This window comes from Rhodopirellula baltica SH 1 (assembly GCF_000196115.1).
GTDB lineage: Bacteria > Planctomycetota > Planctomycetia > Pirellulales > Pirellulaceae > Rhodopirellula > Rhodopirellula baltica.
Genome location: NC_005027.1, coordinates 346,030 through 403,700, shown reverse-complemented (window position 1 = coordinate 403,700; position 57,671 = coordinate 346,030). Strand labels below are relative to the sequence as shown.

Here is a 57,671-nt window from a genome sequence, read left to right as displayed (position 1 = left end):
CGTTGACAGCGATGGAGTCGCAATCTTCGGGCAGCGGTTCTGGTCGGTTCGACTCGGAACCTTGTTCGCTTGTGAATTGTTTGCAGTCGGATTCTTGTTGGCGAATTTGATGAGCGATCTGTTGCTCGATGAGTGATTCTGCTTGCTCGAGGTCGCGGCCTGCGACGATGACGCGTCCGTAGGGGCCAAGATCCAATGTTCCGTCCGCCAAGACAACTTGGTCGGCCGGCAACCGCAGGTCACGCTCCAAGTTGATGGGTTCGATCAACAGAGCGTCACCGGGTTGCAACGCTCGCGGCGGCAGGACTTGCTTGGCATTCTCTCGAGCGATTCCGCCAGGGATTCGCGAGGCATCGAGCACCTCTTTGGCTTCGCTGGTAAGCGTCGCACCCGACGGGTACAGCGACAGCCCCAGCGTGCTGCAGCCGGTGCTGGTCAGCGCGAGCAAGCAACCGAGCGTGAACAGAATCTGATGACCAGAACAACTCATCCTATTACCTCTTGCCGTGGAATCCTTTCCCTACGAACAATCGGCTCAAAGAACAGAACTGGCGTGACTGATTCACGAAGACCGTGGTGATCATCACAACCCGCAAACCTCGCCGCGATTCATCGCTGCTGCGGCTCAATCAGCACTTTCGAACGTGATCAAGCTTAGAATCCGCCGTCCATGCCATCGACGGCACCGGCGGTGACTCCCGCCAGAATCAATCGTTGCCCTTCGCGAAGAAGGAATCGAGCGGTTTCCTCTCGAAATGTTTCGACGGGTCGTAGCCGCACAATGGGGCTTTGAGTGGATCCCATCACCGCCACGACCAGCGTCCGGTCGCGGAGCAGTTCTGAGACGCTGAGGATCGCGGAAGCGGGAAGAAGTGAGCGAAGAGCGTACTGTTGTGCCAACTGGGTAAAGTTTGCGGCAATGTCGCGATAGTCACCCGTGGCGATCAACGCATTCAAATCCATACGGCCACTACGCAAGTACACCTTGCCATCCGCTTGCACCAGTGCGTTGTCCGACCCCAGCCAGAACTCATCGAGCACAACGACTCCTTGGCCGATGATGCCCTTCGCTTCGCCCACATCAAAGGATTGGTTGGCCAGCGAGATCGGTCCGAGAAAGCGGGATGCGGCAAGCAACCCGGGCACCGCCGCACCGCGGGTATCACCCAGCTTGAAATCAAAGCGTCCAAACAAATCATCGATGGATTGAATTGACTTACCACGCAGCGAGATCTCGCCTGAAATTTCACCGCTTGCTAGCGAACTGGATCGGCCAAGCTGATCGGTCAATCGAACGAAGTCCATCCGTCGTGTCTTCCAGTGACTCGTCATGTCAACGCCACCCGAGCGTCCGGAGGAAAGCAGCAGGCCGCCTTCCAATTGGCCTCCCCCGACACGAGATCGCACGGAGGGGAAGTTGACGCTCCACTTGGACGATTGAAAATTCGCGGTCGCGACCAACGCACTGTGAGCGTTGCCTGCGGGAAGGCCGTAGATGTCCAGGTCTCGCCCATCAACGTTGCCTCGCACCCGAATCGACTCGGTGTGTCCGGTGACGGTTGCCTTGCCGGACGCACGTCCAACAAACTGATCCGCGGTGTCACCGAGGAACCAAAGACCGCGACTCAAATCCACGCGGGATGCCACCAATCGCGTGTCGAATCGAGGGTGGATCTGGCTGTCACCATCGACCAAATAGACCAGTCCATGCAGGCTGACGGAACCGTTCGCGTAGTCGCCTCTGAGCGACTGAATCCGGAACACGTCGCTCTCAATTCGGCCGGTTAAACGCAGCTTTCTCGAAAGCGGTCGAGCACGATAGTTCAATTGCGATAGTTCGAGATCGATTGTTGTGTCTGGGATGACTGTGGCTGGCATGCCTCGGCCGAGTCCGCTTGGTGCGGCGAAGTTGACGGAGACATTGCCGGTTGCCTTTCCGGTCAGACCGACGTTTCGGCGTGCCAACAAGTCAACCAACGCATCCAATGACACTCCATCAAACTTCAATTGGGAAGCTTGGAGACGCGCTGGCAAATCATTCCATTGATCCGAAGCAACCAGTTGTGCGGTGGAGTTGCCTTGCACCGTCCCGCCAAAGAGGTCGCCGCTGAGTTCGAACTGGAAATCACCTTGGTTGGTAGAAACGCTGGCATTTAAATCACCAATCGGAGCGTCGCCCAGCATGATCGACGAAGCGATCAACTCCGCTGACCCACGATGTGCAACCGGATTGGATAGCTGGTTGAGAGGAACGTTCCAATCAATCTCGCCGGACAGCGTCGATGCGATTTTCAGCTCGATGCTTTCGGATACAGGCAGCCGCAGTTCAGGTCGGATGCCGCGAAAATTGAGATCCACGACCATGTCCTCGTCGTCACGGCGAGGCACGGTCGCTCGGCCGGAGACTTGCCCGCCGAACAGTGCGGCGGTCAGCGAGGTCAGGTCAAAAGCGGTCTCGGTGAGTTGATATTCCGACTGCACACGATGAATCTTGAATTGTGCGGGGAGCTCGGAACTTTGCCGGCGCGGAGTGAGAGCAAAATCGGTGGGCGTGAAGCGAACGTCGTGTTCGAATGAACCGAGATCAACACCTGCGACTTGGACCGAAGGGGACGCGATCGATCCAGCAATGTTCCATTGCGTTTGTTCCGCTCGTTCGTCCAGTTCGCCTTGGCCTTGGATTCGGAAATCGAGTTTGCCCTGAACGATCCCTTCTTTTTCGGATGAGTCGGAAGCGGCGATCCAATCGGACACCTGTCCAATCGGAAGATCGTCTGCGGCGACTTCGAATGAGAACGATCCATTGCCGGTCAACGGAAGATCCGCCTTGCCGATCATTCGAACGGAAGGGGCATCGGACGTCGGAGTGGTTTGCAAATCGATTCTATCCGCTCGAAGACGGCCGTCTCGTAGGACCACCTTGCCGACTTTCAGATCCGTTGGTGGCAACCCACCAAGTTGCAGTGCGTCGGCTTGAAAGGTTCCCTCCAAATCGTAGCTGGCGATGTCGTCGATGCTTTTGATGGGTGCACGGAACTGGACGTCTCCGGACAACTCGCCATCCTTCGGGAGCATCCGCTCGTAGGATGGGAACAAGGAGGCAACAAGTTTGCTGATGGGAGCCAATGAGATGTCGTCCACTTTCAACTTTGCGGACGCGTCGCCTTGGGGGACCAGTTCAAGTGACCCGCTTCCTGTGAAGCGGCCTTTCGCCAGATCGTTGGAAGTCGCGTCTGATTCGACGGCCGAGCCGGTCAATGAACTCAGCGTGGCAACGCCATCGCGATAGCTGACCGTGGTTCGAAGATCGCGAACCTCAAACTGGTCGACGACCAAGCGTGAACTGGTCAGCGTTCCATCGAATCGGTAGGCGGCTCCGTCGGTGAGGGCCGTCAGCGGAATGCCGACTTCAAACTGCACCGTCACCTTGCCTTCGAGCGGGATGCCCAGATCGATCCCAATGGATTTCAGTCGCTCGGATAGTTTGGCAACATCGATCTCACGAAACGCCCATTGGCTCTCCCAATAGCGTTCTGCGGGGGCCGCATTCTCTTGGGGTGCAATTGGTTGAACGGCGAGTTGCTGGACTGCGGCGGGTTGCTGAGCCGAAAGTTGAGCGGCAGAAGCGATCGCCCAAAACACCGAGACGACGCCGATGACGATGCACGTGCGCAATCGTCCGGCCGAACTTAGGCGGCACATGGCGGGCGTTGGATCGAGGCGATTCCCGGACACTTTGGCTCCATCTTTCGTAGTTCATGCCATATTGAACCGCAGCCTACAAAAAGTTGTCCGCCGAATGCCAACGGAATCTGGCGGATTCGAGCGGATCACAGACGCCAGCATCTGCCGCGATTGGATGCCGTCCAATCCGCCTGCAACGTGGCAAATCACGGGCCCAACCGTGCATTCCGGACAGGCATTTCTCATGCATTGCTGGCAGAGAAGTGTAGAAACCTGGCCAATGTTGCGGGGTTCCACTCAATGTCCGAGCGGCACCGTTGGGCCCAAGTCGGGATCGCCGGTGGCTGATGGACGCCGTTTGGATGCAGTTTTGTATCGATCCCAGCATTGCTTCACCAACCCGCCGCGGACTTCCTTAAACTCTCAGCCGTGGCCCGATGGACATGCGGTGAAACGAAGCACCCGTGATTTCTTTTCAAACAGTCTTTTCCCACTTTCCCAGGATCTTACCGATGACCGGTTTTCAACGTTACTTGGTCGTACTCTTGACGCTCGCGATAGGCGATTCTCTTGTCGATGCCGAGGATTGGATTCGGTTTCGCGGGCCAAATGGATCAGGAGTCGTCAACAGCGACGAATCCGTTCCGGTTGAATGGAGCCCGACACAGAACGTCAAGTGGAAGCTGGCTCTTCCGGGAGCGGGTGTTTCCAGTCCCATCGTTGTTGGCGATCGAGTCTTTGTGACGTGCTACTCCGGCTATGGGCTCGATCGTGCCAATCCCGGCGACATCAATGATCTGAAAAGACATCTCGTTTGCGTGGACGCCAAGTCAGGCGAAATGATTTGGGAGAAGTCGATCGACGCGGTTCAACCGGAAGATCCTTATACGGGTGCCGGAGTGCCATCGCACGGTTACGCCTCGCACTCGCCCGTCTCGGATGGAGAAAACGTGTACGTGTTCTTTGGAAAGACCGGCGCGTTCGCGTTTGATTTCGATGGCAACCAGTTGTGGCACACTCCGTTGGGCACCGAATCTGATCCTCACCGTTGGGGTTCCGCCTCCAGTCCAATTTTGTTGGATGACAAGGTGATCGTGACGGCTTCTTCGGAAAGCCAAGCTTTGGTGGCTTTGGACAAATCGACTGGCAAAGAAATTTGGCGTCAAGAAGCAAAGGGACTCGACAACGTGTGGGGAACACCGGCGCTTGCGAAAACGGAGAACGGTGTGGACTTGGTCGTCGGAGTTGCCGGCGAGGTATGGGGGATCAATCCAGAAAACGGAAAGCTTCGCTGGTACGCGTTGGCGGGCGAATCAGATCAAGCCAGCACCAGCGCGGTCGTTGACAAAGATGTTGTCATCGTTGTTGGAGGTCGCGGTAGCGGATCGATTGCGGTTCGCGCCGGAGGAGCCGGTGACGTGACGGATTCTCATGTGGCTTGGAACGGTTCTGAATCAGGGCGTTTCGCGACACCGGTGGCTTACAACGGCACGGTCTACATGATCGCCAACGACGTGCTAACTCGCACCGATGAGGAATCAGGCGAGATGGTCGACCGCATTCGTTTGTCAGGGGGAAGCGGCAGTTCGGGCGGCGGACGTGGCGGCTCGGACTACGCGTCACCCATCGTCGTCAATGGCAAGCTGTACTACATGAAAGGCAACGGCGACATGTTCGTCTTTGATGTGCAAGAAGAACTAAAACAACTCGCCGTCAATCGCACGACGACAGAGACTGAATCGTTCAGCGGATCGCCGGCCTACAGCGATGGCAAGTTGTTCATTCGATCGAATAAACATCTTTACTGCGTCGTCGCAGGTCCCTTCGATGACTCATCCGAACCGGTGCCCGCGGATGTGACACCGGACTCAAATGAAATGGCGCAACGCGGTGACCGAGGAAGGGGAGGCCCCGGTGGTGGATTCGGACGCGGCGGTTTCGGCGGTGGTGGATTTGGCAACCGTGGTGGCGGTGATCGCGGCCGAGGCGGCGGGCGCGGGGGCTTTGGCGGTCAGCAGGAAGACGACCGTCCTGATCGTCCCCAACGACCGCCGTTGGATGACACCAGTAGCAACTGATCCGTTGAGATTTTCGATTGGTCGCGTGGCCCCCTCGCCACGCGACCAATTTCTAGATGTCCTCCCTGGACGTCGCTACCATGGTTGACGTCAAAACGGCTGATGCGATCAATGCTGCCACTTACCAGGGTGAATCCGAGACCTGTTTTGAACTTGCCCCGTAACAAGGAATCGACTCGATGAAACGCAAAACCGCAGACCAATTTGAACAACGTGTTCTCGATCTGTACGACGACTTTGCTCATGGGCGATTGGATCGACGAGGTTACTTGAAGGGACTCGCCGCATTTGCCGTTGGAGGAGTCACGGTCGAGGCGCTCGAAGAAAGTCTTTCACCTAACTACGCATGGGCCGAGCAAGTCTCCGCGACGGATCCGCGAATCAAGACGGAGACGGTCACGTATGATTCGCCTGAAGGCGGTGGTCAGATCAGTGGTTTGCTTGCTCGACCGGCGACCGGTGAAAAGTTTCCCAGTGTTGTGGTGATTCATGAGAACCGTGGTTTGAATCCATACATCGCCGACGTTGCAAGACGATTGGCCGTGGAGGGTTTTCTCGCGTTGGCACCGGATGCTTTGTCACCGTTGGGCGGTTACCCCGGCAATGACGATGATGGTCGCGCGATGCAGAGGCGTCGTGACCGTGGCGAGATGACGGAAGACTTCGTCGCCGCTGTCAAATGGATCGACACGCATGAGCTTTCGACGGGGAAGGTCGGTGCGGTCGGTTTTTGCTTTGGTGGGGGCATGGTCAACCAACTCGCGGTTCGACTGCCCAACGTTCTTGACGCTGGAGTGCCGTTCTATGGCAGCCAACCAGATGCGGAAGACGTCGTCAAAATCAAGACTCCTTTGTCGATACAAAATGCGGAGCTCGACCTTCGAATCATGGCTGGCGCGGAAGCTTTCAACGAAGCGTTGAAGGCGAACGAAGTGCTTTGTGAGTCACACGTTTATCCGGGAGTCAATCATGGTTTCCACAATGACACCACACCTCGCTACGACGAGGCCGCAGCCGAACTGGCGTGGAAACGAACGCTTGCCTGGTTCAATCAATATTTGAAGGCATAGCATCGAACGCAGAATTGAGGACGCAATGGGATCATCACCGTTCGATGCGTCGGTGAATCTCAACCCATCAAAACGCGAGCAAACACTCAGTCAAAATCGACGAGTCGCCCGGAGGCTCGGATGTGCCTGCGGATTTCCTGTTTCGACAGAGCTCGGTCGTTGAACGCGACTTCGTCGATTTGTCCGACGTAAGGACGATAGTTCTTGGTCGGGTAGAGTTGCCCGATCAGGATTTGCATGTTGGCCGGCAGCGGAGCGTCGTCCTCTTGCTGCGCCGCGAGGTTCCCGTCGATCCATAGCGACAACTCGTTGCCGGATTTGCGAGCGACAACGTGCTGCCACACGCGGACTTGGTATGGATCCTTTGAGACCAGATTCGTCCCGTCTAACACCACTCCCGAAGGCGGTGTTCGATGATTGAATCGAATTCGGTTCGGCCCGCGCGTCAATTGTCTAGTTGTCCAACCGTTTGGATTCATCACCGCATGTGGCTCCTCCGAACCCACCAATGATCTGGCTGATTTGGAACAGTCCCAGATTGATGAATACAATGCGATGATCGCGGCCGAAGCCAAAGAAGCGAGCGAAGCCGGTGACATCGGCAAAGGCGAATAGCCGACTTCCTCCCTGCTGCATCCCCACCCTCCTGAGTTCTCCACCGTGAAGTACAGTCGATTTGTTGTTGGAATCACCCTGTTCTTGGTCGCCGATACGCTTGCTCTGGCAAACGAGACATTGGCAACCATTGCGAGGCCGCAGCTTGATGCCAATGTCGAGGCGGAGCGTGACAGCTTTCTCAGTCGTGGCTACACACCTCTGTTCAACGGCAAGGATCTGTCCGGTTGGCGGAATCCGTATTCCCACGGCGAAGCTTCCGTGGTGGATGGCGAAATTCACCTGAAGGCGGACAACAAATTCTTTTTGGTGACCGAGCAGAAGTATTCCAACTTTCGGCTGAGCGTTGACATTCATTTGCCCGAAGGACCATCCAACTCGGGCGTGATGTTTCGCTGCCACGTCGATGAGGATGCGGAGAAAAAAGTGTACGGCTATCAGGCCGAATGCGATGGCTCTGAGCGACGTTGGTCCGGCGGATTATTTGACGAAGCAAGACGCCGCTGGATATGGCCGAGCACAAAGGGCCGTTCGACAACGCAGTTTCGCGCGCACGAAGAGGAGTCGCAGAAGTTCTTTGCCGAGCCGCGTGTCCGCGATGCACTCAATCGCAATGGATGGAATCGCTACACGATCACTTGCATCGATGATGTCATCACGATTGAACTCAACGGAGTGCAAACGGTTCGGTTCCGGGATGCGATGGACTCCAGCGGTTTCATTGGCATTCAGCATCACGGTGAAAAGGGGCAAACCTATCGCTTCCGCAATCTGTTCATCAAAGAGTTGCCTTTGATTCCGGCAAGCGAGCATGTGTCGCTGACCGAGCAAGAACCCGTCTCAATCAAACGGATCAACGACAAAGTCACCTTGATTGATTTCGGCAAGGTTGCGTTTGGAAACATCGTCATGCCTGTTCCCGCGGACGGACGTGGCACAGTCAACGTGCACTTTGGTGAAAAGATTAAAGAAGGATGCATCGACCGATCCCCACCGGGAACCGTTCGGTATGGAATGACGTCCGTGCGTCGTGGGCAGCAACGAGGCAATTGGATCGTGCCGACTCCCGTCGACGACCGCAACATTCAGCAATCGGGACGGATGAACGCGAATCCGCCCGCGGTGCTGACGCCATCCGCATGGCAACCCGTGATGCCGTTTCGCTGGATCGAGATCGAAGGGCTGGAAGCCGACTTTGCGTTTGATCAAATTTGTCGGCGGGCCGCGTTCTCGAAGACGTGGAACGATGACGCGAGCTCGTTTGAATGTTCCGATGAGACACTCAATCGGATTTGGGATCTGTGCAAGTACAGCATCAAAGCCACCACCTTTGCCGGCGTCTACGTCGATGGCGACCGGGAACGGATCCCGTACGAAGCCGATGCCTACTTGAATCAGCTCAGTCACTATTCAACGGACGATCACGTCACGATGGCCGCTCGGACCTTTGACTGGTTGATGGAAAACGGCACGTGGCCGACCGAATGGGCTCCTCACATGGTGTTCATGGCTCACGCGGAATGGATGAACTCCGGAGACACAAAGTGGTTGCAACAACGCTACGAATCGCTGAAGTCAAAAACACTTTTGCATCGCAGCGGCGACGATGGGTTGGTCCGCAGTGATGAATTGGATCGAAGTCGCCACGACATCGTTGATTGGCCTCAGAAAGAACGCGACGGGTTTGTGTTCACCGAGATCAACACGGTCGTCAACGCGTTTCACATCGAGGCTCTGAAACAAATGGCCGAGATGGCGATGGCAGTGGGAAAGACCGAAGATGCGGATGCTTTCGCGGCCCGTGCCGAATTGGCCGTGGCCGCCTTCCAAAAAACGCTGTTCGATGAGGAGACGGGCATTTACCGCGACGGCGTTGGGACCGAACACAGCAGCATCCACGCGAACTTCTTTCCGCTCGCGTTTGGATTGGTTCCAGAAGACAAACAGGCCGGAGTTGTCGATTGGCTGGCAACCAAAGGCATGGACTGCAGCGTGTATGCGGCGCAGTACTTCATGGACGCCTTGTTTCAAAACGGCGGCGAGCACAAAGCACTGGCATTGATGTTGGCCGATGGCGATCGCAGTTGGAAACACATGGTCAACAGCGGAACGACCATCACGTGGGAGGCTTGGGAGATGAAGTACAAACCCAACCAAGATTGGAATCACGCTTGGGGTGCGGCGCCAGCGAACCTCTTGCCGCGTCACGTGCTTGGCGTCCAACCTGTCCGCCCAGGTTGGAAACGAGTCCTCGTGCGTCCTTGCCCGGGTGATCTGAAATTTGCTCGCGGAAAAGTGCCGTCCAAGCATGGCCCCATCCACGTGGATTGGAATTGCGAATCGGGTTTCAAGCTTTCCGTCGATTTGCCCGAGGGAGTCACCGCGAATTTGGATTTACCTGAATTGGAAGGCGCGGAATCGGTTTCAGTCAACGGATCGGCTGTTTCCGTGACCAAGAAACAGAACCGTTGGGTTCTCGATGGCGAATTCAGTGGCTCGATTTTGGTCGAGGCCAATTGAACGAGGCCTCAGAGCATCTATGATCATCTTGGCGATGGTAGTCTATACGCTTGGCTGCCCTCCCGAATCCCACCCAAAAAACTCACCTTCGCAGGCTCCCTGCCTGCATCGTCAACTCATTTGACAAGCTCGTTTCCATCACGCCCGAGCGAAACGCTCGAACTGTGACGTGATCGAAAGCGGCGTTTGATCGACACCAAGCTCAGGCTTTCATCAAAGGCTGGCTTGGAACGACGCCAACTTGTTTCCTCCCACCTGTTTGCAAAGCCACTGTGACCCACCTCGGATATTTGACACGCGCGTGTCTCGTTCTTTCGTTTGTCTGTTCTTTGTCCGTCCAGGCAGAAGACTCCTTCGAAAACTTGTTCAACGGAAAAGACCTTTCCGGATGGGCTGGGAACGATTCCTTCTGGTCTGTTCGCGACGGAGTCATTCATGGCGAAACCACGAAAGAGAATCCAACCAAGGGCAACACATTCTTGGTCTGGCAAGGCGGTGAGGTCGGCGACTTTGTCTTCAAAACCAAAGTCCGTTTTCGTGGCAACAACAGCGGCGTGCAATATCGAAGCGAACTGATCGATCCGAAAGAATTTGTTGTCAAAGGCTACCAGGCGGATCTGCATAAATCGCCCGACTTCTTTGGGATGCTCTACGCAGAGAAATGGCGTGGTATCGTCGCGAAGCGATTCCAGAAGGTCGAAGTCGGTTCGGATGGCAAACCCAAGGTGGTCGGCGAAGTGGGCGACCGCTCGCAAAAGTTGGTCGATTGGGAATGGAACGAGCTGACCATCATCGCGGTGGGTGACCGGCAAATTCACCAGGTCAACGGCGTCACCACGATGGACTTGACCGACAACCATCCGGAAGCTCGCCGCAGTGGGATCCTGGCGTTGCAGTTGCACGCCGGACCTCCGATGACTTGTGAGTTCAAAGACGTTCAGCTTCGAGAGCTGACTGCAACGGACGCCAAGTCCGTGTTGAATTCCTACGTCCAAAGTGGTGCTGCGACCGAAGGCAAAAACGTCAAGAAACCTTCTGCTGCGAACGCGTTTGATTGGGTTGCCAAGTCACCGACTCCGCAATGGATTTGGCGCCGGGACCAACCATCGTCCGACGACCTGCTCTATCTGCGGCATCAGTTCGAATTCATGCCCGAGGGATCCAAAGAAGCCATTCGCTCGGCCCGCTTGTATGCCACCTGCGACAACGAGGCGACGGTTTGGATCAACGGAAAACCGGTTGGTGATTGTCCCGATTGGAAGTACCCGATCAAAAAACTCGATGCCCGTCAATTTGTCCAGCCAGGCAAGAATCAAATCGCAGTGAAAGCCGGCAATCGCGGTGGAGTGGCGGCTTTCGTTTTCAAACTGGAAGTCGAAACCGAGGATGGAACCGTGCATCAAGTCATCTCCAATCCGACTTGGAAGCTGGCCAACAAGGTGACCGGTGATTGGAAGACGACCGCTTATGATGATGCCAAATGGAACGTCGCCGCCAAGTCGCTGGGAAATTTTGGGAAGTCGCCTTGGGGAAAACCGGGTGTTGGGACCGACCAGGCATCTGGAGACACTTCCTTCAGCGCCGACGAAGTCACGGTGGCCGATGGATTCCAAGTCGAACTGATTTATCAAGTTCCCAAGGTCCGCCAAGGAAGCTGGGTCTCGCTGACGACCGACGATCAAGGTCGCTTGTACGCCAGCGATCAAGGCGAAGCAGGCTTGTATCGAATCACGCTGGATGAATCATCTTCCAACGCGACTGGCGAATCAGGCGTCCAAGTCGAGAAGATGCCGGTGAAGGTGTCCGGGGCTCAAGGCATGGCTTGGCACAACGGTGCGTTGTATTTCAACCGCGGAAGCAGCCCGATGTATCGCGTCACGGATTCGACCGGCGACGGGTTGCTGGATCATGCGGAAGAATTGTTCGGCACGCATGGCGGCGGAGAACACGGGAACCACGCCGTGATTCCAACCGAGGACGGTGACGCTCTTTATGTCGCCGCGGGCAACCACACGAATCTGCCGGACGAATCCATCATTGCTGGATCACGCGTCCCAACTTGGAACGAAGACCTGCTGCTGCCGCGCGAATGGGACGCTAACGGACACGCTCGCGGTCGACTCGCACCCGGCGGCTGGATCACTCGGTTCGATCCCAAGACGAACGAACATGAAGTCATCTCGATGGGTTATCGCAACCAATACGACATCGCACTGAACCGTGCCGGTGACTTGTTCACTTATGACGCGGACATGGAATGGGACCTCGGTTCGCCCTGGTACCGCCCGACGCGAATCAACCATGCCGTCAGCGGTTCGGACTACGGATGGCGAAGTGGATCCGGGAAATGGCCGGAATATTACGAGGACAGCCTGCCAGCCGTGTTGAACATCGGCCCCGGCAGCCCGACGGGTGTGGTCGGCGGCCAAGGAGCCAAGTTCCCCGCCAAGTATCAAGACGCGATCTACGCGTTGGATTGGACCTTCGGAACGATCTACGCGATTCACTTGGAACCCGATGGGGCTGGTTGGAAAGCTCACCAAGAAGCGTTTTGCTACGGAGCACCTTTGCCCGTGACGGATGCCATCGTTGGCAAGGACGGAGCGTTGTACTTCACCGTTGGTGGACGTGGCACCCAGTCCGCTCTGTTCCGAATCACGTACGAAGGCGACGACTCAACCGAACCTGTTTCGGCTCCCATCCCAGGCGAAGAAGTTCGCCAACAACGCCGAAGCTTGGAAGCCTTCCACGGGAAAGAGCACGCAGGCGCGGTTGCGAAGGCATGGCCGCACCTTTCGAGCAACGATCGTTGGCTTCGATACGCGGCACGAATCGCTGTCGAGTCGCAACCGACGCAGCAATGGGCCGACAAGGTCTTCGGAGAATCCGACACGCAAGCCCGGATCACCGGTGCTGTCGCTCTGGCACGCCGAGGGGATGAATCTCATCGGGCTGCTTTGATCAACGCATTGTTAGCCATGGAACCTGCGAGTTTGCCTGAGTCGCAATTGCTCGGACTGCTGCGAGCCTACGCGTTGACGTTCATTCGACTTGGCGAACCAACCGCCGAAGAACGCGAATTGGTCATCGAAGAACTCGATGCTATGCTTCCCAACAACAGCAAAGACGTGAACACCGAACTGGTTCGCTTGTTGGTTTATCTGGAATCACCCACGGTGATCGACAAGGCCATTGCCATGATGACGAACGCGAAACCGACGCCTCCGGCTTGGGTGGAAAACGTCGATTTCCAACGCAACCAACGCTACGGTTCGCGAGTCGTGAAGATGCTCGAGAACCAACCGCCATCTCACGAGATCAACTACGCGTTCATGCTGAGAAACCTGCGTGACGGTTGGACCATGGACAACCTTCGGGCTTACATCCAGTTCATCAACCAAGCCGCAAAGTACAGCGGCGGCAACAGCTACGGCAAGTTCCTCGCAAATTTGCGTGACGAAGTGCTGGGGCATCTCAGCAACGCCCAGCGGGAAGAACTCTCCGACATCAGCGGCGAGGACTTCAACCCCGTCCCCGACTTTGAAATCACCGCTCCCAAAGGCCCCGGCAAAAAGTGGACTTTGGCAGAAGCAAGCAAGCACACTGGTGGTGCATTGCGTCAGGCCGACTACGAAAGCGGTCGCAATCTTTTCCATGCCGCTCAGTGTGCTTCCTGTCACCGATTCGATGGGCTGGGTGGCGACATCGGTCCGGACCTGACAACGGTGAAGAACAAATTCAACGCGAATTATTTGCTCGAATCCATTATCGAACCCAGCAAGGTCATCAGCGATCAATACGGATCGAAGGTGGTGCTGCTGGAAGACGGTCGCGTTTTGACCGGCCTGATGATCGAAAACGAAGACCAAATCGAAATCCATCCGGTCAGCAAGGCTGGCGAAACGGTGAATCCAGTCGTCGTGGATCCGGTTGAAGTCATCTCCGCGAAAGACTCGCCAATCTCGCAGATGCCGACGGACATGTTGAATTCGTTGAACGCAGACGAAGTCCGTGACTTGATCGCGTACTTGTTGTCCGGCGGTGACCCCAAAGCCAAAGTTTACGGAAGATAGCGATGAGCAGAATCACGAATGGTTTGATCGGACTGGCGATCACTGTTTTCTTCGGTGCTGCGTTAGCAACCGCGAAGGAAACGGAACGCCAACCCGACATCGTGGTCTATCTAGCGGATGATTTGTCCGCCTCGGACTTGGCATTGTATGGCGGCACCAACATTGAAACGCCAGCAATTGATCAATTGGCCGCCGAAGGCATGACGTTCGATCGTGCCTTCGTCGCCAGCCCATCGTGCGCCCCCAGTCGGGCTGCGCTCTTGACGGGCTTGATGCCCGCACGAAATGGCGCGGAGGAAAATCACACGTACCCGCACGAGGATGTGTTGAAACTGCCGGTCGTCTTGAATGAACTCGGCTACCAGACGGTTGCGTTCGGAAAGGTGGCTCATTCCCGCAGTGCACCAGACTATCAGTTCGACACGCATGACCGAGCGCAGGACATTCCTGCGGTTCGCAAGAACGTGCGAGCCTTCCTGGAAAATCGCGATGACTCGCGTCCATTGGCATTGTTCGTCGGAGTTTCTAACCCGCACGTTCCGTGGCCGAGTGAATCCACCGTGGACCCGGAATCCATGTCGCTGCCTGAGAAGTTGCTCGACACACCGCAAACCCGGGTCCAACGATCTCGCTACCTGCAAGAGGTCAAAGACTTGGACGCTTACCTGAGTGAACTGCGGCAATTGGTCGACGAACACCTGTCCGGTGATCGTCTGTTTCTCTTTTCAAGCGACCACGGAGCGCAGTTCCCGTTCGGTAAATGGACGCTCTACGAAGAAGGCATCCGCGTCCCGCTCATCGTTTCTCGTACCGGAGTGATCGAGGCGGGATCACACACCGATGCGATGGTCAGTTGGATCGACATCTGGCCGACCTTGATAGAGGTCGGTGGTGGTGAAGTGCCCGAAGGCATTGACGGGAAGTCATTCGCGGGAGTGTTGCGTGATGCGTCCAAGGACCACCGCGAGCGAATCTTCGCGACGCACAGCGGCGACAAGATGATGAACGTTTATCTGAGTCGCAGCATTCGAACCGAACAATACAAATTGATATGGAACCCACACCCGGAGTTTGCGTTCACGACGCACATCGATTTGTTGCTGCGGGCCACATCGGGGGACTACTTCAAAGAATGGACCGAGGCGGCCAAGAGTGACGCTCACGCGGCAGAAATTGTTGCAAGACATCACGGACGCCCTGAATTGGAACTGTTCGATCTGACCAACGACCCAAACGAGACCAAGAACTTGGCGGACGAACCAGAACTGGCACGCGTTCGATCTCGCTTGCTGGCTGAACTGAAAGATTGGATGCAGACTCAAGGCGACGAACGGACGGTCTTTCACGAACCGCTCCTGCTGGACGCCCCCGAAACATGGGTTCCTCGCAAACCCAAGACAGGTCGGTAGGAATGATCGGGCAGAACCTCACGTAGGCGAGTCTCTGAGACTCGCAAATGACAGCGTCTCGGAGAGACACCGCAACGTGATCAAGCCCAACGACTCCCGCTCACGTGCTTGAAACAAGTGAACAACAAGTGACGTAGCGGAAGGGCGCGAGCCCTCCGGTTCCTCACCGGGCGGCTTGCGCCACACCGCTAACATCGTCACTTGTTGTTCACGCGTTGCTTAGAACAAGAGGCATAGCAGGCTGTTGATTTAGTCGCATACCGAATGACAATCATTAGCCGTTGGGCGTTAGCCCCGGTTGGCGTCTAATCAACCGCCGCTAACGCGGTGCGGCTCAATAAATCAACAGCCTGAATAGGCTTCTGTTCGACACTTGTCCTACGCTCATTGCTAAGAACCTTCCCGCCCCGCCTGAGTTACGATCGAAATTCACTGCACCTGAGATGACTGAGTTAAAAAGCATGAACTGTTTCCGATTGTCCGCCGTTGTCGCGTGTTTTGTTTTGATCGCTGGAGTTTGGCCGTCGCATCAAACGCAGGCCAAACAACCCAACGTCGTGTTCCTGTTGAGTGACGACCAATCGTGGACGGACTATGGGTTCATGGGGCATCCACATATCCAGACACCTAACATCGATCAATTGGCGAAGTCAGGCTTGGTGTATGAGCGGGGCTATGTCACCGCGCCTCTTTGCCGGCCTTCGCTGGCAAGTCTCGCGACGGGCCTGTATCCGCATCAGACCGGAATTCGCGGAAACGATCCCGTGATGCCGACCGGTCAGAATCGCAGAAAGAACATGCAACTCTTCGCATCGTTGCGGACGAAAATGACCGCTTCGCTGCACCGGCAACCCTCGTTCATTCGGTCGCTCAAGGACAATGGCTACGCGACCTTGCAAACTGGAAAGTGGTGGGAAGAAAACCCACTGGATCATGGTTTCACCGATGCCATGACCCACGGCGATGTTTCGCGAGGCGGCCGGCACGGGGACGTGGGTTTGCAGATCGGTCGAACCACGATGAAACCGGTGTATGACTTCGTCGACTCCGCCGTCGCAGACGACAAACCATTCTTCATCTGGTACGGAGTCTTTCTGCCGCACGCACCGCACAATGCTCCCGACCGTTTGTTCAACAAGTACAAAGACATCGCTCCCAATGAACCCACCGCTCGGTACTGGGCCAACGTGGAATGGTTGGACGAAGGGTGTGGACAGATCATCCAGCACTTGAAAGACAAGGGCCTCTACGAAGACACGATCTTCATCTACACCTGTGACAACGGTTGGGTCCAAGATCCCAACAAAATGAACGCGAGCATTCGCTCCAAACGAGAGCCCGTGGAAGCTGGGATTCGGACGCCGATCATCATTTCTCATGCTGGTGCCGTGACACCTCGCCGCGATTCAGAAACGCTTGCCAGCAACATTGATGTTGCTCCGACCATTTTGAAAGCCTGCGGCATTGAACCTCCGAAGGCGATGCCCGGATTGGACCTGCGTGATCCCGAGACGCTGCGTCAACGAAACCGAATCTTTGTGGACGTCTATGATCACGACAGCGATCTCGACCAACTGGATGACCTCGACAATGGCTTGCAAGCTCGAGTTGTCATCGACGGATGGGACAAACTGATCGTCCGACCAAGCGGAAAAGAACTTTTTGATCTTCAAGTCGATCCAGATGATCGAAACGATCTCGCAGCAAAGCAGGCCGACAAAGTCGAACGTCTGTCAAACATCATCGACGAGTGGCTCGAGAGCACGCCGGTCATCGGGAACTGAACTCATTGAAACGTTTTGAACGACGACCACGTTGACCTAGGAGGCCGAGCAGCATTCTGATGCCGCTGTTCGGCAGATTTCCACGTGGCGTACCTCTCCCGAAACGAAGTTTGGGGAGAGCGATGTACAAGGTCGAGCGACGCCGTTCAGGCGTGCGCGAGGGTGAAGGCCGGGCATGGAAGTGGCGCGTGTTACCCTCCCCCGGAAATCTCGCTGAACGCTCCTTTTCCGACCCCTCCCGCTGCACGGGCGGGGTTTGCAAAACGTCACGAACACAGCATTTAAAAACTGCGTGACTTTCCCTCGGCCTGACCTCTTCGATGCCCAGAGGTCGGCTTTACCAGAGGAGCCTTTGAATCGACTCAGGCAATGATCTCTTTGACCACTCTGGCGGGTTCGACTCCGGTCAATTTTTGTTCCAGGCCTTGGAACGGGAACGTGAGCCGTTTGTGGTCGACGCCCAGCAGATGAAGCATCGTGGCATGCAAATCGCGAACGTGAACAGGATCGGCGACGACGTTGTAGCTGAATTCATCGGTCGCGCCGTGCCGCATTCCACCTTGGACGCCGCCACCGGCCAGCAGCGCAGTGAAGCACCTCGGGTGGTGATCGCGACCATAGGTGTCCATGTCCAACTTGCCCTGGCCATACACCGTTCGCCCGAATTCACCAGCGAAGACAACCAGTGTGTCTTCGAGCAATCCACGTTGCTCGAGATCCTTCAGCAAGGCCGTGGTTGGTTGGTCAACATCTTGGCATTGTCCGGGCAGATTGGCCGGCAACTTCGAATGATGGTCCCACCCGCGATGGAACAATTGGATGAAGCGAACGTCGCGTTCCGCCATCCGGCGGGCCAGCAAACAGTTGCGGGCGTAGGAACCCGGGTTGTTCACTTCTTCGCCATACATCGCGAGCGTTTCGGGAGACTCGTCGGAAATGTCCGTCAGTTCGGGAACCGACGTTTGCATCCGGAACGCCATCTCTTGTTGAGCGATCGTCGTTTCGATTTCAGGGTCGCCGATCTCGCCAAAGTGTTTGCGATTGAGGTCGCCAAGCGAATCGAGCATGCGTCGCCGAATCGTTGGGTCGATGCCGCTGGGGTTGGAAAGAAACAGGACCGGATCGCCCGACGTTTGAAAGCTGGTGCCTTGATGCTTGGAAGGCAAAAAACCGCTGCCCCAAAGACGCGAATACAACGCTTGCACGTTGACCTTGCCGCTCCAGTAGGCCGACGGCATCACGATGTAGTCCGGCAGATCTTTGTTGAGCGTTCCCAATCCGTAACTCAACCAAGCTCCCATGCTGGGTTTGCCCGGCAGTTCCGTTCCGGTGCAGAACGCCGTTTTACCAGGGTCATGATTGATCGATTCAGTGTGCATCGAATCAATGAAGCACAGCTTGTCGACTTGGGTTGAAAGGTGAGGCAGTAGATCGCTCATCCACATGCCGCTCTCGCCTTGCTGCGAGAAACCAAAACGACTGGGGACGATCAGTTGCTCTTTGCCACGCGTCATGGCGGTCACGCGTTGGCCTTGGCTGACCGACGGCGGCAACGGTTGGTTGAACTGTTTGACCAGCTCCGGTTTGTAATCGAACAAGTCGATTTGGCTGGGAGCTCCCGCCATGAATAGAAAGATCACGCGTTTCGCTTTGGGAGCAAAGTGGCAACCCGCCGGGATATCGGATGTCGCTTCGGACGCGGCGTTGGGGGCCGTTGCGTTGGCAAACTTTGGCCCCAGGACCAACGATGCGAGCGCCGTGGTTCCCAATCCCATTCCGGCATTGGCCAAGAACCGACGACGATTTTCGCTTGTCGAGCTGATGTGGTTATGCATAGCGATCAATCTTTGGTCTTGGTGATATCGAGGTTGTAAAGCGTGTTGCACAGCACCGTCCAAGCGGCGAGTTCGACTTTGTCCTGAGATTCGTCGATGGACACTCCCTCGCACAAATCGTCAACCAATGCGGGAGAGCTGGCATACTCGTCACGCAGATCGCTCAGCAGCGTATGGAGGACGTCGATTTCCTCGGCATCGGGGAGTTTGGACGTGACGGTTTCGTAGGCAAACACGATTCGATCTTCGGCGGGTTCATGCACAACGGATTGAGCCAACTGCCGAGCAGCGCGAAGGTATTCACTTTCGTTGAGCAACAGCAAGGCTTGTGTCGGTGTGTTGGTTCTTTCGCGGCGTGCAATGCATGCGTCGCGATTGGGTGCGTTGAGGATCGTCATTTGCGGCGGTGGCATCGCTCGTTTCCAGAACGTGTAAACGCTACGACGATAAATGGATTCGCCTTGATCAGGACGGAAGCGTTCGCCCGTCATCGAAACCGCTTTCCACAACCCGTCCGGTTGCGGTGGCTTGACACTCGGTCCGTGCATTCGCGTGGACAGCAATCCGCTGGAAAACAGGATCTGGTCGCGGATCATTTCAGCATCCAGCCGATAACGCGGGCCGCGACTGAGCAGCCGATTTTCCGCGTCCGCTTTGAACTCATCCGGCGTGGCTCGCGAAGATTGGCGGTATGTTTTGCTCATCACGATTCGCTTGAGCAACGCTTTGATGTCCCATCCCGACTCGACGAACGTCACCGCCAATTCATCCAGCAATTCAGGATGGCTGGGGACCTCGCCTTGGTTGCCAAAGTCCTCCGACGTTTTGACAAGCCCGACGCCGAAGAAGAGTTGCCAAAAACGGTTCACCGCCACACGAGCAGTCAGCGGGTTTTCCGGAGCCACCATCCAATTGGCCAAATTCATGCGGGACGGTGTTTCAGATTGGGGCTCCAGCGGCGGAAGGAAACTAGGGACGCCGCGTTGGACTTCTTCACCGGGAGCGTCGTACTGCCCGCGAATCAGAACGAACGTCTTTCGGACCTCATCGCGTTCCTTCATCACCATGGCTTTGTCGACAGCACGTTCGACCGTGGTTTGATCTCGTTGAAGTTTCGCACGCTGTTTTTGCAACTTCGCCAACGACGACTTCGACTGCCCAAGTTCATTGTGGAGAGCCTCTTTAAGAGCGTCCCACGCACGAATTGTCTTCGCGTGAGCCTCTTCCTCTGGCGTCATGGCTTCCGCATCGGTCGCAGTCCCTTCGAGATTCTCCGCTTGACTCGTTTCCGGTTCGGCAGCCTCTTCGTTTGCAGGCTCGATCGCCTTGATCTGCTGAATCCGTTTGGTGATTTGGTTCACTCGTTTGTTGAGAGGAGCGATTTGCTGATCGAGTTTTGCCAATTCGGCATCCAGGCGTTCCAGTTCGGCTTGCTGAGCTTCGGAGGGGAATCGAGCGAACGGCTCCTGAAAACCATCCACGACTTGTCGCGGGTTGGTTTCGGGCTCGGCATCGATGTTATTGAAGAATGCGTAGAGCGAAAAGAACTCTTTCTGCGTGATCGGGTCAAACTTGTGGTCGTGGCATTGTGCGCACTGAACGGTCAGCCCCATGAAGGCGGTGCCGACGGCGGTGACACGATCGAGCACGTTCTTGACGTGGCTTTCCTCTGGCAAAGCGGTTCCGCGATCGATGATCAAATGCAATCGATTGAATCCGGACGCGATGAGTTGATCTCGAGTCGGTTGAGGATGCAAATCGCCAGCGATCTGGTCTCGAACAAATTCATCGTACGGAAGGTTTTCATTGAATGACCGGATCACCCAATCGCGATAGGAGACGTGATTGCGATAAAAGTCTTTGTGCATCCCGTTGGTGTCAGCGAAACGCACCAGGTCCAACCAGTGACGGGCGATGTGTTCGCCGAATTGAGGACGCGAGAGCAGGTCGTCGACCAGTTCTTCCCACGCCAATTCGGGTGAGTCGGCGTAAGCCGATTCGAACTGGCGGATCGCTTCTCGGCTGGGGGGCAGTCCCGTCAAATCGAAAGTGACTCGCCGCAAAAGCGTTCTGGCATCGGCTTCTTCTGACGGGTGACGCCGCACTGACTCGAGCTTTCGCAACACGAACTGATCAACCGTTTGCGCACTCCACTCAGCATTCTTGGTGGTCGGTGGTTGTGGCCGTTTGGGTGCACGGAACGCCCAGAAGTCTTCGTAGACGGCCCCGCTTTCGATCCAGCGCCGAATCAGTTCCTTTTCTTCTTCGTTGAACGGATCCAAGTGCGAATCCGGCGGAGGCATCAACATCGATTCATCATCGGCAGTGATCCGGTGCCAGACTTCACTTTCCTCAACCGAGTGAGGTTCGATCGCGTATCCAATCGCCCCCTCATCTCCATCGGGTTGATCCAACCGCAGACCGCCCTCTCGCGAACCAGCGTCTGGACCGTGACAGGCAAAACATCGGTTCGAAAGCAACGGCCGAATGTCGCGACTGAACGAAACCGATGACTCATCCGATTCCGAGACCGGCTTGGCATCCTCGGTTTCGCGATCAACGTCCGCGGCATCCAAGCGAAGTGGCGAGAACGGACCGAGGACGGCTGAGCAAAGGACGGTCGCCAAAATCAAGACTCGAGGCAGGCGCGTCTCGCGGGCGAGTCGGGATGGGAAATATCGCCGGTGGAATGGCATAGGTGATAATCAGCGTTCGGCGGCAGGATAGTAGGCGGGATTCAATCAGTGTAGATCGAACGGGATCAGTTGAAAGCACAGCGGTGAGTCTCGGCGAAACGGTACTCGCACGAGGCAGCAGTGATTGTCCTCCTGAACGGAGAGCTTTTTGCGGGCAATTTTTCTTGATCGATTCGTTTTTTCGAAAAACACACTCGTTTCTCGGAAACAACGCAAAAGATTGCGGAGATGTCGGGATGACAGTGTTGGTGGCTGCTCATCAAAGATTGAAGTGGCCTAGAATCATTGGCATTGTGACATGGTGGCCCCGACGGAAGCGGTGCCACTGATGGCCGAGTATCCTGGCGGAAATGTGAGCGAGATTCAGTTTGAAATTTCGGTCTCGTCAACTTGACTCCCACCCTTGCTGTTCAGCCTTTCCATGCAGATTTTTGTTCGTGCGTTGTTTGTCGTGACTCTGGTTGCCGGTGGTGCTGGCGTTTGTTGCCAAGCAGACGATGTCGCAACAGCCTCGGCTGAAAAAGTTCAGTCCACAAAAGCCAACTACTTTGGTGACCTGAAGCAGAAGCTCACGCAAACTTGGCCGAACAACCGTCTGGTTCGTTTTGTCTTTCACGGGCATTCCGTGCCCGCCGGATATTTCCGCACGCCGATCGTTCGACGTTTTGATTCGTACCCGGTTCTCTTTCACCAAGGACTGTGCGAGCGATACCCAACGGCGGTCATCGATGTTTGCAACACCGCGATTGGCGGCGAGAACTCGGTCAGCGGGGCCAAACGATTCGCGGACGATGTGTTGACGTTGAAGCCAGACGTCGTCTTCATCGACTACTGTTTGAATGATCGTCGCGTCGGCGTGGATACGGCTCAGGATTGCTGGCGAACGATGGTCGAGCAGGCGGTGGCAAAAGGCGTCATGGTTGTCTTGCTGACTCCGACCCCAGACTCGAAAGAAGACATCTCGGATCCGGACTCTCCTCTTGCGAAGCACGCCGAATCGATCCGGCAGTTGGCTCGCGAGTTTGAACTGCCGCTGGTGGATTCCTACTCGCAGTTTCAACGTTTGGTCGGGGAAGGCGAGGATGTCACGGACTATCTTTCGCAGTCCAACCATCCCAACCGTGACGGTCATCAAGTCGTGGCCGATCAGATTCTCTCGTTGTTTGAGTGACGCGAATTTCTGCCAGCTTTCGTGTGATTCCAAACGCTACTTCAACTTGTTCGTCGGAATGATGATGTCGTCTCAAGCTCCTTGGCAGTCAATTTTGTTTGCATGGACACTGGCGTTGTTCGCGTGCATGCCGTCGTCTGCTTTGGCCGATGATGCCGATGCCGAACCACCAAACATTGTCTTGATTTTGGCGGATGATTTGGGCTTCAATCAAATCGGAGCCTACGGCGACACGCCGATCCAAACACCTCACTTGGATCAACTCGCCGCCAACGGAATCCGGTTCACTCAGGCCTATTCTGGCAACACGGTTTGCTCGCCATCCCGCGTGTCGTTGTTCACTGGTCGCGACGGGCGATTGATGGACAACAATTCCAACACGGTCCAACTGAAAGACATCGACGTTACGATTGCCCATGTGCTGAAGCATGCTGGTTACGACACGGCGTTGTTCGGCAAATACTCCATCGGTTCTCAAATGGGAGTGACGGATCCGTTGGCGATGGGGTTTGACACTTGGTACGGCATGTACTCGATCTTGGAAGGGCATCGGCAATACCCAACCATTCTCTGGCGTGACGGAAAGAAACTACGAATCGAGGAAAACGAAGCCGGAAGGAAGGGAGCGTACGCGCAAGCTTTGTTCACCCACGAAGCGATCCAGTACATCAAACAAGATCATGACAATCCGTTCTTCGTGCTGCTGGCGTATTCGTCCCCTCACGCTGAACTCGCCGCGCCGCCTGAGTTTGTCGAACGCTACAAGGATGCGTTTCCCGAGACTCGTTATGGAGGCATGTCGAATGGAACGCCGTCGGACAAATACGCTTGGTATTATCCCGAGCCTGTTGAACGACCGCATGCGGTGCTGGCCGGCATGGTGACAGCACTCGATGCTTACGTTGGCCAGATCTATCAATCGCTAGAGTCCAAAGGGATCGCGGACAATACGTTGATCCTGTTCACGTCGGACAATGGGCCGCACGATGAAGGTGGCGGTGACCCGACATTCTTTCGGGCTTCGGAACCTTACAAAGGGATGAAGCGTGACTTGTACGACGGCGGTATTCACGTGCCGATGATCGCTCACTGGCCCGCCGCCATCCGGTCACCACGAGTGGACGACACTCCGTGGGCGTTCGCCGATGTGCTGCCAACCTTCGCGGATATCGCGGGGGTATCTCTGGACATCGTTCCGCGAGTCAAGACGAACGGAGTGTCGGTGTTACCGCGACTTCGCGACGATCCACGTCCGCTGCCGAACCGGACGTTGTACTGGGAATTTGGCAAGCAAGCGGGAGACCCCAATTCCGGAGTGGTTGGAGAGGTCTACCAAGCGGCCCGCCGCGGCAAATGGAAAGCGGTTCGTTACGACATCGACGGGCCCATTGGAATTGCCCACGAAAAGTTGACAGTGGACCGGTCTTAAGGGAAAGGTAAACGGTGAGTCCTGTGAGTCAGGACTCACTTACGAGTGACGGTTCTTTGATCGCTTGCTCGAAATCGATTGGACTGAGGTAGCCCAGCGACGAGTGCAAGCGATGAGGGTTGTAAAATCGTTCGATGTAGTCAGATACGCCGCGTGTGGCGTGTTCGTGCGTGTCGTAAATCTGCTGTGCTTCCTCGGTTTTGTAACTCTTGAAGAACGATTCCATCGGTGCGTTGTCGTAGCAGTTCCCGCGACGGCTCATGCTTTGAACTAGCCCACTGGCTGCCAGGCGTCTGCGGAAATGATCGCTCGCGAATTGGGAGCCACGATCGCTGTGAACGATCAGGCCCGCGTTTGGCTTGCGAAAAGTAAGTGCTTGATCGAATGCCCCGACCACCAATTCCGAATCCATGTTCCGGCTCGTTTTCCAGCTGACAATCTTGCGGGAATGCAGGTCAACGAATGCACAGAGGTAAGTGGAGCCTTCTTGGGTTGGGATGTAGGTGATGTCCGTTAGCCAGACGCGATTGATTGCCTCGGTCGTGAAGTTTTGGCCAAGCAAATTTGAGGCGATGGGCTGATCATGATTGGAGTCAGTGGTCGATATTCTGAATTTGGTGCGGCGATTGGCTTGTATTCCCGCATGACGCATGCATTTGGCGACGGTATTTCGGCAGCACACCACACCGCGTTTGACTATTGCTCGTTGCATTCGCGGGCTTCCATACGCATCGTGATGTTTTTCCAGTCGGATTTCCTTGACGGCTTGAATGATTTGGGTTTGCTTGATCTCGGTGGCTGTGGGACCGCGACCGGCGAATCGGTAATAAGCGGCGCGAGTGACTTCGAGGGTTCGGCAGAGCACTGCGATCGGCCAGCGATCGCGGCACTCTCCAATGAACTTCAACCTCAGTGACTTTCTTTGGCGAAGAATGCCGTCGCTTTTTTTAAAATGTCGCGTTCCATCTTGAGTTGACGATTCTCTTCGCGAAGTCGTCTCAGCTCGGCTTCAATGGATTGGCTACCAACTACTTCGGCCTGGAATGTTCCGTCTTCGTCAAAAGACTTCTTCCACTTGCGAATCAAGCTGTCCCCGATCCCCAAGTCTTTAGCGACAGCGGTGTACGACAAGCCTTGTTCGATGACTTTCTTGACTGCGGCCAGCTTGTATTCGCGGCTAAATGTTCGACGTTTGTCCATGGATCGGTTCTCCTGTCAGAGAAGTCTGACGTGCGCCGGCCCACTGTCAACTTTTCGTGGGCAATTCCACATTGAGCTGTACGACCTGGATTCCGATCCCGGTGAAACGGTGAACTTGGCAGCCGATGAGCGAGGCTTGCGTGAGGAATTCACTGCGTTGTTCGAAGCCAACAAGGACTGAGAATCAACGCTCCGCTGGGGCCCGTTTTCACGCTTCCATTGCAACGAGCTTAGCGGGCTGTTGATTTAATGAGCCGTACCGCGTTAGCGGCGGTTAGTCAGACGCCAACCGGGACTAACGCCCATCGGCTAATTGTTGTCACTCGGTATACGACTAAATCAACAGGCTGTTAGACAGCACACTCTACCGCTCCCCCCGGGAGGGTCGAGCGAAGCGAGTGGCCAGCACTGAATCAAACGCAACCTCCACGGCCAGACCGCTCCTCTATTGACTTGGCACGATCGTGCTGGTCGCTTGCGCAATCGCAAAGGTTTGCGGTCACGACCCTAGCTAGATTGGGGATGTCCTGGCGACGCTAGTGCGCCGGACGAAGGTTTTCGCGGCCCTTAGCCGAATTTCGCGTGAACGAGGATGGCTGGCAAGATCGACGCCAGTTGCCCCGTTTTTCGTGGATTCGACTCGCTAAGGGGCGATCTGCTGAGCTTTCCTCCATCCCGGTTCGACCATTGAAGATGCTCCTTTCCATTCTGTTTCTGACGGTAATCACTGTCGCGGCCTCGTCGTCCGTTTCCGCTCTCGAGCCACAACGATTGCGGTGCGAGTACTTGGAGAATCCGACCGGGATCGACGCCGCTCGGACTCGATTGAGTTGGCAGGTCACATCCGATCAACGGGGGCAATCGCAGATCGCGTATCGGTTGCTTGTCGCCTCTTCGGAAGAGCAGCTTGGATCTGGCGTCGGTGACCTTTGGGATTCCGGCAAGGTGAAATCTGATCAAACCTTGTTCGTCGAGTATGCGGGTAAGCCGCTTTCAAGTCGCCAAGAATGCTTTTGGAAGGTCCAGGTCTGGGATGGGGCTGGCAACGCAACCGAGAGCGAGGTCGCCTCCTGGTCGATGGGATTGCTCGACCAAAGCGATTGGTCCGCCGAGTACATCAGCTATCGCGATGACTCGCCGATCCACACCGATCTTTCAACGCTTCACCTGCCAGCGGCGCGTCAGTACCGAAAAGAGTTCTCGGCTTCCAAATCGATCAAACGTGCCACTGTCTACGCAACGGCACTCGGCATCTATGAGCTGCATCTGAACGGACAACGTGTCGGCGATGCCAGCTTCGCGCCTGGTTGGACGGACTATCGAAAGCGAGCTTACTACAACACATACGACGTCACCAACTTGGTTCGCGAAGGCGACAACGCGATCGGTGCTTGGGTCGCTGACGGTTGGTACAGCGGCTATGTAGGTTTTGGATTGTTGACCGGGATGGGGCCGGAAAAGAACGGGCGATCAACCTACGGAAAGACTCCTTCGTTCATGTCGCAACTCGAGATCGAATTCGAAGACGGAACGAAACAAACCATCGGAACCGACACGACGTGGAAGGTAACTGGCGAAGGACCGATTCAAGAGGCTGACCTTCTGATGGGAGAATCCTACGACGCACGCCGCGAGATGGTTGGTTGGTCCGAACCTGGTTTTGATCATGACCATTGGGACGACGCGATTTTGGCCAAGCAGAATGGCCAGGTGACTGCCGCGTTCTACGAGTTCCGCAACCCAACCACGACTGGTGCCGGCGTGAAGAAGGTCGGCGAGCAACGTGACTTTGGTTTCAAACGGCCCGAACTGGAAGCGTTTCCCGGTGTGCCGGTTCGTGTCACTCAAGAAATCCCCGCGAAAACCGTGTCGAAGTTGGAACCGGGCACGTTTGTCTTTGACCTTGGGCAAAACTTCGCCGGAACGATTCGCCTGAAGATCAAAGGACGCGAGGGCGAGCGAATTCAACTGCGCTACGGAGAGATGTTGCATCCCGACGGTCGCCTGATGACCGAGAACCTTCGCAAGGCAAGAGCGACGGACTACTACACCTGCAAAGGCAATCCCGACGGGGAATTTTACCAACCTCGATTCACCTTTCACGGATTTCAATTCGTGGAAGTCAAACGCTTGTCGGATTCAAGCGAGGACGCAGGCAAAGCGACAGACTCGCAGAATGTTCAGACGCCTCCGTTGGACATGGTCACCGGTTTGGTGCTGCACAGCGACACGCCCATGGCGAGCACGTTTGAATGCAGCGACCCGATGGTCAACCAACTTTTCAAAAATGTGCTCTGGACCCAACGAGCTAACTTCCTCGATCTGCCCACTGATTGCCCGCAACGCGATGAGCGGATGGGATGGACAGGCGACGCTCAGGCCTACGTTGCGACTGCCGCTTACAACGCAGACATCGGTGCGTTCTACACCAAGTGGCTTCGCGAGTTGATGGAGTCACAGCGTCCCAGTGGGGCTTTCCCCGGCTACGCTCCGTATCCCTTTCAACACGGTTGGGACTTCGGAACGGCGTGGGCTGACGCGGGTGTCATCTGCCCGTGGACGATCTGGCAATTTTACGGCGACACCCGAGTGATCGATGACTGCTGGGAACCGATGACACGTTTCATGCGGTGGCGGAAACAGACCAGCGTGAACGATCTCGGCGTGTCACATGGAAACGCTTGGGGCGACTGGTTGTCTCAAGGAGAAGAAACACCGCTCGACTACATCGACACCGTTTACTTTGCAATCTCGGCACGGATGATGGCTGAGATGGCCGAAGCAACCGGTCGCGATGAAGAAGCCAAGCTTTACCGCGAGCAGCGTGCCGCGACGCAAGCAGCGTTTCAGGCAAAGTACCTGAACGAAGATGGCAGCATCACCGTCCGAACTCAAACCGCTCAAGCACTGGCATTGTTCGCGGATTTGGTTCCCGCGGAACAACGCGAAGCTACGGGGAAATACCTGGCGAAACGTTTGTCGGAGAACGGCAATCACATGGCGACCGGCTTCCTCGGCACACGACCGTTGCTGCCTGTTTTGTCGGGTTCGGGGCAACATGATCTGGCCACGTTCTTGTTGCAGTCTCGCGAATTTCCTTCTTGGGGTTACGAAATCTCCAACGGTGCGACTACGATTTGGGAACGCTGGGACAGCTACACCAAAGAGGATGCATTTGGTCGACATAACGCGGCGATGAACTCGTTCTCCCACTACGCTTTCGGCGCGGTTTGTGAATGGATGTTTGCCACGCTGGCGGGGATCCAATCCGACGGTCCCGGATTCAAGCGGATTGTGATCCGGCCAACGCCGCCATCACCCGGAAGCAACGCGATGCACGAACCAATCAACTGGGTCAAAGCTTCGTATGAATCCATTCGCGGAACGATTCGCAGCGAATGGAAAATGGTCGACGGTAGATTTCATCTGAACGTCACGATCCCGGCCAACACGACGGCGACGGTCTACCTTCCGACGAATGATGCCAACAGCATCACAGAGAGCGGAAACGCATTAGCGGACACAGCGAACGTCAGCCTTCTTCGAAAAGAAACCAACGTGGTTGCATTAACGGTTCATTCGGGCAGCTACGAGTTTTTGGCGTCCAGTGGCATCGTACCAGCGAAAGTTTCACTGAAGTCATCGGAGCCCAAAGACAACTCCATCAATCCAGGCGAGATCGATCTGACCGATGCGACAAAGCTGGAGTCGTGGGACTTCCGAAACCCACAAGACTTGGCGAAATGGGGCGAGCGAAAAAGTGTTGATATTGAACAACGAAATGGCTCGGCTTATCTGGTCGCAACTGGCGACGATTCGCAGATGGCAGTTCGAATGACTAAACCGCTCGAAGGGAAATTAGTCATCGAGCTACGGGCATCGCCCTCACAGAATTCGACCAGCCAATTTTACTGGGCGATTCCCGGCCGAGGTTTCAACGGTCAGCAACAAACCAAGCGGTTGCTTCGACAATCGGACGCCGTGAATGCCTATCTTTTCGCAATTCCCGATGCCTTGACCGTGGGAAAACTTCGATTCGATCCCTTCGCGACTTACGATGAGTACGCGAATGCTGGCGAAATGATGATCGAATCGATCTCGATTTATCGACTGGTCGATTGATCGCTCAGTCATCCGTCCCACTCCCATTTCAACCAACCCCGCATCCCTACTGCCTCAACACTGGCCTGCCGCCACACCGGCTGCCAATCCCCACCGGACAACCACCATGAATCGAATCGCTCTCTCATTGCTCGCCTTCGTCATGTGCTTTTGCACTGACCATGTCGTGGCGGGTGAACTCGAACCTCAACAGCATGCTTGGCATGCAAAGTACAAAGGCCAAGACAACGCTCCTTTGCCCGAGGAGATGTTGCTCAACACGGACTCGGAGCCGGATCTGTCGGAGGGATTCACTTCGCTGTTCAATGGCAAAGACCTGAGTGGCTGGACAGCCAAAGGTGGCAGTTGCACGTTTGAGGTGAAAGACGGGATCCTGGTTGGCCAAGTGGTGCCAGGTTCCAACAGCACTTATCTATCAACCGAACGAGATGACTTCGACGACTTCATTTTCACCTGCGACATGAAGTGGGAAGAGTCCTGCAACAGCGGTGTGATGTTCCGTGCTCAATCCAAACCGGGCAAGAACGGAACGGAAACGGTGTTTGGTCCTCAGGCAGAGATGGAGGGCTTCACTCAAGATCGCCATTGGTCGGGCGGCATCTATGGTCAGAGCTGCGGCGGTTACTTTTATCCACTGTGGTTGAAAGAGCACAAGGAAGCGAGAGCAGCCACCACGGAAGACATTTGGAATCGCGTGACGATTTCTGCTCAGGGCAACGTCGTCAAAACCTGGATCAACGGCGTGCCAGCGGCTCACTGGATCGACGATGGATCCTACCCCAAAGGCTTTTTCGGTCTGCAGGTTCACAAAGGTGCGAAAGGCACCGTGTTGTGGAAGAACATCCGAGTGAAAGAGCTCGAGAATGAACCCGCCGCAACACCAAATGCCAGTGCATCGAAGCGACCCAACGTGCTGTTCATCCTGGCCGATGACCTGGGATGGAGCGACACGACGCTGTTTGGAACCACCAAGCTTTATCAGACACCCAATATCGAACGACTCGCAAAGCGTGGGATGACGTTCACTCGGGCATACTCGTCCAGTCCGCTGTGTTCGCCAACACGAGCGAGTGTTTTAACCGGGCTCAGCCCCGCACGGCACGGCATCACTTCCCCGACCTGTCACCTGCCGAAGGTGGTTTTGGAACCGAAGGTGTCTGAGACCGGCCCGCCGAATAAGTTTTCAACGGTCCCCGAATCGGTTACACGTCTGGACACCAAGTACTACACGCTTGCAGAGATGTTCCGTGACAACGGCTACGCGACCGGGCATTTCGGAAAATGGCACTTGGGCCCTGAACCCTACTCACCTCTGGAACATGGTTTCGACGTCGATGTGCCGCACCATCCCGGGCCAGGTCCTGCGGGCAGCTATGTCGCACCTTGGAAGTTCAAGGACTTCGATCACGATCCGGTGATCCCGGACGAGCACCTCGAAGATCGGATGGCCAAGGAAGCGGTCCGCTTCCTCGAACAACACACAAACGAGCCATTCTTCCTGAACTACTGGATGTTCAGCGTTCATGCACCGTTTGATGCCAAGAAAGAGTTGATCGAAGAATATCGAGATCGCGTTGACCCAAAGGATCCGCAACGTTGCCCCACGTACGCCGCGATGATCGAAAGCATGGACGATGCGATTGGCACGTTGCTGGACACGCTGGACCGTTTGGGGATCGCCGACGAAACGATCATCGTTTTCGCATCGGACAACGGTGGCAATATGTACAACGAGGTCGATGGCACGACCGCGACCAGCAACGCTCCGCTGCGAGGCGGCAAGGCGACGATGTACGAAGGCGGTGTGCGTGGCCCGGCGATCGTTGTCCAACCCGGTGTGGTGGAATCCGGATCACGAAGCGATGCGATCATTCAAAGCATCGATTTCTATCCCACGCTTTTGGAGATGTTGGCGATCGACGCTCAGCCGAACCAGCGTTTCGATGGTGTCAGCATTGTTCCCGCGTTGCAGGGGAAACCGCTGCAGCGAGACGCGATCTTCACTTACTTTCCTCATGACCCTCCTGTGCCGAATTGGATGCCGCCTTCGGTCAGCGTGCATCAAGGCGATTGGAAACTCATCCGCATCTTTCATGGCGGTCCAAACGGCTCGCATCGCTACAAACTTTTCAACTTGAAGAACGACCTTGGTGAACGAATCAACCTGGCGGCAAAACATCCCGACCGGGTCCAGCAGATGGACAAGTTGATCGGGCAGCATCTGGTTGAAACCAAGGCCGTCAGACCGCTGGTCAACAAAAACTTTGATCCCGCCAAATACAACGCGGGCGCCGAAGGCAAAGGCAATCTGAAACGCAGCGGCAACAAACCCAAGAAGGGCAAACAGCGAGTTCAACGGAAACCGGTCGCTGGTTGGTTGCCCGGTGGGACCTGCGACCTTTCCGTCGCCAACAGTGTGCTGCGAGTCAGCAGCACCGGCGGTGATCCGCACTTGAGTTTCTCGCTTCCCGAAGTGGTGAAGGCATCCACGATGACGTTCACCGTTGAGATGCAATCAAAATCATCGGGCAGTGGGCAGGTGTTCTGGAAGGAAGTTGGTCAGCCGTATTCAGCGGAGCGAAGCCAGGTCTTTGATGTGACTCATGATGGAAACGTTCACACCTATTCCATCCAGCTCTCGCCGCAAGGCCCAGTGCAGGGCGTCCGAATCGATCCGTCCAATGGAGCTGGCCAAATCGAAATCCGGCAAATGCGTTTGCTCGATGGCAACGGCGTCCCCATTCACGAATGGAACTTCGCGGACGCAGGCCGCTAAACAGTACGATGGTCTTCCTAGACCGTCGGGAAAATAACGTCCTCTGTTTTGGTCGGGCTTGGAAGCCCAACCTACGGGTGCTTGGCTTGGAAGCCCAACCTGCGAGGAACCAGGCGTGAAGGATCTTTCGAACAGAATAAGGAGTCTCACGTGAGCGAAACATTTCACTTGAATGCTCCTCCCGGTTTTCGCGGTTTGCACCCAGATCTGCCCATCGAAACTTATCACCGGCACCTTCCACACTGGCGGCAGGCCGGAGCGACCTATGCGATCACATTTCGGCTGTCAGACTCGATTCCACAAGATCAACTTCGAAGCCTTCAACGATGGCGAGAGATATGGGAGCGATCGAACGGACAACCACAAACAGACGCCGATTGGGAACTGCTCGCAAAACAGATCACTCACCGTACCGAAGCCTGGCTGGACGAAGGCTACGGCGAGTGCGTGTTTGAGAACCCTACGTTAGCCGATGTGATGGCAAAGTCGATGTTGCAGTTCCAAAACGATCGTTATCTCACGTCTTGCTATTGCGTGATGCACAACCACGTTCACCTCGTGATGAAACCTTTGGGTGACCACCTTCTTGAAAAGATTCTTCGAGACTTGAAAGGGTATGTCAGCCGCATGGTCAATCGAGAACTGCATCGAGAGGGTCCACTTTGGACGCAAGAAAGCCACGACCGAATCATCCGAGATGAAGAACATCTCTATCGCGTCATTCAGTACATCGGCAACAACCCAAAGAAGGCCGGTTATGAAGAGCGGCAATGGGTTCGCTGGATTCACCCCGATTGGGAATCGAAAGGCTGGGGCTTTCGGGATTCGTGAGACGGGAAATGAGGGATGAGACTGGTCAAGTGCAACGTGAGAAACCGTACGATGGTCTTCCGAGACCGTCACCAATCAAACAGTACGATGGTCTTCCTAGACCGTCGGGAGAACAGCGTCTTTTTTTTGGTCGGGCTTGGAAGCCCAACCTACGGGACACCACCTGCAAAACATTGCAATCAACCTCTAGAGACAACTGAGATGAACTTTCGAAACGTGCGAAATCTGGTTTGGGTGATGGCAGTCGCTTGGATGAGCGTGGCTTGCAATTCCTCCATGGCATCCGAGCAACCGAACTTCTTGGTGATCCTGGCCGATGACCTGGGGTTTTCAGATCCTGGATGTTATGGCGGCGAGATTGCGACTCCCAATTTGGATGCGCTGGCTGCCGGCGGATTGCGGTACACGCAGTTCTACAACACGGCGAGGTGTTGGCCGACGCGAGCGGCGGTGATGACGGGCTATTACCCACAACAGGTGCGTCGTGACAGCATGCCAGGGGCGACGCGACAATATGGCGGCGGTGGAAAACGCCCCGATTGGGCTCAGACGTTGGCGGAATACCTTCGTCCGGCTGGGTATCGCACCTATCACTCGGGCAAATGGCACATCGATGGAAAGCCAACGGACAACGGGTTTGATCTCTCCGACGAAGCCACCCGAAGTCCGGGGTTCTTTGACTCGATCCGCAAGAAGAACCGCGATCCCAAGTTCTATCGGACCACCGCGACCGCTCAACACGCGATTGATTGTTTGCAGGAACACGCCGAGGAACATGCCGACCAACCGTTCTTTCACTTCCTCGCATTCCACGCTCCCCACTTTCCGTTGCACGCTTTGCCGGAAGACATCGAGCGTTATCGAGACCGATACTTCGCCGGATGGGATGCACTGCGGGAAGAACGCAAACACCGGCAACGCGAACTTGGGATGGACGTTGGACCTCTGTCCCCGATCGAGCAAGAGGTCGGTCCGCCTTATGCCTTTCCCGACCAGATCGAGGTGCTCGGCGAAGGGGAGATCACTCGCCCGTTGCCATGGGATGAGCTGACCAAAGAGAAACAACAATTCCAAGCAACCAAGATGGCGATCCACGCGGCCATGGTGGATCGCATGGATCAAGAGATCGGGCGTGTGCTCGCCCAGTTGAAAGAAATGGGCCAATTCGAAAACACTTGGATCTGTTTTCTGTCGGACAACGGTGCGAGTGCGGAGATCATGGTCCGTGGCGAAGGACACGATCCTTCCGCGTCACCCGGCTCGGCAGCGACATATCTGTGCTTGGGACCTGGATTCAGCAGCGCGGCGAACACCCCGTTCCGTCGGCACAAGACGTGGGTGCATGAAGGAGGCATCTCGACGCCGTTCATCGTTCATTGGCCTGAGGGAATTCGTTCGAAGAACGAGTTGCGGACCAATCCTGGACACGCGATCGACATTGCACCGACCGTGCTGGATCTCGCCAGGGTCGAGCTCGACGAGACGGCTGGCCCACCGATGAGCGGCCAAAGTTTGAAACCGTCTTTTGATGACAGCGATGCCACAATTCATGACGAGTTGTGGTTCTATCACGAAGGCAACTGGGCCTTGCGGCAGGGCGATTGGAAGATCATTCACTCCAACATCTCTCGCCCCTTTCCTTGGCTGCGTTCCGAAACCGCGGCCAACGAGTCCAAAGAAGACGGTGATTGGCAACTTTATCACCTGGCCAACGACCGGGCTGAACAAAACGACGTGGCGGACAAGCATCCTGAACGAGTCCAACAAATGGCGGATCGTTGGTGGGAATTACGCGATCAGTTTTTGCGTGATTCGATGGACGGATCGAACCCATCAAAGCGAGCCAACTGATGGTGCGAAGTTCGTTTCTTCTTTCTGCCGCCCTGTTGCTGGTGCTGCCCGCTGAACCAAACGTTTCTGCGGCGGACCGGCCAAATGTCTTGCTCATCATCGCGGACGATGTGGGCTACTCGGATCTCGGTTGCTACGGCGGTGAGATCGACACGCCCCATTTGGATCAGTTGGCAGCCGATGGAGTTCGCTTCAGCGAATTTCACGTCAATCCAATGTGCGTGGTGACGCGGACCAGCCTGATGACCGGCCACACGCATTCTCAGTCGGATCACTATCGACGTTCGCTACCGGTGGCTCGTCTGCTGAAGAAGGCCGGCTATGCGACGTCGCTCTCGGGCAAGTGGCATCAACCCGACAATCCGCTCGACGCTGGCTTTGACTCCTTCTACGGATTCCTTGGCGGTGCGATCGACAGTTGGACCGGCTTCGAACGAGGCAAACCCGCGATTCAAACGAACCGGGATTCACCCAAACCTGTGAGTGAGGGCTGGTACAGTTCGGACGCGTTCACGGACCGTGCGATGGAAGAGATCGATTCGGCACGAAGGCAAGGCAAACCGTTCTTCACCCAAGTCGCGTTCAATGCGCCGCACACACCGCTGCACGCACCTCGCGAGAGCGTCGAAAAGTACTACGAACGCTACCGAGCGGGTTGGGAAAAGCTGCGTCGAGATCGCTATGACCGAATGATCGCGATGGGTTTGATCGACGAACGTTACGTGATGTCCCAGCCGGATGCAGAAGTGCGACGGTGGGACGAGTTGCCGGCGACGATTCAAGAGCAAGAAAGCCGACGCATGGCAGCCTACGCCGGGATGCTTGATCGATTGGACTGGAACGTCGGGCGATTGCTTCAACACTTGAGCGACCAAGGACTCGATGAGGACACCATCGTGATCTTCATGGCGGACAATGGTGGTGCTTACAGCAACGGCGACATCCGCACCTACGACCAACAAATCCCGTGGGAACCCGGCAGCAACGCGTTTGTGTCCAACGGTTGGTCGTATCTGAAAAACACTCCATTCCGATGGTACAAATCGTGTGCGCAAGAGGGCGGCGTGTCCGTGCCGTTGATCGTGCGTTGGCCAGCGCAATTGTCGGGACAAGAAGGAGCCATTCGCAAACAGCGATTGCACGTCACGGATTTGTATCCAACGCTGCTTGAATTGGCGGGTGCGACGTATCCAACTCATGATGGCGATCGCCAGCTGGAACCGCTTTATGGAAATTCGATGCTGCCCTTGCTTCGAAACCCTGACCTGCCGGATTTCGCGATTCACGACGAGATATTTTGGTGCTTCAACCAAACGGGCAAAGCACTGACCAAGGGCAACTGGAAAATTTCCAGCATCAGTGATGGGCCGTGGCGACTGCACGACATTCAAAACGATCCGGCGGAGTCACAGGATTTGGCGGCCGAGCAACCCGAGGTGTTGTCAGCGATGAGCGACGCTTGGTTCCAGTTCGCGCGCGAAAACACGAAGATGCCTGCGTCGTGGCGTGCACCGTTGAAGGAATATCAAGAAGGTTGGGGATACCACCGCATTCGCATGATCATGCCCGCTTATGTGCGTGCCGTTCCTGCGATGTCCGCGATGGATGTCCCATGCGATACAGATTTGAGCTTCCATTTTTCGAAGCCAATTCGGTTTGCGAATTCAACCGGCAAAACCCTTCGCTTGTACGAAGCCGGTGACACCCAAACGGTCATTTGGCAAGCGGATCCTGAACCTGGGCACCCTGACGAGGGCTCCCGACAAATCACATTCAACGATCTCCCGCGACTGAAGCCGAACACGACTTATTTCGCGCTGTCAGATCCGGGATGGATCACAGTTGGCAATCAACCCGCCGGGGGTTTGAACGATGGAGCGTTCTGGTACCGGTTTCGAACGGGGCCCGCCCGCCCAGGTTTGTTGGATGGGCTTCCCGTCCAACGCCCACTGCCTCGATGAAGTCCATCGACAATCGTTGTACACTGCTATTTCAACCCATTCACCGCACAGAAAGTTTGAGCGAGAAAGAATATGAGCGTCGCAACCCAACACACATTGCTTCCCGAAGTTCAATCGTTCCTGGATCAATCCCCCCTGGCGAGCTTCGTCGGCGGAAAGCACTACCCGAGCGAACAGGGAAACGTGCTCGCAACGATCGATCCAGGCTCGGGTGATCAGCTCGCTGAGATTCACGATTTAAATGCGGCCGAGATTGATCGTGCGGTGGAAATTGCTAACGAAGCGTTCCCCGCTTGGGCTGGATTGTCCCAGCAAGAACGCAGCAGCATCCTGCTCAAACTCGCCGATGCGGTGGAGAGCCACAAAGCGATCATCGCTCAAATCGAGGCACTCGATGCTGGCAAAATCGAAGCCCAAGCCGCCGGCGATGTGCAGAACTTTGTCGACACGATGCGATACTTCGTTGGTCTGTCTGACAAAGTCGAAAAGCGTACGAAGCTGGACGTGCCCGGCCACGATGCTTACACGGTCAAACAACCTTGGGGTGCCTGTGCCTTCATCTTCCCCTGGAACTTCCCGTTCCTGTTGATCGGTTGGGGAATTTCACCGGCGCTGGCTGCCGGGAACACCGTGGTGATCAAACCCGCCGAAGACACATCACTTTCGGCGATCTACTTGGCTCAACTGGCCAAAGAAGTCGGCGTGCCCGATGGCGTGATCAATGTCGTCACCGGCCGAGGTGCAACGGCGGGTGCCGCCCTGACCAACAACGCTGAAATCAAACGCATGTCGTTCACTGGTTCACCCGAAGTGGGCCGTTTGGTCGGTGAGTCGTGTGGACGCAACTTGGTGCCGGTCAAACTGGAACTGGGCGGCAAGGGCGCCGCGGTTGTCTTCGATGATGTCGATGTCAAAGCCACCGCGCAAGCCTTGGTCGGTGCGATCACGTTCCACACCGGGCAAGTTTGTTGCGATGCAACGCGTTGGCTGATCCACGAAAACATCTACGATGAGTTCGTCGCTGAGTGCAAACAGTTGATGGAGAAAGTCCGCATCGGTCACCCGCTGGACCCCAACAGTGACATGGGGCCGGTCGTGAATCCCAAGCAACGAGAACGTGTTCTCGGGTACCAAGAAAAGGGGACAGCGGGAGGAGCTCAGTGTCTCTGCGGTGGTGGCCCCGCGACCGTCGACGGGCTGAACGGAAACTATGTCAAACCAACGTTGTTGGCCGGTTCGCTGGACAACGTCGCCGCTCGCGAAGAAATCTTTGGGCCGGTGGCTTACCTGGCGAAGTTCTCTGATGAAGCGGATGCGATCGCGAAAGCGAATGACACCGACTACGGATTGGCCAACAGTGTTTGGACGACGGATGTCGAACGAGCCAACCGGGTCGCCGAATCGATGATCGCTGGCAACAGTTGGATCAACGCTCACAACGTGTTCGCACACGGTGTGCCTTACGGCGGCGTCAAGAAAAGCGGCATGGGCGGCGGCGTGCTATCGCCTGAAACACTGATGGATTACTACCGCAGCACGTCGGTTGTCCGCCCCCTGTAATCACCTCCGCCAACCTTTGATTGATCCTTCACCGACGGGAATAGAATGAGCCATTCGCGAGATGTCCAACATCCACGGGACCGAATCATGCAAACGATGGATCGGATCTATCGTTACCGCATGACGACGACTTCGGGTGGCAATTTGTCGATCCGAGACAGCGAAGGCAACATTTGGATCACGCCAGCGAGAGTCGACAAAGGCAACCTGACACGGAACGACATCATCTGCGTTCGCGCCGATGGATCCGTCGATGGCCCGCACCCGCCATCCTCGGAGTTCCCGTTTCACAAAGCGATCTACGAAGCCCGACCGGATGTAAAAGCGATCGTGCACGCTCACCCGGTCGCGTTGGTCGCCTTCAGCATTTGTCGCGGGACACCCGATACGCGGTTGTTCCACCAAGCACACAGTGTTTGCGGCAAAGTCGGGTTTGCACCTTACGCGTGCCCGGGAACGGAAGCTCTTGGGGTCAGCATTGCGAAACAGTTCGAAGACGGATGCGATAGCGTGATCCTGGAAAACCACGGCGTCGTCGTGGCAGGGGAAGACTTCGCATCCGCGTTCCAACGATTCGAAGCGTTCGAATTCGCGGGCAAGACGCTGATCAAAGCCAAGCAGATCGGCGAGGTTCGATACCTCAATGATTCTCAATTGGACCAAGCGGCGCATCGGAGCGTTGACTTCATCAGCTACGAACCGCCCGCTGCCACCACGCGAGAGCAAGAACTACGACGGCAACTGTGTGAGTTTGTGCGTCGAGGTTGCCGCCAGCGATTGTTGATCAGCACCGAAGGCAGCTTTTCAGCTCGTTTGAAAGACGATTCGTTCCTGATCACACCAACGCAGCGAGACCGCGAGTTACTGCGGGCGGAGGACTTTGTGCTGGTCAAAGGCGAATTTCGTGAATACGGAAAACTGGCCAGTCGAGCCGCCAACGCTCACCGCGCGATCTACGAAAAACATCCGCACGTGCAAGCGATCGTGTTCGCTCATCCGGTCAACGCGACGGCGTTCAGTGTCACCAGCGTTCCCTTGGATGTTCGCACCATTCCGGAAAGCTACGTCTTCCTGCGTGACGTGGCACGTGCTCCTTATGGAGTCCAGTATTCAGGCGACAAATCCATTGCCGACTACGTGTGCAGTCGTAACCCAGCGGCGATTCTTGAAAACGATGGTGTGTTGGTGACCGGAACCACGGTGTTGGACGCGTTCGATCGATTGGAAGTGCTCGAATCCACCGCCGAAGCCGTGATCAATGCGAAAGCGATCGGGGACGTGTCGGTGATGCAGCAAGACGTCATCGATGAACTTTGCGAACAGTTCAATTTGTCGTGACGCGGAGAACGATCTTCTCGCCGGTATCCCGTGCATGTCTCAACGCATTTGTTTCCTGTATTCGCGAGGCGACAAACCAAGGTGGGTGCGGAACTGCCGGCTGAAGTAGTTGCTGTCCGAGAAACCGACATCAAAGGCGATGTCGGTGATGGACCGATCGGTGCTTCGAAGCAAACGGCTGGCTTCTTGAATTCGCACTTGGATCAAATACTTGATCGGTGAAGTCTCCATCGTGCCTTCGAAAGTGCGAATGAAATTTCGGCGAGACATCCCCGAAATCTCGACCAAGTCATCCAATGAGATCGGGCGATCGAAGTGTCGCTGGATGTGCGAGATGGCCTCGGCAATACGAAGTAGCTTCTTGCTCTCGGGATTGCGTGTTCGGATGTAACACCGTGAAAGGAACGTGACCAATTGCAACATCGTGAGCGTTGCCATCGTTCGAAAACCAGCCGATCGTTGTTTCAGTTCTTGGTCCAATGATTCAACGTAGCGAAGCGTCTCGATCAGCTCCGCTGGGTTGAGTTGCAAGCGGCTGGTGAATTGATGCCGCTTCCTCCAGGCCGGTTCGAGCGTGAACAACGCGTGGTAACCGGACAACGATTGCAGATCGCCAATCGAAAGCGGTAGCTCGAGCGGATCAAACAGGATGTTGATCAGGCTCAATTGGTCCATGTTCAAGTAATCATGTGGTCGGTCGCCACCAATCACAAACGTGTCTCCCGTCACCAGTTCGTAGCTGTCTTCGCCGGTGATATGAACGCCTTTGCCGCCGGTGATGATGACAATCTCGGCGAACTCATGGCAATGCAGGCCAAATGGCTCTTGCGGGTCACGTCGTTCGACCACGATCGGAAATCCGTCGGGGTGAAACCAGTCCTCCTTTTTTAGCGTCGGGATCATCTCGGGCATGTCTCCGGGGCAGTTTGGACTGGAGTTTTGGCTCGAATTGGTTGTGCTAAAAAAGCAATTCCAGGTGGCACGATTGTCTTGTTACCGGCAAGAATGTCAAGGTTTGGCGTTGCTCCGCCGGGTAGGCTACGGAAAGATGGGCCACACCAGATGGCCGGACAGACACACGCACCGCCCTTAGATCAGGCATTGAGATCATGAATCGAGCTGGCAATATCGAGAAGGCTTTTGAGTTGGCCCGAGAGGAATACCAGGCGATTGGAGTCGATGTCGACTCGGCTTTGCAGCGGATGCGAGACGTCGAGATCTCGGTTCATTGCTGGCAAGGCGATGACGTGAAGGGCTTCGAAGGCGACGACGGAGCACTCGGAAACGGGTTGGCCGTGACCGGGAATTACCCCGGTCGGGCTCGTACGATCGACGAGTTGCAGAGCGATTTGGAATTGGCTTATTCGCTGATCCCAGGCAACCACCGGCTCAACCTGCATGCTCTTTATGGCGAGTTCAAAGGCCGAGTTGATCGAGACGAGATCGAGGTCGAACACTTTCAAGGCTGGATCGATTGGGCACGCGATCAAAAGGTCCGCTTGGACTTCAACCCAAGCTACTTCTCGCATCCAAACGCGGCGGATGGCTTCACGCTGGCTCACGCCGATTCAGGGATTCGTCAATTCTGGATCGATCACGGTATCGCCTGCCGAAAGATCGCGGCCGCGATGGGCGCCGCTCAAAGCAATCCCTGCATCAACAACTTTTGGGTGCCGGACGGATACAAGGACGTGCCCGCCGATCGGAAGGCACCGCGGGAAAGATTGGCGGATTCGCTCGACTCCATTTTCGCAACCGAATATCCCGCCGAGCAAACTCTCGATGCCGTCGAATGCAAACTGTTTGGCATCGGCAGCGAAAGCTACGTGGTTGGTTCACACGAGTTCTACATGGGCTACGCGATGTCTCGCTACAAAGTCCTGTGTCTGGACGCGGGGCATTTCCATCCAACCGAAACGATCTCAGACAAAATCTCGGCGGTGATGATGTACGTTCCCGAGTTGTTGTTGCACGTCAGTCGCGGTGTGCGTTGGGACAGCGACCACGTGGTCACGTACAGCGATGAACTGCAATCGATCATGCAAGAAGTTGTTCGTGGTGACTACTTGGGACGCGTGCACATTGGGTTGGACTTTTTCGACGCCAGCATCAATCGCGTGGCGGCTTGGGCGATTGGAACTCGCAACGCATTGAAAGCGGTCTTGGCGGCTTTGTTGGAACCAACCGAGCAGCTTCGAAAGATGGAACTGGAAGGAGACCTGACCGGTCGACTCGCGTTGCTCGAAGAGCAGAAAACGCTCCCGCTCGGTGCCGTTTGGAATCACTATTGCCAATCGGTCGACGTGCCTGCGGGATCGGATTGGTTGGAGAACGTGCGGCAATACGAGAGCCAAGTCTTGTCCCAGCGAAGTGACAGTTCTGCTTTGGTTTGATCGAAGCCGTGCCGACAAAGTCACGGTCGTGGCGGACCAACAAAAGACGACGGTGAATCGACCGATCTTTAGCACTCGAGAGAATTGATGAGCGAAGAAAATTCAGACGCGGGCGGCGAATTTGAACGCGAACCCGTTCCCGAATCCGCACAAATGGGAAACGGAAAGTTCTGGGGAATGTACGCCGGTGAGCATGCGGCGGGCACCGAGTTCATGATTGGGCCGTTGTTCCTCGCTGCGGGGGCCAGCCTGTCAGATTTGTTGCTGGGGCTGTTGCTCGGCAACTTGCTGGCCGTTTTGACTTGGCGATTCCTCGTCGTCCCGATCGCGATGGCGAAGCGAATGACGCTTTACTATCAGCTTGAACGCATCGCCGGCGGTTCGCTGGTCAAGTTCTACAACTTGGTCAACGGACTGCTCTTCTGCTTTCTCGCCGGGGCGATGGTCACGGTCTCTGCGTCGGCCGTGGGAGTGCCCTTCGACATCAGCTTCGATGTTCCGGAGAGCTTCTTTGGTCTGAGCAACCCATCGTTCACATTGTTGGTTGTCATTGTCGGAGCGGTGATCACCGCTGTCGCGGCCGGCGGCTATGAACGAGTGGCAAGATTCGCGAACATTGCGGCTCCGTGGATGATCGCCGTCTTCGCATGCTGCGGAATCGTTTCGCTGACGCAAATGGGGGCCACCAACGCATCCGCATTGTCCGAAGGCAAGTTCTGGTCCGATGCGATCACGTTTGTTCAGGAAAAGAATGGACCGGGGACGTTTGGTTTCTGGCAGATCGTGGTCTTCGCTTGGTTATGCAATGGAGCGATGCATTTCGGGATGGCTGACCTGACCATCTTCCGCTTTGCAAAAAGCAAGTCGGCGGGATGGGCGCCTGCGATTGGGATGTTTCTCGGTCACTACATGGCGTGGATCGCGGCGGCTCTGTTGCTCGCGGCGCTCATCAAGTTGCAACCGGCTTTGGTGGTCGGTGAAGACGGCAAAGTCACAGCGAATCCGGGGCTGCTGGCCTATCAAGCGATCGGATGGACAGGGATCATTTGCGTGGTGATCGCTGGTTGGACGACCGCGAACCCAACGATCTATCGTGCGGGGCTCGCCTTCCAAGGCATGTTCCCCCGAAGTTCACGAACCGCGATGACGCTGGTTGCCGGTGTCGTTGCAACCATCGCCGGAGCATTCCCAAACCTGTCGGCTCAACTGCTCGATTTTGTGGGCACCTACGGAACGGTCCTAGGAACGATGGGAGCCGTGATCGTCGTCGACTTCTACCTGATTCAAAAGTTTGGTCTGCGTGCCGAATACGCTGCAGTCACCGGAGCCCGCATCAATGCCGCCGTCTTGATCGCTTGGGTGCTCCCGGTGGCGGTGGCTTTGTACTTCATTCTGGCCAAAGGTTTTTTTGCGGCCTATGCGGTGATCCCATGTTGGTTCATTTGCGGAGTCCTTTACCTGCTCGTCAGCAAAATGATTCAGCGTTCACCCGCTGAAGAAACGATCACCTGATGGTTGTTGACGTTTGCATTCGATTCCATCCATCTCTGCACTTTTACAACATTCCCTCGCTGTCGCCATGAAGAACTTCGCCAAGATGATGTCGCTGATCACGCTTTGCTTGATTGTCGTTCCGTGTTCGTTGTATTTTGCGGGAGCAATCGACCTTCCGATGGTCAAATCCATCGCGTTGTTTGGCACGATCGGATGGTTCGTCTTCACACCGATTTGGATGAGCCGGAAATTGCCGGTCGACGCGGCGGAAGTCGAGATCTAGAGACGCGAATGTAGGTGTTGATGTCGACGCGTTCGATGTGTCGGCATTCAAAATTCTTTCGCGAACCTTGGTGTCGTGAGTTCGGTCCATGGGGGCAAGGAATCCGATGCGATTCGGAGCCGTCTCCCGATGCCGATGATATGTCTTTCGCGAAAGTTGAAATGATGCGAGTTTTACCATTCTGTTTTGCAACGAAGTCAGGTGGCGAGTGATTGCCACTCGTTTGCCTGACAAGAACGATTTGTCCCAAACAACTGTTCACACAATGCGAAACAATGAGAATCACATCCGAAACCCAGTCGGCGACCAAGGTCGCTGCACGAATCGCGGGGGAAGACATCCAAAAGGGTGACTTCGTCACCGTTCTAAGCGAGATCTTTGAAGTCCCAACCTTTCTTTGGAACTGCTCGGACGTCTCGTTGCCACCGGACGAACCCGTACGGGCTCGCTTCCTTTCAACAGCCACCGGGACCCCATACAAGGTCACCGTGATTTGCTTGCCGTTTGTCTATGCCAAACGCCCACGTGGTCCGGTCACTTGCTTTGACATCCGGCGACACGAATTGGTGCGATTGGATCGCGAAAGCGGACGATCGCTGTGGAAGCTGCTTAAGAAAAAGTAGAAGTGAAGTCGGCATTGCGATCTATTCAATGCTGAGCGAGGCAGTGTCGAGCAACCAGGTTTCGATTGCGTCGTAAACCTGTTCGCGTTCGTCCTCGATCAGCAATGAATGACGCAGGCCGTCAAAGGAGACACGATGGCATCGTCGGCCGGCGCTGGCAACGAATTCGTCCGTAGTTTCCGAATCGCAAAGCTCGTCTTCCTCACCGGTCAGCACCAGCAGTTTGACATTCAGCTCTTTCGCATGGTCGGTCAACCAAATGCCATGGTTGACCAGCTGACTGCCAATTCCAATCGACAGCTTTTCGTGCATCAAATCGTCCTCCGCGAGTTCACGCAGTGCCTCGGTGTCCTGCGTCAATTGCGTTGGTTCGATTGACGCGGAAACGCGAATGTGTGGGATGAGTTTGCCAGTCAACCACGCCGCGAAGGCTTGCGGACGCGTGGGAGGATTCGGCGGCAGGATCATCGGATTGGTAACGATGGCTCGCTTCACATATTCATGATCGCGGCCAAGCAGGTGATTCAACACCAGGTTTCCGCCCATGCTATGTCCCAGCAACACGAGTTCCGCTCGTGGGAATTGCTTCGCGGCGAATTCGAGGGCGACTGCGATATCGTCGACCAATGTGTCAAAGCTGGGAGCGTCGCCGCGGGCACCGGGACTTTGACCGTGCCCATGCTGATCATAAATGACCACACCACGATCCAGTGCCTGCATGCGATCGACGAAGTCATCGTAGCACCCGGAGTGCTCACCCAATCCGTGAACGACCACGAAGGTAAGCTCAGCGGATGATGGCCCGGCACGGCGACAGTGCAGTTGACGTCCGTTGGGAGTGTTGAGTGCTGATTCGTCGATTGCAATGGCCATGAAACGAATGTGGTTGAATGCCGGTCGGTGGAAGGACACTTTACGCGTGCGTCCAGAGAAGCGAGTTGGATGACGTCACTCTTGTTCGCGATCGATGAACTTGCAGAACCGACTGAGCTCGCCCCCGGCAGTCTTGTCTTCATGCAAAAACGCGAGGTTCGATTCTTCAAACTTGTTGAAGAAATTGTCCCAACTGATCGTCGATAAGGTGTCGTTGCGACCTCCGTGAGGAAAATCAATTCGCAGAATGCCGATGCCCTCGTCGGAGTCGGCGGTCGATTCGACTGTGGCAGGCACTCCGCCGCGTTCGTGGACCCAATTGCGAATGGTTTCGTGGTCGGTTGTTGTATTGGCCATGGTTTCTCCTCAGGAAATGATTGGGGCTGTCGATGGAAATGATTCCATCACTTCGAATCTGACTGCGTGTTCTCTGCAGGAAAGCAACGCTCGTGCGTCGACATGCGAGACCACGCAAAGCTAACGAAGCCAATACGGACGCAACCATCGTGCCAACGTTCGACGGGCGCGAGGTTTGCAAGGTGGCTGGCGTGCTCGCAGTTCGTCGCTTTCAATGATGGCATGGCGGCAACCCTGCTCGGGCACGTTGCCGTTTTCATTGTCATACTGCGGCGGCTTCAAGCGACTGAGGACGCTCGAATTTGAGTGTCCACCATCTCCCTCCAACTGGAATCAACCTTGAGCGACAACTTGATCACTGGAAGCCTTCCTGAGGAAACGTTGGAAGAGCTTCGTCAAGCTAAGAAGGTTTTGGAACACCATGGCATCGCAGATCGTCTGACCGAGATGATTGGGACGCCGGTGACAGCGTCGTTGAAGATGTTGCCGGACAGTGTCGAGTCGGCGATCCATCAAGCAATTGAAAAGTCGTTGCATGTCGCTCTGGATGTTGCATTGCGGACGCTAGGTGACGACAAAGATTCCGCAACTGGAGCCGCACGCGGGAAGCCGAAGTTGCTGACGCACAAGTTGTTGGCGGGGCTCAGCGGTGCCGCCGGCGGTGCTTTGGGCGGAGCGACCGTTGCTGCCGAATTGCCGGTTTCAACGGTGTTGATCCTGCGTAGCGTTGCCGACATCGCTCGTAGCGAAGGCGAGGACTTGTCCGAACTCGAGTCACGTTTGGCGTGTTTGGAAGTGTTCGCACTGGATCCCGGTCAGTCGTCGGATATCGATGACGAAACCGAAATCGGTTACTTCGCAGTGCGAGCGGCGATGGCCAAGCAGATCAAGGATGCGTCCCAGTACATCGTCCAGCACGGAATCAGGGATTCTGCGGCACCGGCTTTGGTTCGTCTGGTGACGCAGATTGGGAAGCGTTTTGGCGTGGTGGTCAGTGAAAAAGTCGCGGCACAAGCGATTCCAATCATTGGTGCGGTTGGCGGGGCTTTGATCAACAGTTACTTCATTGATCATTACCAAGACATTGCCCGAGCTCACTTCACGATTCGGCGTCTTGAACGGGAGCACGGCCAACCGCTCGTTCGTGAAGCTTACGGGCAGATCAAACTTCGAAAACGCCCTCGCCGAGTGACCGATCGGAACACTTGATTTCGGTAATCGTTGCTAAATCTTCGTTGTGCTTGCAATTGAATTTGCGTCAGTTTCTGGTTGACGATTGACCACTTGGGCGGAACGGAGACCTTTTCTGTAGGTCGAAGCTCGTGTTTTGACGTGACTTGGCAGCTGATTCATCAGATTGTTTGGTTTCCAACCCGTCGCGGTACGGCCTTTGCTTTTCAATGGATGAAAGTTTCATAACATCCGCCTTGGAAATGCAGACCTTCGGTGAATACACCCGCTAAAGACAATGAGATCGATTCGTCAATCGATCATCGCGCCGGACTCATCTCCATGCGAATCTGCGCTGTCATGCTGGTGTTGTACGCGTTGTATTACGCTCGATCGTTGGTGATTCCCGTTGCAACTGCCATCGTTCTTTACCTGACTCTCCGGCCAATCGTTCGCCATGCCAAACGCATCGGTGTCCCCTCACCGGTCGGAGCGATCGGAATCATTGCCGGGATCTTGTTGACACTCGGTTTGGGAACTTACTTGGTTCTCGAACCCGCCAAAGAAACGATCGGTGCGGCTCCTCAGCATTTGGCAGTGGCGAAGCAGAAGTTGTCATTCATCACCGATCGATTGAAGGACGTCGATCAAGCGACAGAAGAGCTCGCTGAAACGGAGGACGTCGCGGCGGGAGAAGTCGCGAGTGAGAAGCCCGTGCCCGTCGAAATCAAGCAACCGACTTGGACGAGCGGTTGGTCCTATCTGAGCGGGACGGGCAATGTGGTTTCGTTTCTGACGATTTGCATCGCATTGTTGTACTTTCTGCTCGCCACGGGTGATGACTTGTTGCGGAGCGTGATGCGTTCTTTGCCTAACTTTTCTTCCCGTCGAAAATTGGTCGAGGTGATTGAAAACGTGCAGGAAGGTTTAGGCAGTTACCTCGCTCAGGTCTCGGCCATCAACGCGGGACTCGGTGTTTGTGTTGCTGTTGTGATGTGGATGCTGGGAATGCCGTCGCCCATCATGTGGGGAGTCATGGCGTTTGCTTTCAACTTCATTCCGATTGTCGGAGCCATCGCGGGCGCGTTGATCATTTTCTTTGTCGCGCTGTTGAATTTCGAACCCACTTATTACGCCTTTGTTGTGACGCTCGCCTTCATGACTCTGACATCGCTTGAGGGACAATTCATCACGCCGGCCATCTTGGGACGTTCAATGAGCATGAGCCCGGTCCTGGTGTTTTTGTCGATCGTCGTTTGGGGCTGGATGTGGGGGATCATGGGCGTCTTCCTGAGCGTCCCCATTTTGATCGCCGCTCGAATGGCCTGCGAAGGTTATGAAGATCTACGGCCGTTGGCGATGATTCTTGGCGCGGAGATTCCTGAGCCAGAGAAACCCAAAGAAGCGTCCGAGAATGACGCTTCCGCTTCGAACGCCGATTCGGCAAAGAAGCATGTTCAACACGAAAACATTCCCTCTTCACACACTCCTATCACACAATCAGTCAGTCAATGAAAACTGGAACTTGTCGTTGCGACAATCGCATTTTCTTCAACAACCACCGCTGTCTCTCGTGCGACGCGTCCCTCGGGCGCTGCAACGTTTGCAACTCGCTCACGAGTTTTTCCAAAGAGGAAAAATCGAGCCAATGTGACACGTGCAAGACCGAGGTCTTTTCGTGCGTCAACCAAGAACACGATGTTTGCCAATCTTACAACGCCGAACCTGACGCTCTTTGTCGTTGGTGTCAGCTCACCAATGTGATTCCGCCACTCGACAATTCTGAAAGTGTTCAGCGTTGGGCGAGAATGGAATCCGCAAAGCGGCGGTTGCTGTTGCAGTTGGAAGATCTGGGATTGCCTCCCTACGTCGCGGATACACAGATGACTCATCCACTTTTGTTTGAGTTTTTGGAAAACACCGTGGACAAAAAGGGCAAGCCGAAGAAGGTGATCACGGGACACCAAAATGGTTTGATCACAATCAACTTGGCCGAAGCTGACAGTGTGCATCGGGAACGATTGCGAGTGAAGCTCGGAGAGCCACAACGCACGCTGATCGGGCACATGAGGCACGAGGTTGGTCACTACATCGATTGGGCTTGGGCCAGTCGAGTTGCGCCCGACGAATACCACGCCCTCTTTGGTGATCCCGATTCGGTTGATTATGGAGAAGCGATGAAGAAGCACTACGAGGTGGGAGCACCGGCCAATTGGGCCGACAACCACGTCAGTGCCTATGCGACGATGCACCCTTGGGAAGACTTCGCTGAGACGGTAAATGTTTATCTGGACATCATGGCGATCGCGACAACTTCGAACGAATTGGCCGGTCGCAATCTAGATCTATCCGCCAGTGCTGATCATCGAGAATTGGTGAATTCGGTGCTGCAAATTGTGCTTGAAGTCAGCGAATACAACTTTGACTTGGGGCTTGCTCCCTTGTTGCCGGAACGCTTACCGCCTGCGGTGCTAGACAAGCTGGCCTATGTCCATGATCTGCGAAGTAAGGTTGCTCCGGAGATAGCGGAGCAGACCGCGGTAGCGAACTGATGGACCGCGTCGAATGATCAGGCTGCTTTGATCCACTCGCGTTAGAAGGTCCTATGAAAAAGTAGTGAAGAACTCGGACGTTGATTCGTTGACACACGTGTTTTGCAACGGAAAACATGTGTGACGATCACGTCCGAGTATGAATTCCAAGACCAGGGCTCCATGACTGTCTTGCCAAAATTGGCTGCGGCGATACGTACAATTGCCGGCGACAACTGACCGCTGCCTTGGAGCTTTTTTTATGAGCCACGACCCATTCGACCAACCCGCTGTGCATCCAAATTCGTCTCCGACCTCGGCTTCAACGGCGTATTCGGCCGGGATGGGCATTGACGGCCAAGCGGCCGATTTGATTGAAACCGGTGTTTGGAAAAAGGTCCTGATCGGGGCGGTCGTCACCCCGGTGGTTGTCGGGGGCATGACTCGGAGATTCATGGTTCGAAATGCGGACAAGCAATATGATCTCGACCCGATCGCCATTGGACTGCTGCTGGTCCTGTCCTCGGTCGTGGGCGGATTGTTGGGAGCCTTGTTGGCGTGGAAGGACCGTGTGGAGTATCGCCGGGCGAACAATCTGCCGATCAGTTTCCCCTCCAAACTGCTATTTGGCTATGGCATCATTTCGTTGGTTCTGGTGTGGGTTCCAATCGCGATTTTTGCGACGCTACTTGTTTTGGTTTTGACGCTGTGAAAATCGCAGTGACAAGCGTGTGTGACATTCCGCTGTTGAAAACGCCCTTGTACACAGGGGCGTGAACCAATTGACCGCGTGATACGGATGGTTGAGGCCTTCTTTTCTTGGAAGCCTTTTCATGTTCGTGTCATCTGTCGCCATATCGAAGTTGCGAAATCCCGCTCCATCACGGGAGCGTGCATCGCGATCGCCTCGATGGAGCGAGTCAACTCGACCGGCATCGCCACAGGGTGCCGAGCAGGATCAGAGTTCTGAAGAAAATCCTCGATCTTTTCACGCACTCATATCTCGGTTACGAATCTGGGGACGCGAAACGCTGACGGAGATGCCGTCGTGGTTGGTCAGCATGGTCGTTCATCTGACCTTGCTGCTTGTGTTGGCTTTGATCGGACGCTCGACGAGCAAGGTCGGACAAATCGAATTGCTGTTTCGGCAATCGTCTGAAAGCTCCAGCATGGAATTGGCCGAGTTCACCATCGCCGCTGCGGCACCGTTGGAATCGTTCGAACGTTCCATGGAAGAAGAGCGAATTGCCACCACACAGTTGGTCTCGATCGACGTGATCGACGCGGAAGCCGAGATGTTCTCGCTGGTGCCAAAGTTGGATGCCAGTCTTTTTGATCCGGTGGTTGCTTCGACGGGCCAATTGGACAAGTCGAACAAGATGTTCCAGGGGCGATCCGGGACGATGAAGGAACGTCTGCTGAGGATTTACGGAGGCGACGAGACGACCGAAGACGCTGTTGCAGCGGGCTTGGTGTGGTTGAAGCGTCAGCAACTTCGCAACGGCAGTTGGAGTTTGCACGGGCCGTATGCCAACGGTGCTCGCGGCGAGAACCAAATCAGTGCGACAGCGATGGCCATGCTCGCCTTCATGGGCGCTGGAAGCACACACCGTGGTGGTCAGTACCAGAGAGAGTTGTTGCGAGCGGCACGATGGTTGGTGGCCAATCAAGACGACCAAGGCTTTCTGGCGGGATCGACGATGGGCCACGAACGAATGTACTCGCAAGCCCAAGCAACGATTGTGCTTTGCGAACTGTACGCGATGACCGGCGATTCGTGGATTCGTCCCTACTCGCAATCGGCATGTGATTTCGCCGTCGCGTCGCAGTCTCGACAAGGCGGTTGGCGCTATCAACCTCGACGAGACAGTGATACATCGGTCACCGGATGGTTCGTCATGGGCCTGAAGAGCGGCGATGCTGGCGGATTGGAGGTCGATCCCTCTATCTGGCCCAAGATTGAACGCTACTTCGATTCAGTCAGCCAGGGCTACTCAGGAGGCTATTCCTACATGCCAAACGTCGCCGCCAGTCCCTCGATGACTGCGGAAGGCGTCTTGTGCCATCAGTACCTCGGTCGGCATCGCAACATGCCGGGAATGGTGCAAAGCTTGGGATCTCTGGTAGAGAATCATCCCATCAACACCAGAGAAGCCGATGTCTACTACTGGTACTACGCGACCCAAGCGTTGCATCATTACGGTGGACCATTGTGGAAACAATGGAACGAAAAGATGAAAGCGACGCTGCCGGCACGTCAAGAGAAACAAGGTCGAGAGCGTGGGAGTTGGTCACCCACTGGCGATGCTTGGGGAAGCTACGCCGGGCGGTTGTACACAACGTGTCTGTCGATCTATTGCCTGGAGGTCTACTACCGACATCTACCGCTCTACGAACCAGTTGAAACGGAGTGAGGTTTGGTTGGCTTTCATGGAGGAACCGTGGCATGGTCTTCCAGCCTGCGACTACGCGGAACACAGGCTGGAAGCTTTCACCGAAACGGTTCATGCGAATGCAGGTGCCAACAATTCAAGGTGATATTCATCCAACGCGACGTGGTCCTGTTAGGATTGGCCGCCGTTGCCTTTGCCGGATGGTTTGAGCTTTGGGTGTGCTAGCACAAACCGCATTTGATCAATCGAAGGAGGCTTGACCAGATGCTCGTCAAAGCCGGCGGCCTCGCTCTTCAATCGATCTTGATCCTGTCCATACCCAGTCAGCGCCACCATCAAAATGTCATCGAACTGAGGATCTTGCCGGATCGCAGCGGCGACTTCATAGCCACTCAAACTAGGCAACCCGATGTCCAACAGGACGATCTCGGGATGCACTTCACGAATCAGTTTCAGTGCTGCTTCGCCATCGTTAGCAGTGTGCACTTCGTGAGCACCGAGTTTTTCAAACAGTTTTGAGAGCAGTAGGACTGCACCCCGATTGTCATCGATCACCGCGATTCGGCGTGTTTGACCGTCACTTTGCAGTTCCAGCGGAACATTTTGATTGGGTTCGGGAGGCGAGGCAATCGGCAGTTCGATGTGGAAGCTGCTGCCTTTGCCGAGACCGTCGCTTTCGGCATGGATATTCCCGCCGTGCATCTCAAGGAGTTGTTTGACAAGCGTCAGCCCAATTCCCAGGCCACCCTTGGAACGGTCGAGGGAGCGATCGGATTGGGCGAACAGCTCAAAGATGTTCGGGAGGAATTCCTGGTCGATGCCGATCCCTTCGTCTTTGATCTGAATGAACAAAGACTCATTCTTCACGGATGCAGACAGTTCAATCGCTCCGCTTCCGTCCATGTACTTCGTCGCATTGCTGAGAAGGTTTTCGAGTACCTGAACGATACGAACCGGATCCGCTTCCAACCAAACCGTCTTTTCCGGCAGAGTGATCGTGAGCGAATGCCCGTGAGATTCAATCACATCGCGGACCGCATCGATGGCTTTTCGAACCGTCGATTGAAACTCAATCCGTTCCTTGCGAAGTTCAACTTTGCCTCGCATGATTCGCGAAACATCGAGGAGGTCATCGACCAACCGCACGACGTGGGTCACCTGTTCCTGCATCACTCGAACGACATCGCGGTGTTCGTCATCATCCGCGATTGCGAGAAGATCCAATCCACTTCGGATCGGAGCCAAGGGATTGCGTAGCTCGTGCGCGAGCATGGCCAGGAATTCGTCCTTGCGACGATCGGCGTCGTGGAGCAATTGCTGCGTCTCACGCAATTCGTTGACGTCGGTGTTGGTTCCGAACCACCGCACGATCGTGCCTTCTTCGTCACGAATGGGGACAGCACGTGAGAGGAACCAACGGTACTGACCGTCTCGACCTTTGAGCGGGAAGGTGTCTTCCCAAACCTCGCCGGCGGTAGCGGCACGCTGGATCCGTTCGACCACTCGATCGACGTGATCGGGATGGTGAACCTGTCGCCAACCCCAACCTTGCATTTCCTCAAAAGTGCAACCGGTGTATTCGTACCAGCGTTGGTTGTACCAATTGCACTCGCCCAGGTCGCAGCAGGTCCAAGCCAGTTGTGACATGTTGTCGGCGAGCATTCGGAATCGAACCTCGCTCTCACGCAGAGCGTCCGCGGCTTGTTGCAGACGTGTGGTGTCAAAGAAATAGCAGACCACACCGTAGCTGCCGTCGGCCAAAGTGATGCGATTGACTTGCCACTCGTAGGATTCTGTTTCGCCCAAGTCCTTGCGTTTTTCCGTCAGTCCCGGTGAAACATACGGTTCGCCGGTTTTCAGTGTGTGCCGGAAGATCCGAACGGCTTCACTGGCAAATTCAGGCGGCCAGATCGTGTGCATGACTTCTTCAAAGTCTCGCCCGATGACCGGTTGGACGTTCTGGAATGCGGGGCCCGCTCCCAAACTGACTTGTGCGATCTTGAAGTCGCCGTCGACCAAGTAAATTCCCAGAGGGGATTGCTCGATCACGGTAAGGAGCGTTTGCGTGGCGCGATGCTGAAACTCTTCGCTCTGCTTTCTTTCGGTCACATCAGTGCCGGCACCAAACCATTCAACGACATTGCCGGCGTCATCCAGAATCGGGACCGCTCGACTGTGCATCCACCCGAGTGTTCCATCGATCCGAATGACGCGGTGTTCCAGTTCGTAGAACGATTGCTTTTCAACAGAATTTTGGACAACCTTTCGAACTTCGGTTTGATCGTCGGGGTGAAAGTAGTGATCCAACCAGGAACGACTCGGTTCGGTTGTGCTATCGATAAAGGCACGCCCTTCCAACATGCCCATTTCGCTCCAATCCGCATTCATCCGAAACACGATGTCGGATGTCGCCTGAGTGAGTGCTCGAAATCGTCGTTCGTTCTCGCGAAGGGTGGCTTCGGATCGCTTGCGTTCGGTGATATCGCGTGTGACCGCCAACTGGACGGTTTCGCCACTTGTCAGTGAAAGCGGCACCGCATGGGTTTCCATGTGTCGGCGACTGCCTCGCAAACCGATGATGTCGAATTCCAAGACGCCACTGTGGCCACTGCAAACTCGCTCATTGAACTCACGAAAGCAATCAAGGAATTCGGGGGCGATCAACTCGTAGACTGAGTTACCCGCAACATTGGCGGTCGGGTTCGCTTCGATCATTTTCAGGCCCGCCGCGTTCATCTGTGTGAGCGTGCCGTCGGACTTCACAACCTTGATACATTCTGGTGTCGTGTCAAAAATCGCTTGCAGGTAGTGCTCTCGTTCCTGGATCGCTTGTTCGGCATTGCGTCTTGCGGTGATATCCACCGCGACGGCGATCAGTTTGGTAGGTTTTCCTGAGGCGTCAGTTGCGACATACCCGCGTTCCTCGATCCAAACGATCTCGCCATTGTCGGGCCGAATGATCCGAAACTGAGTCTGAAATTCGCGAGAACCTTGCAGCGTGTTTCGGATGGTCTTCTCGACCGTATCGATATCGTCTGGATGAACGAGTTTCCGAGCGGTTGGACCAGTCGCGTGATCGGACAACGACTTGATTCCAAAGATCTCAATCGCATTTTCGGAATAAAGAACCGTGTCGGCCGAGATGTCCCATTCGACGGCAACCATTCGTGAAGCCAGCAGTGCCATTTGCAACCGAGACTTCTGACGTTGCAGCATGTCAGCCGATTCGTTTTTCACCCTCGCTCGTCGAATGATCGAGTCAACTCGAGCTAGCAGTTCGTGTTCGTTGATCGGAGAGCACAGAATGTCGCTGCGACCAAACTCAAAGACTTGCTGCCAAGTTGTCGGATCGATCGGGCTGGCTTCATCCGCGACCAACACGAAAGGTACGCCGCGAAGTTCGGCGTGGGCACGAGTTTGAGCGAGTAGTTTGACGCCGGAAACTTCGCGAAGATCAAAGCCAGCAACGACGGCGTCAAAGCGTCCTTGGGTCAGTTGTTGCCATGCCGATTTGCCGCCATCCACCGTGACCAAATCGTGTTGGCGATCGAGGACCTGTTTCAGGTGTGCTCGTCGTTGGTCATTGCTTTCGGCAATCAAAATTGCGGATCGATCTTCCTCCATCATCGGCTCTCGTTTCGCATGCCGCCAATTTACGTTGTTCGTCAGGGAAGCGACGAACAATCGTGCCCAAGCAGCATGCTACCAGTTTGTGAATTTCAGACATACATCCTACTCTTCTGCAAACTTTCGGGCGGAAGGCTCACCCGAAAAACTGCCGGGGAGGTTCAGCGGTTTTGAGCGGATACGATCACACGAAAGGCTAGTCGTCTTGGGAAAGGCAATAGAGTGATTGATCGCTCCGTAAATAGAGTTTGCCATCTGAAACGGCGGGAGACGCGTTGAAGTCCGAGTCATCAGATTCGAACTTGTTCTGTGCGATCGGCGTGAACGAGTCGCCCGGTCGATAGACCACGGTTCCACTTCGACGAGTAACCACATAGATGTGGTCACCGATGAGGACTGGTGAGGCGTAGACAGGCCGCCCGCTCTCGAGATTGTTCACCCGTTCACGATAGATGACTTCGCCGTCTTTGGCTGACGTGCAGTAGGCGATTCCCCGGTCGTCGATCCAGTAAAACCGGTCCTCGTGCAATAACGGTGTCGCAACGTAGGAACTCGATCGGTTGGTCCAGAGCACGTGAGAGTCGGTCACGTCATCATCACCGCCAACTCGAACCGCGATGCTACCGGACGCGCGGTATCCACCGAAGCTGTAAACGGTGTCGCCGTCAACGATGACCGAGGGCGACACATTGCCGGTCATTGGCGATTCGGCGAACCAATTCAGTTTGCCGGTCCTGGGGTTGAGCGACCAGATTTCAGAGGGCACGCTGATCACCAATTCGGCATCGCCACCGGCGGTTGTTGCCACGCGAGGTGTTCCGTAGGTCAACTCCAGCATGCCGGCTTCCTGACGCCAAAGTTCCTCTCCGGTGTTTTTGTCCAACGCCATGATGGCGCTGGATTCTTCCGCAGCGTTCACGATGACCATGTTCTCAAACATGACCAAGCTGGCTGCGGAGCCCCAACGACGGTTGCTGGATTCTTTCCCAACGTCGACGCTCCAAATTTTTCGGCCGTTGAAATCGAGACAATGAACACCGCCTTTGCCGAGAAAGACAAAAACGTTCTCTCCGTCGGTCACCGGAGTGTTGCTGGCGTAACCATGTTCGGTGATGTAACCCTGGTAACCGTCTTCGCGGTAGTCGATTGGAAAGTCAGCAGACCAGAGTGGCTTGCCCGTGCTCTTGTCGAAGCACAGCACTTGTCGCTTGGGTGTGGCACCCTCGGCGACATAGCACGTCATGATGATTCGGTTGCCGACAATGATCGGGCTGGAAGATCCACTTCCTGGCAGATCCACCTTCCAGGCCAAATTGGTTGATTCGTTCCAGTTGGTCGGAACGACTTCGTTGGAGTGTGCGGTTCCGGCGGGGCCGAGGAATTCGGGCCAATCTCCGGCGCGGGATTGATTCAATGTTGCGAACAAGCAAACGAATGCGACTAGGAATCGGGTCACCGAAAAGCCTTTTGACAAGAAGAGAAGTAGTGGAGGGGGACAAGTCGTCAATCAACGGCCGGATGTCTCACTGATTGACCGGAGTGGCAACTTCTTTCAATTTCGCGATGGCACGAACCCAGGTCATTCGAGCGGTTCCTGTTTTCATATCCATCAAGCTGCCAATCTCTTCAAACGACAGTCCTTGCAAATTGCGGTACACGATCACGTCTCGGTATTTGTCTTTCAGCTTTGATAGCTGAAGCGACAACGCGTCTGCCATCTCGCGTTGGTGCATGTCCTCGCTGGGTGTGTTGCCTTTGGCGGTGACGAAATGGGACAGCCTCGCCATACTGTCATCAAGTCGTTTGGCCATTGATTCCAATGCGACTTCGCGGCGAAGGTCACGTTTCTTGGCGTGAAAGTGTCTTTCGATGGCATGACTCAAGCAATTGCTGAGAATTTGCCGCAACCACGCCAACCATTCTC

At 55.5% G+C, this 57,671-nt stretch carries 38 protein-coding genes and 1 pseudogene (2 of these 39 only partly in view); 27 read left to right on the top strand and 12 right to left on the bottom strand.

Annotation, left to right across the window (positions count from 1 at the left end; translation table 11 throughout):
* Positions 1-490: the beginning of a polysaccharide biosynthesis/export family protein gene (locus RB_RS01515; RefSeq protein WP_011118052.1), read on the bottom strand. The gene continues 605 nt to the left of window position 1, outside the view; 490 of the gene's 1,095 nt are visible here — the first part of the coding sequence; it begins with the start codon at positions 488-490; its stop codon lies beyond the left edge, outside the window.
* Between the two features lie 164 nt (positions 491-654).
* Positions 655-3,675, bottom strand: a complete 3,021-nt coding sequence (locus RB_RS01510; RefSeq protein ID WP_164922657.1) for an AsmA family protein — start codon at positions 3,673-3,675, stop codon at positions 655-657.
* Between the two features lie 521 nt (positions 3,676-4,196).
* Between RB_RS01510 and RB_RS01505 the strand changes: the two genes are divergently transcribed.
* Together RB_RS01505 and RB_RS01500 are read left to right on the top strand one after the other, a co-directional pair.
* Positions 4,197-5,762 (top strand): outer membrane protein assembly factor BamB family protein, encoded by a 1,566-nt coding sequence (locus RB_RS01505; protein WP_164921346.1) that lies wholly within the window; start codon positions 4,197-4,199, stop codon positions 5,760-5,762.
* 179 nt (positions 5,763-5,941) lie between these two features.
* The gene (locus RB_RS01500) at positions 5,942-6,832 is read left to right on the top strand and encodes a dienelactone hydrolase family protein (protein WP_011118048.1); all 891 of its coding nucleotides are present in this window, start codon (positions 5,942-5,944) and stop codon (positions 6,830-6,832) included.
* Between the two features lie 86 nt (positions 6,833-6,918).
* Here RB_RS01500 and RB_RS01495 read toward each other — a convergent pair whose 3' ends face one another.
* Positions 6,919-7,311 (bottom strand): LamG domain-containing protein, encoded by a 393-nt coding sequence (locus tag RB_RS01495; RefSeq protein WP_231846108.1) that lies wholly within the window; start codon positions 7,309-7,311, stop codon positions 6,919-6,921.
* Here RB_RS01495 and RB_RS01490 point away from each other — a divergent pair.
* The 5 genes from RB_RS01490 (at position 7,250) to RB_RS01465 (ending at position 17,233) form a co-directional block, all read left to right on the top strand.
* Positions 7,250-7,447 carry a hypothetical protein gene (locus tag RB_RS01490; protein WP_231846107.1) on the top strand — a complete coding sequence of 66 codons (198 nt, stop codon included), beginning with the start codon at positions 7,250-7,252 and terminating at the stop codon, positions 7,445-7,447. The genes RB_RS01495 and RB_RS01490 overlap by 62 nt on opposite strands.
* A gap of 45 nt (positions 7,448-7,492) precedes the next feature.
* On the top strand, positions 7,493-9,967 hold the full coding sequence (locus tag RB_RS01485; RefSeq protein WP_011118046.1) for a family 78 glycoside hydrolase catalytic domain: 2,475 nt from the start codon (positions 7,493-7,495) through the stop codon (positions 9,965-9,967).
* Positions 9,968-10,296: 329 nt separating this feature from the next.
* The gene (locus RB_RS01480; RefSeq protein WP_231846106.1) at positions 10,297-14,040 is read left to right on the top strand and encodes a family 16 glycoside hydrolase; all 3,744 of its coding nucleotides are present in this window, start codon (positions 10,297-10,299) and stop codon (positions 14,038-14,040) included.
* 2 nt (positions 14,041-14,042) lie between these two features.
* Positions 14,043-15,449 (top strand): sulfatase family protein, encoded by a 1,407-nt coding sequence (locus RB_RS01475; protein WP_011118042.1) that lies wholly within the window; start codon positions 14,043-14,045, stop codon positions 15,447-15,449.
* 461 nt (positions 15,450-15,910) lie between these two features.
* Complete coding sequence (locus RB_RS01465; RefSeq protein WP_164921345.1) at positions 15,911-17,233, top strand: sulfatase family protein; 1,323 nt, start codon at positions 15,911-15,913, stop codon at positions 17,231-17,233.
* 362 nt (positions 17,234-17,595) lie between these two features.
* Here the strand turns inward: RB_RS01465 and RB_RS01455 are convergent, their stop codons facing one another.
* Positions 17,596-19,068, bottom strand: coding sequence for a DUF1501 domain-containing protein (locus tag RB_RS01455; RefSeq protein ID WP_164921343.1), 1,473 nt, complete (start codon positions 19,066-19,068; stop codon positions 17,596-17,598).
* A 5-nt stretch (positions 19,069-19,073) separates the two neighbouring features.
* Complete coding sequence (locus tag RB_RS01450) at positions 19,074-21,764, bottom strand: PSD1 and planctomycete cytochrome C domain-containing protein (RefSeq protein WP_011118036.1); 2,691 nt, start codon at positions 21,762-21,764, stop codon at positions 19,074-19,076.
* Positions 21,765-22,185: 421 nt separating this feature from the next.
* On the opposite strand from RB_RS01450, the gene RB_RS01445 reads away from it, so the two are divergent.
* Positions 22,186-22,935: an SGNH/GDSL hydrolase family protein gene (locus RB_RS01445; protein WP_164921342.1), complete on the top strand. Its 750-nt coding sequence runs from the start codon at positions 22,186-22,188 to the stop codon at positions 22,933-22,935.
* A 58-nt stretch (positions 22,936-22,993) separates the two neighbouring features.
* A complete protein-coding gene (locus RB_RS01440; RefSeq protein WP_231846529.1) occupies positions 22,994-24,364 on the top strand; it encodes a sulfatase-like hydrolase/transferase in 1,371 nt (456 codons plus the stop codon).
* A 28-nt stretch (positions 24,365-24,392) separates the two neighbouring features.
* Here the strand turns inward: RB_RS01440 and RB_RS01435 are convergent.
* Positions 24,393-25,564 (bottom strand): IS3-like element ISRba6 family transposase gene (locus tag RB_RS01435; RefSeq protein WP_164921275.1). Its coding sequence is split into 2 segments (ribosomal slippage): positions 24,393-25,315 and positions 25,315-25,564, totalling 1,173 coding nucleotides; the frame shifts between segments, so codons are not numbered across the junction.
* Between RB_RS01435 and RB_RS01430 the strand changes: the two genes are divergently transcribed.
* The 8 genes from RB_RS01430 to RB_RS01390 all read left to right on the top strand — a co-directional run bounded on the left by RB_RS01430 (position 25,563) and on the right by RB_RS01390 (position 40,003).
* A complete protein-coding gene (locus RB_RS01430; RefSeq protein WP_164921341.1) occupies positions 25,563-25,745 on the top strand; it encodes a hypothetical protein in 183 nt (60 codons plus the stop codon). The two genes, RB_RS01435 and RB_RS01430, sit on opposite strands and share 2 nt — an antisense overlap.
* Before the next feature lie 506 nt (positions 25,746-26,251).
* Positions 26,252-29,686 (top strand): glycoside hydrolase family 78 protein, encoded by a 3,435-nt coding sequence (locus RB_RS01420; protein WP_164921339.1) that lies wholly within the window; start codon positions 26,252-26,254, stop codon positions 29,684-29,686.
* Between the two features lie 106 nt (positions 29,687-29,792).
* A complete protein-coding gene (locus tag RB_RS01415) occupies positions 29,793-32,462 on the top strand; it encodes a sulfatase-like hydrolase/transferase (protein WP_011118029.1) in 2,670 nt (889 codons plus the stop codon).
* 150 nt (positions 32,463-32,612) lie between these two features.
* Positions 32,613-33,293, top strand: coding sequence for a transposase (locus RB_RS01410; protein ID WP_164921338.1), 681 nt, complete (start codon positions 32,613-32,615; stop codon positions 33,291-33,293).
* 201 nt (positions 33,294-33,494) lie between these two features.
* The gene (locus RB_RS01405) at positions 33,495-35,144 is read left to right on the top strand and encodes an arylsulfatase (protein WP_011118026.1); all 1,650 of its coding nucleotides are present in this window, start codon (positions 33,495-33,497) and stop codon (positions 35,142-35,144) included.
* Positions 35,144-37,105: a sulfatase-like hydrolase/transferase gene (locus RB_RS01400; protein ID WP_011118025.1), complete on the top strand. Its 1,962-nt coding sequence runs from the start codon at positions 35,144-35,146 to the stop codon at positions 37,103-37,105. Before RB_RS01405 ends, RB_RS01400 begins: the two co-directional genes overlap by 1 nt.
* A gap of 72 nt (positions 37,106-37,177) precedes the next feature.
* Positions 37,178-38,665, top strand: a complete 1,488-nt coding sequence (locus tag RB_RS01395; RefSeq protein WP_011118024.1) for an aldehyde dehydrogenase family protein — start codon at positions 37,178-37,180, stop codon at positions 38,663-38,665.
* Positions 38,666-38,710: 45 nt separating this feature from the next.
* Positions 38,711-40,003: a class II aldolase/adducin family protein gene (locus RB_RS01390; RefSeq protein WP_011118023.1), complete on the top strand. Its 1,293-nt coding sequence runs from the start codon at positions 38,711-38,713 to the stop codon at positions 40,001-40,003.
* 39 nt (positions 40,004-40,042) lie between these two features.
* Here RB_RS01390 and RB_RS01385 read toward each other — a convergent pair whose 3' ends face one another.
* Positions 40,043-40,915, bottom strand: coding sequence for a helix-turn-helix domain-containing protein (locus tag RB_RS01385; protein ID WP_011118022.1), 873 nt, complete (start codon positions 40,913-40,915; stop codon positions 40,043-40,045).
* Between the two features lie 197 nt (positions 40,916-41,112).
* On the opposite strand from RB_RS01385, the gene RB_RS01380 reads away from it, so the two are divergent.
* From RB_RS01380 to RB_RS01360, 4 genes are all read left to right on the top strand, one after another.
* Entirely contained in the window at positions 41,113-42,396 is a 1,284-nt protein-coding gene (locus RB_RS01380; RefSeq protein ID WP_011118020.1) for an L-rhamnose isomerase, read from the top strand.
* A gap of 87 nt (positions 42,397-42,483) precedes the next feature.
* A complete protein-coding gene (locus tag RB_RS01375) occupies positions 42,484-43,908 on the top strand; it encodes a purine-cytosine permease family protein (protein WP_164921337.1) in 1,425 nt (474 codons plus the stop codon).
* Between the two features lie 67 nt (positions 43,909-43,975).
* Complete coding sequence (locus RB_RS01370; RefSeq protein WP_164921336.1) at positions 43,976-44,173, top strand: hypothetical protein; 198 nt, start codon at positions 43,976-43,978, stop codon at positions 44,171-44,173.
* A gap of 275 nt (positions 44,174-44,448) precedes the next feature.
* The gene (locus RB_RS01360; RefSeq protein ID WP_164921335.1) at positions 44,449-44,796 is read left to right on the top strand and encodes a hypothetical protein; all 348 of its coding nucleotides are present in this window, start codon (positions 44,449-44,451) and stop codon (positions 44,794-44,796) included.
* Positions 44,797-44,817: 21 nt separating this feature from the next.
* Here the strand turns inward: RB_RS01360 and RB_RS01355 are convergent, their stop codons facing one another.
* Positions 44,818-45,669, bottom strand: a complete 852-nt coding sequence (locus RB_RS01355) for an alpha/beta hydrolase (RefSeq protein WP_164921334.1) — start codon at positions 45,667-45,669, stop codon at positions 44,818-44,820.
* A 75-nt stretch (positions 45,670-45,744) separates the two neighbouring features.
* Positions 45,745-46,026 carry a hypothetical protein gene (locus tag RB_RS01350; protein WP_164921333.1) on the bottom strand — a complete coding sequence of 94 codons (282 nt, stop codon included), beginning with the start codon at positions 46,024-46,026 and terminating at the stop codon, positions 45,745-45,747.
* A 306-nt stretch (positions 46,027-46,332) separates the two neighbouring features.
* Between RB_RS01350 and RB_RS01345 the strand changes: the two genes are divergently transcribed.
* The 6 genes and pseudogenes from RB_RS01345 (at position 46,333) to RB_RS01325 (ending at position 52,141) form a co-directional block, all read left to right on the top strand.
* Complete coding sequence (locus RB_RS01345; protein WP_011118012.1) at positions 46,333-47,235, top strand: EcsC family protein; 903 nt, start codon at positions 46,333-46,335, stop codon at positions 47,233-47,235.
* A gap of 237 nt (positions 47,236-47,472) precedes the next feature.
* Positions 47,473-48,711: an AI-2E family transporter gene (locus RB_RS01340; RefSeq protein WP_011118010.1), complete on the top strand. Its 1,239-nt coding sequence runs from the start codon at positions 47,473-47,475 to the stop codon at positions 48,709-48,711.
* Positions 48,708-48,914: pseudogene (locus RB_RS28460) on the top strand (zinc-ribbon domain-containing protein); the annotation flags it as partial. The gene RB_RS01340 and the pseudogene RB_RS28460, both read left to right, overlap by 4 nt.
* 42 nt (positions 48,915-48,956) lie before the next feature.
* Positions 48,957-49,748 (top strand): putative zinc-binding metallopeptidase, encoded by a 792-nt coding sequence (locus tag RB_RS01335; protein WP_261340186.1) that lies wholly within the window; start codon positions 48,957-48,959, stop codon positions 49,746-49,748.
* Between the two features lie 241 nt (positions 49,749-49,989).
* Positions 49,990-50,439, top strand: a complete 450-nt coding sequence (locus RB_RS01330) for a hypothetical protein (RefSeq protein ID WP_164921332.1) — start codon at positions 49,990-49,992, stop codon at positions 50,437-50,439.
* Between the two features lie 121 nt (positions 50,440-50,560).
* The gene (locus RB_RS01325) at positions 50,561-52,141 is read left to right on the top strand and encodes a prenyltransferase/squalene oxidase repeat-containing protein (RefSeq protein WP_231846102.1); all 1,581 of its coding nucleotides are present in this window, start codon (positions 50,561-50,563) and stop codon (positions 52,139-52,141) included.
* A gap of 150 nt (positions 52,142-52,291) precedes the next feature.
* Here RB_RS01325 and RB_RS01320 read toward each other — a convergent pair whose 3' ends face one another.
* From RB_RS01320 to RB_RS01310, 3 genes are all read right to left on the bottom strand, one after another.
* Positions 52,292-55,747, bottom strand: a complete 3,456-nt coding sequence (locus RB_RS01320) for a hybrid sensor histidine kinase/response regulator (protein WP_164921330.1) — start codon at positions 55,745-55,747, stop codon at positions 52,292-52,294.
* A 196-nt stretch (positions 55,748-55,943) separates the two neighbouring features.
* Positions 55,944-57,203, bottom strand: a complete 1,260-nt coding sequence (locus RB_RS01315) for an outer membrane protein assembly factor BamB family protein (protein ID WP_164921329.1) — start codon at positions 57,201-57,203, stop codon at positions 55,944-55,946.
* A gap of 67 nt (positions 57,204-57,270) precedes the next feature.
* A protein-coding gene (locus RB_RS01310) for a sigma-70 family RNA polymerase sigma factor (protein WP_164921328.1) crosses the window boundary here: on the bottom strand, positions 57,271-57,671 show its 3' portion. 247 nt of this gene lie beyond the right edge of the window; the window shows 401 of its 648 coding nt (coding positions 248-648); its start codon lies off the right edge, out of view; it ends in the stop codon at positions 57,271-57,273.

Coding starts and splice junctions, on each gene's coding strand:
- RB_RS01505 (WP_164921346.1), top strand. CDS start 4,197: ATGACCGGTTTTCAACGTTACTTGGTCGTACTCTTGACGCTCGCGATA.
- RB_RS01500 (WP_011118048.1), top strand. CDS start 5,942: ATGAAACGCAAAACCGCAGACCAATTTGAACAACGTGTTCTCGATCTG.
- RB_RS01495 (WP_231846108.1), bottom strand. CDS start 7,311: ATGAATCCAAACGGTTGGACAACTAGACAATTGACGCGCGGGCCGAAC.
- RB_RS01475 (WP_011118042.1), top strand. CDS start 14,043: ATGAGCAGAATCACGAATGGTTTGATCGGACTGGCGATCACTGTTTTC.
- RB_RS01465 (WP_164921345.1), top strand. CDS start 15,911: ATGAACTGTTTCCGATTGTCCGCCGTTGTCGCGTGTTTTGTTTTGATC.
- RB_RS01455 (WP_164921343.1), bottom strand. CDS start 19,068: ATGCATAACCACATCAGCTCGACAAGCGAAAATCGTCGTCGGTTCTTG.
- RB_RS01450 (WP_011118036.1), bottom strand. CDS start 21,764: ATGCCATTCCACCGGCGATATTTCCCATCCCGACTCGCCCGCGAGACG.
- RB_RS01445 (WP_164921342.1), top strand. CDS start 22,186: ATGCAGATTTTTGTTCGTGCGTTGTTTGTCGTGACTCTGGTTGCCGGT.
- RB_RS01440 (WP_231846529.1), top strand. CDS start 22,994: ATGATGATGTCGTCTCAAGCTCCTTGGCAGTCAATTTTGTTTGCATGG.
- RB_RS01430 (WP_164921341.1), top strand. CDS start 25,563: ATGGATCGGTTCTCCTGTCAGAGAAGTCTGACGTGCGCCGGCCCACTG.
- RB_RS01415 (WP_011118029.1), top strand. CDS start 29,793: ATGAATCGAATCGCTCTCTCATTGCTCGCCTTCGTCATGTGCTTTTGC.
- RB_RS01405 (WP_011118026.1), top strand. CDS start 33,495: ATGAACTTTCGAAACGTGCGAAATCTGGTTTGGGTGATGGCAGTCGCT.
- RB_RS01400 (WP_011118025.1), top strand. CDS start 35,144: ATGGTGCGAAGTTCGTTTCTTCTTTCTGCCGCCCTGTTGCTGGTGCTG.
- RB_RS01395 (WP_011118024.1), top strand. CDS start 37,178: ATGAGCGTCGCAACCCAACACACATTGCTTCCCGAAGTTCAATCGTTC.
- RB_RS01390 (WP_011118023.1), top strand. CDS start 38,711: ATGAGCCATTCGCGAGATGTCCAACATCCACGGGACCGAATCATGCAA.
- RB_RS01385 (WP_011118022.1), bottom strand. CDS start 40,915: ATGCCCGAGATGATCCCGACGCTAAAAAAGGAGGACTGGTTTCACCCC.
- RB_RS01380 (WP_011118020.1), top strand. CDS start 41,113: ATGAATCGAGCTGGCAATATCGAGAAGGCTTTTGAGTTGGCCCGAGAG.
- RB_RS01375 (WP_164921337.1), top strand. CDS start 42,484: ATGAGCGAAGAAAATTCAGACGCGGGCGGCGAATTTGAACGCGAACCC.
- RB_RS01370 (WP_164921336.1), top strand. CDS start 43,976: ATGAAGAACTTCGCCAAGATGATGTCGCTGATCACGCTTTGCTTGATT.
- RB_RS01360 (WP_164921335.1), top strand. CDS start 44,449: ATGAGAATCACATCCGAAACCCAGTCGGCGACCAAGGTCGCTGCACGA.
- RB_RS01355 (WP_164921334.1), bottom strand. CDS start 45,669: ATGGCCATTGCAATCGACGAATCAGCACTCAACACTCCCAACGGACGT.
- RB_RS01350 (WP_164921333.1), bottom strand. CDS start 46,026: ATGGCCAATACAACAACCGACCACGAAACCATTCGCAATTGGGTCCAC.
- RB_RS01330 (WP_164921332.1), top strand. CDS start 49,990: ATGAGCCACGACCCATTCGACCAACCCGCTGTGCATCCAAATTCGTCT.
- RB_RS01325 (WP_231846102.1), top strand. CDS start 50,561: ATGTTCGTGTCATCTGTCGCCATATCGAAGTTGCGAAATCCCGCTCCA.
- RB_RS01320 (WP_164921330.1), bottom strand. CDS start 55,747: ATGATGGAGGAAGATCGATCCGCAATTTTGATTGCCGAAAGCAATGAC.